Annotated in this window: 55 protein-coding genes and 1 riboswitch (2 of these 56 cut by a window edge); of the genes, 27 read left to right on the top strand and 28 right to left on the bottom strand. The window is 64.9% G+C overall.

Features of this window, described 5'->3' with window-relative positions; genetic code table 11:
• Window positions 1-940 carry the 5' end (the start) of a DNA mismatch repair protein MutS gene (mutS, locus tag AC1RWL_RS15030; protein ID WP_493095155.1) on the bottom strand. 1,799 nt of this gene lie to the left of the window's left edge, so only the first 940 of its 2,739 coding nucleotides appear in the window; its start codon is at window positions 938-940; the stop codon falls past the left edge of the window.
• 113 nt (window positions 941-1,053) lie between these two features.
• On the opposite strand from mutS, the gene AC1RWL_RS15035 reads away from it, so the two are divergent.
• On the top strand, window positions 1,054-3,339 hold the full coding sequence (locus tag AC1RWL_RS15035; protein ID WP_256118083.1) for an NADP-dependent malic enzyme: 2,286 nt from the start codon (window positions 1,054-1,056) through the stop codon (window positions 3,337-3,339).
• Window positions 3,340-3,439: 100 nt separating this feature from the next.
• On the opposite strand, the gene olsB is transcribed toward AC1RWL_RS15035, so the two are convergent.
• The 5 genes from olsB to AC1RWL_RS15060 form a co-directional block, all read right to left on the bottom strand.
• Window positions 3,440-4,318 (bottom strand): l-ornithine N(alpha)-acyltransferase, encoded by an 879-nt coding sequence (gene olsB, locus AC1RWL_RS15040; RefSeq protein ID WP_256118085.1) that lies wholly within the window; start codon window positions 4,316-4,318, stop codon window positions 3,440-3,442.
• Between the two features lie 106 nt (window positions 4,319-4,424).
• Window positions 4,425-6,710, bottom strand: a complete 2,286-nt coding sequence (locus tag AC1RWL_RS15045; protein ID WP_493095156.1) for a hybrid sensor histidine kinase/response regulator — start codon at window positions 6,708-6,710, stop codon at window positions 4,425-4,427.
• A gap of 56 nt (window positions 6,711-6,766) precedes the next feature.
• The gene (gene lspA / locus AC1RWL_RS15050; protein WP_256118087.1) at window positions 6,767-7,261 is read right to left on the bottom strand and encodes a signal peptidase II; all 495 of its coding nucleotides are present in this window, start codon (window positions 7,259-7,261) and stop codon (window positions 6,767-6,769) included.
• On the bottom strand, window positions 7,258-8,112 hold the full coding sequence (locus tag AC1RWL_RS15055; protein ID WP_493095157.1) for a TrmH family RNA methyltransferase: 855 nt from the start codon (window positions 8,110-8,112) through the stop codon (window positions 7,258-7,260). The genes lspA and AC1RWL_RS15055 overlap by 4 nt, the downstream gene beginning before the upstream one ends.
• Window positions 8,109-9,254, bottom strand: coding sequence for a class I SAM-dependent methyltransferase (locus tag AC1RWL_RS15060; RefSeq protein ID WP_493095158.1), 1,146 nt, complete (start codon window positions 9,252-9,254; stop codon window positions 8,109-8,111). Before AC1RWL_RS15060 ends, AC1RWL_RS15055 begins: the two co-directional genes overlap by 4 nt.
• 57 nt (window positions 9,255-9,311) lie before the next feature.
• Between AC1RWL_RS15060 and AC1RWL_RS15065 the strand changes: the two genes are divergently transcribed.
• Complete coding sequence (locus tag AC1RWL_RS15065) at window positions 9,312-9,761, top strand: SRPBCC family protein (protein ID WP_493095159.1); 450 nt, start codon at window positions 9,312-9,314, stop codon at window positions 9,759-9,761.
• Window positions 9,762-9,765: 4 nt separating this feature from the next.
• Here AC1RWL_RS15065 and AC1RWL_RS15070 read toward each other — a convergent pair whose 3' ends face one another.
• From AC1RWL_RS15070 to sppA, 3 genes are all read right to left on the bottom strand, one after another.
• Window positions 9,766-10,098, bottom strand: a complete 333-nt coding sequence (locus AC1RWL_RS15070) for a DUF1049 domain-containing protein (protein WP_256118092.1) — start codon at window positions 10,096-10,098, stop codon at window positions 9,766-9,768.
• A 103-nt stretch (window positions 10,099-10,201) separates the two neighbouring features.
• Window positions 10,202-10,519, bottom strand: coding sequence for an integration host factor subunit beta (locus AC1RWL_RS15075; protein ID WP_160858077.1), 318 nt, complete (start codon window positions 10,517-10,519; stop codon window positions 10,202-10,204).
• Window positions 10,520-10,528: 9 nt separating this feature from the next.
• Complete coding sequence (gene sppA, locus AC1RWL_RS15080; protein ID WP_435266727.1) at window positions 10,529-11,479, bottom strand: signal peptide peptidase SppA; 951 nt, start codon at window positions 11,477-11,479, stop codon at window positions 10,529-10,531.
• Between the two features lie 210 nt (window positions 11,480-11,689).
• Here sppA and lptC point away from each other — a divergent pair, with 210 nt between their 5' ends.
• The 6 genes from lptC to ptsN all read left to right on the top strand — a co-directional run bounded on the left by lptC (window position 11,690) and on the right by ptsN (window position 16,786).
• Window positions 11,690-12,358, top strand: a complete 669-nt coding sequence (lptC, locus tag AC1RWL_RS15085) for an LPS export ABC transporter periplasmic protein LptC (protein WP_256118094.1) — start codon at window positions 11,690-11,692, stop codon at window positions 12,356-12,358.
• Window positions 12,359-12,365: 7 nt separating this feature from the next.
• Window positions 12,366-12,929 carry an LptA/OstA family protein gene (locus AC1RWL_RS15090; RefSeq protein WP_435266728.1) on the top strand — a complete coding sequence of 188 codons (564 nt, stop codon included), beginning with the start codon at window positions 12,366-12,368 and terminating at the stop codon, window positions 12,927-12,929.
• 38 nt (window positions 12,930-12,967) lie between these two features.
• Entirely contained in the window at window positions 12,968-13,753 is a 786-nt protein-coding gene (gene lptB / locus AC1RWL_RS15095) for an LPS export ABC transporter ATP-binding protein (protein ID WP_493095315.1), read from the top strand.
• 109 nt (window positions 13,754-13,862) lie between these two features.
• Window positions 13,863-15,422: an RNA polymerase factor sigma-54 gene (gene rpoN / locus AC1RWL_RS15100; RefSeq protein ID WP_256118096.1), complete on the top strand. Its 1,560-nt coding sequence runs from the start codon at window positions 13,863-13,865 to the stop codon at window positions 15,420-15,422.
• 249 nt (window positions 15,423-15,671) lie between these two features.
• The gene (gene hpf, locus AC1RWL_RS15105; RefSeq protein WP_069060208.1) at window positions 15,672-16,247 is read left to right on the top strand and encodes a ribosome hibernation-promoting factor, HPF/YfiA family; all 576 of its coding nucleotides are present in this window, start codon (window positions 15,672-15,674) and stop codon (window positions 16,245-16,247) included.
• Between the two features lie 74 nt (window positions 16,248-16,321).
• On the top strand, window positions 16,322-16,786 hold the full coding sequence (gene ptsN / locus AC1RWL_RS15110) for a PTS IIA-like nitrogen regulatory protein PtsN (RefSeq protein ID WP_256118098.1): 465 nt from the start codon (window positions 16,322-16,324) through the stop codon (window positions 16,784-16,786).
• Between the two features lie 75 nt (window positions 16,787-16,861).
• On the opposite strand, the gene grpE is transcribed toward ptsN, so the two are convergent.
• Window positions 16,862-17,485 (bottom strand): nucleotide exchange factor GrpE, encoded by a 624-nt coding sequence (grpE, locus tag AC1RWL_RS15115; RefSeq protein WP_439625653.1) that lies wholly within the window; start codon window positions 17,483-17,485, stop codon window positions 16,862-16,864.
• An 89-nt stretch (window positions 17,486-17,574) separates the two neighbouring features.
• On the bottom strand, window positions 17,575-18,651 hold the full coding sequence (hrcA, locus tag AC1RWL_RS15120) for a heat-inducible transcriptional repressor HrcA (protein ID WP_435266730.1): 1,077 nt from the start codon (window positions 18,649-18,651) through the stop codon (window positions 17,575-17,577).
• 157 nt (window positions 18,652-18,808) lie between these two features.
• On the opposite strand from hrcA, the gene rph reads away from it, so the two are divergent.
• From rph to hemW, 4 genes are read left to right on the top strand one after another with little or no spacing between them, the layout of a single operon-like run.
• Complete coding sequence (rph, locus tag AC1RWL_RS15125; RefSeq protein WP_256118101.1) at window positions 18,809-19,525, top strand: ribonuclease PH; 717 nt, start codon at window positions 18,809-18,811, stop codon at window positions 19,523-19,525.
• Between the two features lie 13 nt (window positions 19,526-19,538).
• Window positions 19,539-19,955, top strand: a complete 417-nt coding sequence (locus tag AC1RWL_RS15130; RefSeq protein WP_493095160.1) for a VOC family protein — start codon at window positions 19,539-19,541, stop codon at window positions 19,953-19,955.
• A gap of 7 nt (window positions 19,956-19,962) precedes the next feature.
• Window positions 19,963-20,607 (top strand): RdgB/HAM1 family non-canonical purine NTP pyrophosphatase, encoded by a 645-nt coding sequence (gene rdgB, locus AC1RWL_RS15135; protein ID WP_493095161.1) that lies wholly within the window; start codon window positions 19,963-19,965, stop codon window positions 20,605-20,607.
• Window positions 20,608-20,613: 6 nt separating this feature from the next.
• Window positions 20,614-21,807, top strand: coding sequence for a radical SAM family heme chaperone HemW (gene hemW / locus AC1RWL_RS15140; protein WP_493095162.1), 1,194 nt, complete (start codon window positions 20,614-20,616; stop codon window positions 21,805-21,807).
• Here hemW and AC1RWL_RS15145 read toward each other — a convergent pair whose 3' ends face one another.
• Complete coding sequence (locus tag AC1RWL_RS15145; RefSeq protein ID WP_493095163.1) at window positions 21,808-22,749, bottom strand: DMT family transporter; 942 nt, start codon at window positions 22,747-22,749, stop codon at window positions 21,808-21,810.
• A 137-nt stretch (window positions 22,750-22,886) separates the two neighbouring features.
• Here AC1RWL_RS15145 and gcvA point away from each other — a divergent pair, with 137 nt between their 5' ends.
• The gene (gcvA, locus tag AC1RWL_RS15150; RefSeq protein WP_493095164.1) at window positions 22,887-23,780 is read left to right on the top strand and encodes a transcriptional regulator GcvA; all 894 of its coding nucleotides are present in this window, start codon (window positions 22,887-22,889) and stop codon (window positions 23,778-23,780) included.
• 9 nt (window positions 23,781-23,789) lie between these two features.
• Here the strand turns inward: gcvA and AC1RWL_RS15155 are convergent, their stop codons facing one another.
• The 5 genes from AC1RWL_RS15155 to mutM form a co-directional block, all read right to left on the bottom strand.
• The gene (locus AC1RWL_RS15155) at window positions 23,790-24,290 is read right to left on the bottom strand and encodes a GNAT family N-acetyltransferase (protein WP_493095165.1); all 501 of its coding nucleotides are present in this window, start codon (window positions 24,288-24,290) and stop codon (window positions 23,790-23,792) included.
• 94 nt (window positions 24,291-24,384) lie between these two features.
• A complete protein-coding gene (gene dnaA / locus AC1RWL_RS15160) occupies window positions 24,385-25,833 on the bottom strand; it encodes a chromosomal replication initiator protein DnaA (RefSeq protein WP_439625667.1) in 1,449 nt (482 codons plus the stop codon).
• A 977-nt stretch (window positions 25,834-26,810) separates the two neighbouring features.
• Complete coding sequence (gene rpsT / locus AC1RWL_RS15165) at window positions 26,811-27,077, bottom strand: 30S ribosomal protein S20 (protein ID WP_256118109.1); 267 nt, start codon at window positions 27,075-27,077, stop codon at window positions 26,811-26,813.
• A 191-nt stretch (window positions 27,078-27,268) separates the two neighbouring features.
• The gene (locus AC1RWL_RS15170; protein WP_493095166.1) at window positions 27,269-28,042 is read right to left on the bottom strand and encodes an enoyl-CoA hydratase; all 774 of its coding nucleotides are present in this window, start codon (window positions 28,040-28,042) and stop codon (window positions 27,269-27,271) included.
• A gap of 85 nt (window positions 28,043-28,127) precedes the next feature.
• Entirely contained in the window at window positions 28,128-29,021 is an 894-nt protein-coding gene (gene mutM / locus AC1RWL_RS15175) for a bifunctional DNA-formamidopyrimidine glycosylase/DNA-(apurinic or apyrimidinic site) lyase (RefSeq protein ID WP_493095167.1), read from the bottom strand.
• Between the two features lie 181 nt (window positions 29,022-29,202).
• Between mutM and ubiE the strand changes: the two genes are divergently transcribed.
• The 6 genes from ubiE (at window position 29,203) to coaBC (ending at window position 37,885) form a co-directional block, all read left to right on the top strand.
• Complete coding sequence (ubiE, locus tag AC1RWL_RS15180) at window positions 29,203-29,979, top strand: bifunctional demethylmenaquinone methyltransferase/2-methoxy-6-polyprenyl-1,4-benzoquinol methylase UbiE (protein ID WP_493095168.1); 777 nt, start codon at window positions 29,203-29,205, stop codon at window positions 29,977-29,979.
• A gap of 37 nt (window positions 29,980-30,016) precedes the next feature.
• Complete coding sequence (gene ubiB, locus AC1RWL_RS15185) at window positions 30,017-31,591, top strand: 2-polyprenylphenol 6-hydroxylase (RefSeq protein ID WP_439625675.1); 1,575 nt, start codon at window positions 30,017-30,019, stop codon at window positions 31,589-31,591.
• 81 nt (window positions 31,592-31,672) lie between these two features.
• On the top strand, window positions 31,673-35,281 hold the full coding sequence (locus AC1RWL_RS15190; RefSeq protein WP_493095169.1) for a TonB-dependent receptor domain-containing protein: 3,609 nt from the start codon (window positions 31,673-31,675) through the stop codon (window positions 35,279-35,281).
• A gap of 45 nt (window positions 35,282-35,326) precedes the next feature.
• Complete coding sequence (locus AC1RWL_RS15195) at window positions 35,327-36,130, top strand: potassium channel family protein (RefSeq protein ID WP_435266743.1); 804 nt, start codon at window positions 35,327-35,329, stop codon at window positions 36,128-36,130.
• Window positions 36,131-36,267: 137 nt separating this feature from the next.
• The gene (locus AC1RWL_RS15200) at window positions 36,268-36,495 is read left to right on the top strand and encodes a hypothetical protein (RefSeq protein ID WP_256118116.1); all 228 of its coding nucleotides are present in this window, start codon (window positions 36,268-36,270) and stop codon (window positions 36,493-36,495) included.
• 184 nt (window positions 36,496-36,679) lie between these two features.
• A complete protein-coding gene (gene coaBC, locus AC1RWL_RS15205) occupies window positions 36,680-37,885 on the top strand; it encodes a bifunctional phosphopantothenoylcysteine decarboxylase/phosphopantothenate--cysteine ligase CoaBC (protein ID WP_493095170.1) in 1,206 nt (401 codons plus the stop codon).
• On the opposite strand, the gene AC1RWL_RS15210 is transcribed toward coaBC, so the two are convergent.
• Window positions 37,878-38,699, bottom strand: a complete 822-nt coding sequence (locus AC1RWL_RS15210) for a class II glutamine amidotransferase (protein WP_256118117.1) — start codon at window positions 38,697-38,699, stop codon at window positions 37,878-37,880. The two genes, coaBC and AC1RWL_RS15210, sit on opposite strands and share 8 nt — an antisense overlap.
• Window positions 38,700-38,944: 245 nt before the next feature.
• On the opposite strand from AC1RWL_RS15210, the gene AC1RWL_RS15215 reads away from it, so the two are divergent.
• The 3 genes from AC1RWL_RS15215 (at window position 38,945) to AC1RWL_RS15225 (ending at window position 40,840) form a co-directional block, all read left to right on the top strand.
• A complete protein-coding gene (locus tag AC1RWL_RS15215) occupies window positions 38,945-39,349 on the top strand; it encodes a GFA family protein (protein WP_256118118.1) in 405 nt (134 codons plus the stop codon).
• A gap of 2 nt (window positions 39,350-39,351) precedes the next feature.
• Window positions 39,352-40,152 (top strand): AraC family transcriptional regulator, encoded by an 801-nt coding sequence (locus AC1RWL_RS15220; RefSeq protein WP_493095171.1) that lies wholly within the window; start codon window positions 39,352-39,354, stop codon window positions 40,150-40,152.
• Window positions 40,153-40,225: 73 nt separating this feature from the next.
• Window positions 40,226-40,840: a LysE family translocator gene (locus AC1RWL_RS15225; protein ID WP_493095172.1), complete on the top strand. Its 615-nt coding sequence runs from the start codon at window positions 40,226-40,228 to the stop codon at window positions 40,838-40,840.
• Here AC1RWL_RS15225 and thiD read toward each other — a convergent pair.
• Complete coding sequence (gene thiD / locus AC1RWL_RS15230) at window positions 40,837-41,646, bottom strand: bifunctional hydroxymethylpyrimidine kinase/phosphomethylpyrimidine kinase (protein ID WP_493095173.1); 810 nt, start codon at window positions 41,644-41,646, stop codon at window positions 40,837-40,839. The two genes, AC1RWL_RS15225 and thiD, sit on opposite strands and share 4 nt — an antisense overlap.
• 41 nt (window positions 41,647-41,687) lie before the next feature.
• A riboswitch (TPP riboswitch) is annotated at window positions 41,688-41,782 on the bottom strand.
• A 58-nt stretch (window positions 41,783-41,840) separates the two neighbouring features.
• Window positions 41,841-43,421, bottom strand: a complete 1,581-nt coding sequence (locus AC1RWL_RS15235; protein WP_493095174.1) for a peptide chain release factor 3 — start codon at window positions 43,419-43,421, stop codon at window positions 41,841-41,843.
• A gap of 93 nt (window positions 43,422-43,514) precedes the next feature.
• Here AC1RWL_RS15235 and dut point away from each other — a divergent pair, with 93 nt between their 5' ends.
• Entirely contained in the window at window positions 43,515-43,988 is a 474-nt protein-coding gene (dut, locus tag AC1RWL_RS15240; RefSeq protein ID WP_493095175.1) for a dUTP diphosphatase, read from the top strand.
• 4 nt (window positions 43,989-43,992) lie between these two features.
• A complete protein-coding gene (locus AC1RWL_RS15245) occupies window positions 43,993-44,883 on the top strand; it encodes a GNAT family N-acetyltransferase (protein WP_493095176.1) in 891 nt (296 codons plus the stop codon).
• Here the strand turns inward: AC1RWL_RS15245 and AC1RWL_RS15250 are convergent, their stop codons facing one another.
• Window positions 44,884-45,516 (bottom strand): LysE family translocator, encoded by a 633-nt coding sequence (locus AC1RWL_RS15250; RefSeq protein ID WP_439625693.1) that lies wholly within the window; start codon window positions 45,514-45,516, stop codon window positions 44,884-44,886.
• Window positions 45,517-45,645: 129 nt separating this feature from the next.
• On the opposite strand from AC1RWL_RS15250, the gene AC1RWL_RS15255 reads away from it, so the two are divergent.
• From AC1RWL_RS15255 to AC1RWL_RS15265, 3 genes are all read left to right on the top strand, one after another.
• Window positions 45,646-46,263: a LysE family translocator gene (locus tag AC1RWL_RS15255; RefSeq protein ID WP_256118126.1), complete on the top strand. Its 618-nt coding sequence runs from the start codon at window positions 45,646-45,648 to the stop codon at window positions 46,261-46,263.
• A gap of 133 nt (window positions 46,264-46,396) precedes the next feature.
• A complete protein-coding gene (cysK, locus tag AC1RWL_RS15260; RefSeq protein WP_493095177.1) occupies window positions 46,397-47,365 on the top strand; it encodes a cysteine synthase A in 969 nt (322 codons plus the stop codon).
• Window positions 47,366-47,419: 54 nt separating this feature from the next.
• Complete coding sequence (locus tag AC1RWL_RS15265; RefSeq protein WP_493095178.1) at window positions 47,420-47,818, top strand: VOC family protein; 399 nt, start codon at window positions 47,420-47,422, stop codon at window positions 47,816-47,818.
• 42 nt (window positions 47,819-47,860) lie between these two features.
• Here the strand turns inward: AC1RWL_RS15265 and AC1RWL_RS15270 are convergent, their stop codons facing one another.
• The 7 genes from AC1RWL_RS15270 to AC1RWL_RS15300 form a co-directional block, all read right to left on the bottom strand.
• Window positions 47,861-49,393 carry a YifB family Mg chelatase-like AAA ATPase gene (locus tag AC1RWL_RS15270; RefSeq protein WP_493095179.1) on the bottom strand — a complete coding sequence of 511 codons (1,533 nt, stop codon included), beginning with the start codon at window positions 49,391-49,393 and terminating at the stop codon, window positions 47,861-47,863.
• 198 nt (window positions 49,394-49,591) lie between these two features.
• Window positions 49,592-50,536, bottom strand: coding sequence for a glutathione synthase (gshB, locus tag AC1RWL_RS15275; RefSeq protein ID WP_493095180.1), 945 nt, complete (start codon window positions 50,534-50,536; stop codon window positions 49,592-49,594).
• 70 nt (window positions 50,537-50,606) lie between these two features.
• Window positions 50,607-51,599: an endonuclease/exonuclease/phosphatase family protein gene (locus tag AC1RWL_RS15280; protein WP_493095181.1), complete on the bottom strand. Its 993-nt coding sequence runs from the start codon at window positions 51,597-51,599 to the stop codon at window positions 50,607-50,609.
• Window positions 51,596-52,705 carry a sn-glycerol-3-phosphate import ATP-binding protein UgpC gene (locus AC1RWL_RS15285; protein WP_493095182.1) on the bottom strand — a complete coding sequence of 370 codons (1,110 nt, stop codon included), beginning with the start codon at window positions 52,703-52,705 and terminating at the stop codon, window positions 51,596-51,598. The genes AC1RWL_RS15280 and AC1RWL_RS15285 overlap by 4 nt, the downstream gene beginning before the upstream one ends.
• A 12-nt stretch (window positions 52,706-52,717) precedes the next feature.
• On the bottom strand, window positions 52,718-53,560 hold the full coding sequence (gene ugpE, locus AC1RWL_RS15290) for a sn-glycerol-3-phosphate ABC transporter permease UgpE (RefSeq protein WP_256118135.1): 843 nt from the start codon (window positions 53,558-53,560) through the stop codon (window positions 52,718-52,720).
• A 13-nt stretch (window positions 53,561-53,573) separates the two neighbouring features.
• The gene (locus tag AC1RWL_RS15295; protein ID WP_435266944.1) at window positions 53,574-54,506 is read right to left on the bottom strand and encodes an ABC transporter permease subunit; all 933 of its coding nucleotides are present in this window, start codon (window positions 54,504-54,506) and stop codon (window positions 53,574-53,576) included.
• 17 nt (window positions 54,507-54,523) lie between these two features.
• Window positions 54,524-55,655, bottom strand: partial view of an extracellular solute-binding protein gene (locus AC1RWL_RS15300; protein WP_435266760.1) — the 3' portion only. It continues 167 nt past the right edge of the window; 1,132 of the gene's 1,299 nt are visible here — the last part of the coding sequence; its start codon lies off the right edge, out of view; it ends in the stop codon at window positions 54,524-54,526.

The following is a 55,655-nucleotide window of genomic DNA, read 5'->3' on the forward strand; positions in this document are numbered from 1 at the left end:
CGCCGGACAGCGTGCGCACCAGTTCGAGATTGGCGCGCGTGGCGGGGTCGATGAAGAGGGTGGAGGCCGAGTTTTCCCGCTCCGGCCGGCCGAGCGGCGGGCGTTCGGCGATCTGCGTCTTTTCCACATAGGCGACGGCGGCGGAGGCCGCCGCCAGTTCGGCACGCGAAAAGGTGCCGAAGCCATCGAGCGTCGAGACGCCGAAATAGCGGGCGATGCGGCCTTCCGCCGTCGCGCTGTCGAACAGCACCGCCGGCTGCGGCACCGCCACACGGCCGACGACATCCAATACAGGCCGGAATTCCGGATCGTGGAACAGCGTATCCGGCACGATCAGCTCGCGCGGGTCGATGCGCAGGATATCGGCCAAGAGCTGGCCCTGCGCAGTCTCCGACAGGCGAAAGATGCCGGTCGAGATATCGATCCAGGCGAGCGCCATGGCGGGCTCCGCCCCGCCACGGATGCGGGCGACGGCCATCAGGTAATTGGCGTCCGACGGCGAGAGCAGCTTTTCTTCCGTCAGCGTGCCGGGCGTCACCAGGCGCACGACATCGCGCCGCACGACGGATTTGGAGCCGCGCTTCTTCGCCTCCGCCGGATCCTCGACCTGTTCACAGACCGCGACGCGGAAGCCGAGCGCGATCAGCCGTTGCAGGTAGTCGTCGGCGGCGTGGACGGGCACCCCGCACATGGGAATGTCGAGCCCCATATGCTGGCCGCGCCTTGTGAGCGTTATGCCGAGCGCGCGGGATGCCTCCACGGCGTCCTGGAAGAACAGCTCGTAGAAATCGCCCATGCGATAGAACAGCATGCTGTCGGGGTTGGCCGCCTTGATTTCGATATACTGCTCCATCATCGGCGTGGCCGATGCGCGGCTTTGGTCGGTGGCAAGGTCGGCCGTCGACAGGATATCGTTCTGGCGCGCGATCTGATCGTTCACGGAGAGTCTGTTCTTCCTAAAAAAGAGGTGTCACCCTAGCCATGCAGCGATATAGAAAACAACAGCTGTGAGCAGCTATGGGTCTATCGCCCACAGGAGTGTAAGGGGGGAGCATGCCGGGTACCGACAAAACCGATCGCCAGAGGGCAAGTGTCACGGACCAGGAGGCACTGGATTTCCACTCGTCCGGACGTCCGGGCAAGCTGGAAATCACGCCGACCAAGCCGATGGCGACGCAACGCGACCTTTCGCTCGCCTATTCGCCCGGCGTCGCGGTGCCGGTGAAGGCCATCGCCGCCGATCCGTCGACCGCCTATGACTACACGACGCGCGGCAACATGGTCGCCGTCATCTCGAACGGCACCGCCATCCTCGGCCTCGGCAATCTGGGCGCACTGGCTTCGAAGCCGGTGATGGAAGGCAAGTCCGTCCTCTTCAAGCGCTTCGCCGACGTCGATTCGATCGACCTGGAAGTCGACACGGAAAATGTCGATGAATTCATCAATTGCGTGCGCTACCTCGGCCCCTCCTTCGGCGGCATCAACCTCGAAGACATCAAGGCGCCCGACTGTTTCATCATCGAGCAGCGCCTGCGCGAGCTGATGGACATCCCCGTTTTCCACGATGACCAGCACGGCACCGCGATCATCGCCGCCGCCGGCCTGATCAACGCGCTGGCGCTGACCGGCCGTGACTTCAAGACGACGAAGCTCGTCTGCAACGGCGCTGGCGCTGCCGCCATCGCCTGCATCGAACTCATCAAGTCGATGGGTTTTTCGCCGGAAAACGTCATCCTCTGCGACACCAAGGGCGTCATCTACCAGGGCCGCGAAGAGGGCATGAACCAGTGGAAATCGGCCCACGCGGTGAAGACCGACCGCCGCACGTTGACCGAGGCGATGGACGGCGCCGACGTGGTGTTCGGCCTTTCGGCCAAGGGTGCGCTTTCGGAAGAGATGATCCGCTCGATGGCGCCGCGGCCGATCATCTTCGCCATGGCCAATCCCGACCCGGAAATCACCCCGGAAGAGGTCGCCCGCATCCGTGACGACGCGATCGTCGCGACCGGCCGTTCGGACTATCCGAACCAGGTCAACAACGTACTCGGCTTCCCCTATATCTTCCGCGGCGCGCTCGACGTGCGGGCCTCGACGATCAACGACGCGATGAAGATCGCGGCGGCAGAAGCGCTCGCCCACCTTGCCAAGGAAGACGTGCCGGACGACGTGGCGGCCGCCTATCAGGGCGTGCGCCCGCGCTTTGGCGCGCAGTACATCATCCCCGTGCCGTTCGACCCGCGGCTGATCTCGGCAATCCCGGTCGCCGTCGCCAAGGCAGCGATGGAGACGGGCGTCGCGCGCAAGCAGATCCCGGATCTCGACGCCTATGCCCGCGATCTTCGCGCCCGCCGCGACCCGATCGCCTCGACGCTCCAGCAGATCTATGCCCGGGTGCGCCGCCAGCCGAAGCGCGTCGTCTTCGCCGAGGGCGAAGAAGAGCAGATGATGCGCGCCGCCGTTTCCTATGCCAACCAGCAGCTCGGCACCGCCATCCTGCTCGGCCGCGAGGAAACCATCCGCGAAACGGCGGAACGGGCCGGCATCGATATCGACCGGGCCGGCATCGAGGTGCTGAATGCCCGCATCTCGAAGCGCAACAACGTCTATATCGACTATCTCTACGCCCGGCTTCAGCGGAAGGGTTTCCTCTTCCGTGATGCCCAGCGCCTGATCCACAACGACCGCAACCATTTTGCGGCCTGCATGGTGGCGCTCGGCGATGCGGACGGCATGGTGACGGGTCTCACCCGCAACTATTCCACCGCGCTGGAAGACGTGCGCCGCTGCATCGACGCCAAGCCCGGCCACCGGGTCATCGGCGCCTCGCTGGCGCTCTGCCGCGGCCGCGCCGTGCTGGTCGCCGATACGGCCGTGCACGACATGCCCTCCTCCGAGGAGCTGGCGGATATCGCGGAAGAAGCGGCCGGCCTCGCGCGGCGCCTCGGCTACGAGCCGCGCGTCGCCATGCTCGCCTATTCGACCTTCGGCCATCCCTCGGGCGAACGCTCCGAGCGGGTGCGCGAAGCGGTCAAGATCCTCGATCGCCGCCGTGTCGATTTCGAATATGACGGCGAGATGGCCGCCGATGTGGCGCTCAACCCGCGCATCATGGAGCAATATCCGTTCTGCCGCCTTTCCGGCCCCGGCAACGTGCTCGTCATGCCGGCGTTCCACTCGGCGGCGATCTCGACAAAGATGCTGCAGGAACTCGGCGGCGCCATGGTCATCGGCCCGCTGCTCGTCGGCCTCGACAAGTCGGTGCAGATCGTCTCGATGGGCGCGAAGGATTCCGACATCGTCAACATGGCGGCCCTTGCCGCCTACAATTCCGGCGTCTGACTGGAACGTGAAAAAGCCGCCCGTCCCGGAGGTCGGGAACGGGCGGCAAAATCAGACTATACTGATCTTCATCGAAATAGGTTTGAGCGTCACGGATTGCTTAGCTGGCGAAACGTCCGGCATCCGCACCGTAATAATTGAGGTAGCGGCCGGAAATCTTGCCGATCGGCAGCACGATCAGCACGTCCGTCGTGTTGAAGCCGTGATCGACGACGGCACCCTCGCCGACCGTTGCGCCAAGGCGCAGATAGCCCTTGACCAGCGGCGGCATGGCGGAGAGCGCGCGGCGCGCATCAATGCCTTCCGACGGCATCAGGTCCATGGTGCGGAACAGTTCCGGCCGGGCCAACACGCTCCACTCTTCCTTCGCCAGCACATTGTGGTGCAGGAAGGAGAGCGCCAGCGCATGTTCCTCCGGAACCGTGCCGTGGAAGGAGGCGCAGCCGAACATCACGTCGATGCGGTGCCTCAGCGAATAGGCCCAGTTGCCCTGCCACAGCAGCTCCACCGTGCGCTTGGTGCGGTAGGCGGGCAGCACGCAGGAGCGTCCGAGCTCCATGAAGCGCTTTCCGGGATGACGCGCGATCAGCGAATCGACGTCGAATTCCGACTGGGAATAGAAGCCGCCGGAAACCGCCGCCACATCCTGGCGCAGCAGGCGGTAGGTGCCGACGATCTGCTCTTCCGCGTCGCCCTCGATCGAGGTGTCGAGCACGAGAAGGTGGTCGCAGACCATGTCCCAGGCATCGATGTCCCGCTTGCGGCGCACGGCATCCGGCGAGAGCTTGGCGTTCATCTCTTCCGCGAAGACCCGGTAGCGCACGGCCTGCGCCGCGTCGATTTCGGTGACAGAGCGGGCGATGCGCGTCTCGAGATTGCCGATGCGGCCGAGCACGTCCGTTCCCGATCGTCCCGCGACTGTAACGGTCTTCTGCGGGATCTCTGCCGGGGTGATGGTCTGGGCGAGGTCGAGCGTCATGGCAGTGTATCCGTTGGCGAAACTTCTGGGTTTTAACCACGATTCTGCAACAGGATAATGACGCAAGGCCCGCTTGAACAGATACCCCGGCCGCGGCAAGGTGACGTCATATAGCGGCGCGACGTGCGAGCCGGGCGATTTCGGCAATCAGAACAACGGGATCGGCAGGTTTCGCCAGAACCGCGTCGGCGCCGACCGAAAGCAGCTCCTCGCGCAGGCCGGCGCGGCTGTCTGCCGTCAGCACGACGACCGGCAGGCGGGCATTGCCGTAGTCGCGCTGGACGATTCGCGCGATCATTTCCCTGCCATCGCCGCCGGGCATGCCGAGGTCGGTGACGAGCAGATCGGCCGCAAACGGTCCGGCATCCGTAGCGCCGGCAATTGCGGAAACGAGGCTCGGATAGTCGTGCACATGGCGCACCGTATGGCCCGCACGCTCCAGCACGGAACGCACCAGCATGGCATTCACCGGGTCGTCTTCGGCCAGCAGGATGCGGGCACCCGTCGCGGCGGCGGGTGTCGGCTCGGCGGCCGGCTGCGGCGGCTCCTTCAGGATCGGTCGGTTGTCGTTGATCGCGTCGCGCACCTCGATGCCCTTCATGCGGCCGCGCAGCACCTCGACCAGAGAGCGTTCGCGCAGCGGCCGGATGAGCCAGGAATCATAGCCTTCGCCATTGCCGATCGCCCTTCCGCTGCGCTCTTCCGGATTGACGAGATAGATGCGGCGCGCGCGGCTGTCGCGGAAATAGTTGAGATCGGCGAGTTCGCGGCGGAAGATGCCGGCAAGGCGATTGTCGACGATGATGTCGGTGAGCTCCGCCCTGCGGCCGGCAAGCCCCTGCGCGAGATCGAGCGCCTCGTCGACGGAGGTGGCGAGATGGCAGGCGCCGCCCAGGGCATCGATGGTGCGCACCAGCGCCTTGGCGGCGGGGCCTGCCGGCGCCAGAAGGAAGACGAGGCTGCCCTTCAAGACGCCCTTGCGCGAGCCGCCATTGCCCGCCGTCTTGCGCGGGTCGGCCGGCATGCGGATGGTGAAGGTGCTGCCCTTGCCCTGCGTGCTTTCGAGCGTCAGCCCACCGCCGGCCTCGTTGAGGATGCGCGCCGAGATGGCAAGGCCGAGACCGGTGCCGCCGCTGCGCTGCGCAGCACTTCCCGTCTGCTCGAATTCCTGGAAGATGCGCGCCTGCTCCTCGGCATTCATGCCGGGGCCGCTATCGGTGACACGGATGACGATGGCACCGCGGTCCATGGTCGTTTCCAGCGAGACGCCGCCCGTATGGGTGAATTTCACGGCATTGCCGACGACATTGTAGAGCACCTGGCGAAGGCGCGGCGCATCGTAGAGCATCAGGCCCGGCACCTCGGGCGAGACGAAGGAGCCGATCTCAATGCCTTTTTCGTGCGCGCGCGGCGAGAGCATTTCGACGACGCTTTCCAGCATCGGCCGCACCGGCTCCTCCGACGGGCGCAGCTGGAAGCGGCCGGCCTCGATGGTCGAGAAATCGAGCAGGTCGTCAACGAGCTGCACCAGCGCGTGGCCGGACTGGCGCATGCCGGAGAGATAGTTCTTCTGCTCGGCCGTCAGCCGCGTCTGGCCGATGAGGTGCGACATGCCGAGAATGCCGGAAAGCGGGGTGCGAATCTCGTGGCTGACGGTAGCGAGCAGGCGCGACTTGGCGGCGCTCGCTTCTTCCGCACGCAGCCGGGCGCGTTCGCGTTCGCCTTCGGCGCGGCGCTCTTCCGTCACGTCGCGGGCGATGGAATGCACCACCAGCTCGCCGGAAGCCGGATCGCGCACGGTGACGTCGTGCCAGGAATAGATGCGCTTGCCCGCCGGGCGTTCCACGTCGACGTCGTAGCGGTGCGCCATCGCCTGCGAGCGGAAGGTGAGGCCGAGCGCCTCGCAGGTCCGGCCTTCGACATCGGCGACGCCGGTCAGCTCGCCGAGCACGGCATTGGCGCGCAGGATGCGGCCGTCGAGCGAGCGCATGACGACGATGTCGCCGAGCACATCATGGATGGCGGAGAGGATTTCGGAGGTTTCGCTGCGTTCCCAGCTGCGGTCGCGGTCGGCCTCGATGCCGGGGGCCGGACGGCGCGTCCAGAGGAGGAAGGCAGCGCCGGCAAGGCCCGCAAGGCCGAGGCCGATGGCGGCGATGTAGAACCCGGCCGTCATGCCGGTTGCCAGCACCAGCGCGCCCAGAAGCAGGCCGACGCCGCCGATGACGCTGCGGATCATCGCGTGGTTCTCCGGCTCGGCCCGCGGTGCGGGGGCCTCCGGGCGAAGAAGATCCTGCGCCGCGTCCCCATCAGAACGGACGTCGGCGGACCGGCGCGGTGCATCGGCAAATTCGGCCTTGAGCCGATCTTGTAGCTTGACGGGTTCGCTCATGAGGAACCGCTTACCACATGGACCGTTCAAATCGGCTTCAGCAAGTCATTCGAATTTTAACGTTTCGCGCGGCGCAGCAGCAGGAGCTCGTCGAGGATCACCAAAGCGGCGCCGATGGTGATGAAACTGTCGGCGAGATTGAACACCGCGAAGGACCAGGTCTCCGTGTAGAACAGGACATAGTCGATCACATAGCCGAACAGCGCCCGGTCGATGAGATTGCCGAAGGCGCCGGCGATGATGAAGGCGTAGCCGGCATGGGCGAAGCCGCGCGCCTTGGGCGTCTGGCGCCAGAGCCAGACGACGAAGCCGACGACGAAGAGCCGGAGCGTCACGATGAACCAGCCCTCCATGCCCGACAGCATGGAGAAGGCGACGCCGTAATTGTAGGTGCGGTAGAGTGCCAGCATCGGCACGACATGCACCGCCTCCTGGAAGGGCAGCCAGGCCTCGACGGCGAATTTCACCGCCTGGTCAAGCAGCAGCGCCAGCACGATGACGACGATCACCGGCACCGGCCGGGACATCAGCGGAATGCGTTCTTCGTTCATGCGCGCGCGTCCAGCGCCAGCAGATGGCGGCGCGCCTCGAAGAGCATGATGCCAGTGGCAATCGCCAGATTGAGCGAATCGGCGCGGCCGGCCTGCGGGATGCGGGCGAGCGCATCGGCCTCGCGGGCGAGCTCTTCCGGCAGGCCGGATTGCTCGTTGCCCATCAGGAGCACGACAGGCTTCTTCTTGTAATCGATGGTGCGGTAGTCGACCGCACCGGCGAGATGGGTCGCGACGACCTGCACGCCGGCCGTCTTCTTCCAGGCGAGGAAATCGGCGGGGCTGGTTTTCACCAGCGGCACGGCGAAGACCGAGCCCATGGTGGCGCGCACGGTTTCCATCGAGAAGGGATCGGTGCTCTCGCCGACGAGGATGACGCCGCTGGCGCCGGCCGCATCCGCCGTGCGGATGATCGTGCCGAGGTTGCCGGGGTCGCGTACCCGGTCGAGCGCGACATAGGTTTCGCCGGTCTGGGGCCTGAGGTCGCGGAGGTTCGTCCAGCGCTGGGTGAAAATGCCGACGACCATCTGCGGATTGTCGCGCCGGGTGATCGAGGACAGCACCTTTTCGCTGACTTCCAGCACGAGCCCACCGCGCGCCACGGTCTTCGTCGCGCACTGCACGACCTGCGGCTTGTCCTTGACGTTCTTGGCATAGACCAGCGTCCTGATCTCGAAGCCGAGTTCGAGCGCATCGATGACGAGCTTCAGGCCTTCCGCCATGAAGCTCCGCGTCTCGTCGCGGTCCTTCTTGTTGGCGAGCGCCTTGATGTCCTTGATGATCGGGTTTGCGAGGCTCGTGACCTCCTTCACCTGCCCGACGCGGCGCGTTCCGTGCTGTTCGTGGCTCATGCGCTGATCCATCGGCTGAAAAGGGAGGTGGAGAGCGCGCGGCCGGTATCCTTGCCGTCGATGCCGCTCTCGCGGATGACGAGTTCGCCGGATTCCACCGTGCCGCCGGCACCGCGCATCGTCTCGCGCATCAGCTCGTGGATGGAATAGAAACTCGCGCGGATCGAATAGGCGGTCAGGACGAGGCCGATCGCCTTGGGCGACAGGATTTCGCGGCAGACATCGAGCATCAGCGGAAGGTGGTCGAAGAGATGCCAGACCTCGCCGTTCGGGCCGCGGCCGAATTTCGGCGGGTCCGTCAGGATGATATCGTATTTGCTGCCGCGGCGTTCCTCGCGCTGGATGAACTTCATCGCGTCTTCGCAGATCCAGCGGATCGGCAGCTTTTCCATGCGCCCGAGCGCCTGGTTTTCCCGCCCCCAGCCGATCGCCTTCTTGGACGCATCGACATGGGTGACTTCCGCGCCGGCGGCCGCGGCAACCAGCGAAGCGACACCGGTATAGCCGAAGAGGTTCAGCACCTTGACCGGCCGGCCGGCCGTCTCGACCTTATCCCTCATCCAGCTCCAGTGGGCGAGCTGTTCCGGAAAGACGCCGACATGGCGGAAGGCGGTGAAGCGACCGTGGAAATCGACGTCGAGCAGCTTCATCGGCCAGGTCTCGCCGAGCGCTGCCTTGGGGAACCTCCAGCGACCCATGCCGTCCTCTTCCGTATCGCCGGTGAAGAGGGCGTCGGCCTTGTCCCACACGCTGTCGGGGAGGCTGCGCTGCCAGAGCGCCTGCGCTTCCGGGCGCACGATGCGGTAGGGGCCGTATTGTTCGAGCTTCTCGCCGGCACCGCTGTCGATCAGGCGGTACTGGTCGGAGCCTGCGGTTTCGAGGATGACCGGCAGGCGCTCGGCCGGCTTCTCGCCCTCGCGGCGCATCAGCGGGCGGGCGGGGGCCTCGGGCGCCGGGCGCGGCTCCTTCTTGGGGGCCGGGGCCTTCATGGCAGGAGCCCTTTGCGCCTGCGCCTTGGCGGGCGCGGCGGAGCCGATCTTCGGCCGGCGGTGTCTGTCCTTCACGATGGATCGTCCGTCGTCGGTTGAAAACTTGCCGGCAGCGCCGGAAAACGAGCGGTCCCCATACCATCCCTCCCCCACTTGGCAAAGCGCTTTCCGATCTGCGATAAGTTGAGGCTATTCCTGGGAGGATCGATCATGGACATGTCCGGCGAAGAACGCATTGCGGCCCCGCGCGACGCCGTCTGGGCGGCGCTGAACGATCCGGAGATCCTGAAGGCCTGCATTCCGGGCTGTCAGTCGCTCACCATGAAATCGCCGACCGAGCTGGAAGCGACCGTCAAGATCAAGATCGGCCCGGTCTCCGCAACCTTCAGCGGCGAAGTGACGCTTTCCAACCTCAACCCGCCGATGGGCTATACGATCTCCGGCGAGGGCAAGGGCGGCATTGCGGGTTTTGCCAAGGGCGGGGCCGACGTGCGGCTCATCGAGGACGGCGACGGCACGATCCTCGCTTATGATGTGAAGGCGCAGATCGGCGGCAAGCTCGCCCAGCTCGGCTCGCGGCTCATCGATTCGACGTCGAAGAAGCTCGCGACGCAGTTCTTCGCCGATCTCGGCGAGAAGCTGAACGGCGCCGCATCCTGAAGCGCTATTTCCCGGAAACCGGCACCACGGCCTGTGCGGCGATCGCCTTGTGCTTTTCCGCCTCGCTGTGCCACTTCACGGCTTCGCTCGCCTCGATGCGGGCGCGCTTGCGGTATTTGCCCTGGGTGAACCAGGTGGCGAACGAGCCGATCACCAGGCCCAGGATCACCGCGAGGAAGAGGTAGACGAAGAACGGCGCGGTGACGGAGAGCACGCTGTCCTCGGGCCGGAACGGATTGAGCGCCAGCGTCACCGCTTGCCGGTTCGCCACCGACAGCACGATCAGCACGATGGCGATCGGGATGAGGACGAGGATGTTGACTACTCTCTTGATCATGGCATCACCTGCTTTGGCGCGCGGCGCCGATCAGGCGCCTGCGCTTTAGAGTGTTTCCGCAATTCCTGAGGCAAAATCGCGGCACTCTTTTGCTGGACTTGCTTTAATCGTCCTGGTCGGCCTGGCCGGGATTAAGACGCTCGCGCAGCTCCTTGCCGGTCTTGAAGAAGGGAACCCACTTCTCCTCGACGAAAACCGCGTCGCCCGTGCGCGGGTTGCGACCCGAACGCGAGGGGCGGTTCTTGACGGAGAAGGCGCCGAAGCCGCGCAGCTCCACCCGGTTTCCGCCGGCCAGCGCATCGGTGATCTCATCGAGCACCGCGTTGACGATGTTCTCGACATCACGGTGGTAGAGGTGGGGATTGCGCGCGGCGACAATCTGAACCAATTCCGACTTGATCACTGTGTCCCCCTCAAAAATTCTTGTTTTTCAATCACGATCAACCTGCCAAACCGAAACAAGACCGTCAAGAAACAACTTTTCGCCGGTCAGCTTTTCGATCGTCGGTTGAAGATCGAGCGGCAGCCCGAAGACGGAACGTGCAAAATCACGCGCGCTGCTGCCGATCCACGAAATCCCCGAGCGCTTCACCGCCTCGTAGTCGACGAAGGGCAGATCGGCGGGCACCTTGCGCTCGTCGAGATAGGCGCGAATCTCCTCCGGGCCGCCGAGCTTGTCGACGAGCTTGGCGGCCAGCGCCTGGCGGCCGGTGAAAATGCTGCCGTCGGCAAGGCGCAGCACCTGGTCGCGCGGCAGCTTGCGGCGTTCGACGACGAGGTCGACGAACCAGTCGTAGCTGTCCATCACCATGGCGCGGATCATCGTCTTCGCTTCCTCGCTTGCCGGGTGGAACGGCGAGGGCTCGGCCTTCAGCGGCGCGGATTTGATTTCTTCGAGCGAGACGCCGATCTTGTCCATCAGCTCCTTCATCTGCGGATACTGGAAGAGCACGCCGATCGAGCCGGTGATCGAACTTTCGCCGGCTATGATCGTGTCGCCGGCGGTCGCGATCATATAGCCGGCGGAGGCGGCGAGCGTGCGCACGTCCGAGACGACCGGCTTCTTTTCCGCCACCTTGCGCAGCGCCTTGAAGATGACCTCGCCGCCATAGGTGGTGCCTCCCGGCGACGAGATCGTCACGACGAGCGCCTTCGCCCGGTCGTTGCGGGCGATGCGGTCGAGGCGCTCCAGCAGCTCGGCATCGTCCTGGATGATGCCGGAAATGCTGACCCGCGCGATATGGTCACGCGCCCCGCTGCCCGGCCAGCGCCAGGCGGCGGCCGCAAGAATGACGGCAAGCGCGATCAGAACGGCGACGACCCGCCAGAAGGTGAGCTTGCGGCGCAGTTGCCGGCGGTCGGCGATGGCGGAGTGATCCATTCCCTGTCCTCGATGCTGGCGCCCCTAGACTTTCAGGTGGCTTGCCGAAGGCCCTATCGATATGGCATTCCAGAAGCAAATGGCAATTCGTCGCTGAACTTTCTTGGGCAGACATTGTTTGTTCAGGAATAATCGCCATATGGGGCCCGTTATCCGAGGGTCCCTCGTTTCGCAGCGAAGGCCATATCGGCAAGATATTTAGCAGGTACAATGCTGGACACCGTGGCAGAAGCACCGATGGGTGCACAGGGCACAGGCGTATCCGCCGCGGCTTATCGCCTCGCGACGCGGCATTCCGCGCGCGTGCGCTTCCTGAAAGTCGCGCTGCCGGTCGCCGCCATCATCGTCGCCGTGGTCTTCGTCATCGTCTCGATCGTGCGCACCTATCTGCCCACCGAATTGCAGGTCGAAAGCGCCTCCATCGAAGACGGCAAGATCGTGATGCGCAATCCGGCGATCTCCGGGCGCAACAATGACGGCATCAGCTATTCGATGAAGGCCGAGCGGGCGCTGCAGGACATGAAGCAGCCGGACGTGCTGACATTGGAAAACATCAAGGCCAAGGTGCCGGTCAACGAGAGCACGATTGCCGAGGTCGTGGCCGCCACCGGCGTCTACGATCGGGGCAAGAACCTGCTCGACATGATCGCCCCCTTCACCATCAGCCTCAACACCGGCCTCGAAGCCGCCTTCCGCTCCGCCCATCTCGATATCGACGGCGGCAACATGTCGACGCAGGAGCCGGTTTCCATCCGCTCGCGCGAAGCATCCATTGTTGCGCAGTCGCTGAGAATGACGGATAAAGGCCGGATCGTCGTCTTCGAGGGCAAGGTCGTCGTCGACGTCGATCCTGCCGCCATCCGCAACCGAGAAAAGTAAGAGCGCCATGTTCGCCACTCTCTCCGCCCCGCTCCGGGCCGCCAGCATCTTCGTTCTTGCCACAAGCCTCACGCTGATCTCGGTTCCCGCGGGCGCCCAGCAGACGTCGAGCCGCATGAAGGGCATGCAGCTATCGAACGACCAGCCGATCCAGATCCAGAGCGACAAGCTCGAGATCCGCGACCAGGAGAACAAGGCCGAATTTTCCGGCAATGTGAAGGTCGTGCAGGGCACGACGACGCTCCAGGCCGGCAAGATGATCGTCTACTACGCCGCCGGCGGGCAGGGTTCCGTGGCGAGCGGCGACGCGGATATCGAGAAGATCGACGTTTCGGAAAAGGTCTATCTCAAGTCCGGCACGCAGGAAGCGACCGCCGATACCGGCACCTTCAACCTGGTGAACGAGACGCTTCTGCTCAAGGGCGAGAAGGTCGTGCTGTCGGAAGGCAAGAACGTCTTCGTCGGCTGCCAGCTGCTCGTCACCATGCGCACCGGCGAAGCCAAGCTCGATGCCTGCGGCGGCCGCGTCATGATCCAGCTCGACCCGAAGTCGCGCAAGACCACGAATTGAGATAGCGTTCCCAGGTGTCTTCCTCTTTGCTCACCCGCCTGACGCGCCGTCCCAAGAAGGCTGCGCAGGAGCACCAGCGTACCGCCGATCTTTCGCGCTACGAAGGGACCCTCATTGCCCGCGGGTTGACCAAGACCTATCGCGACCGGCGCGTCGTCAACGGCGTGTCGCTGGTCGTGCGGCGCGGCGAGGCCGTCGGCCTGCTCGGCCCGAACGGTGCGGGCAAGACGACCTGTTTCTACATGATCACCGGCCTCGTGCCGGTCGATGAAGGCTCGATCGAGATCAACGGCAACGACGTCACGACCATGCCGATGTATCGCCGCGCCCGCCTCGGCGTCGGCTACCTGCCGCAGGAAGCCTCGATCTTTCGCGGGCTAACGGTCGAGGAGAACATCCGCGCCGTGCTGGAAGTGCACGACAAGGACAAGGCGCAGCGCGAGAAGAAGCTCGACAGCCTGCTTGCCGAATTCTCGATCTCGCATCTGAGGAAAGCGCCGGCCATCTCGCTGTCCGGCGGTGAACGCCGCCGCCTGGAAATCGCCCGCGCGCTCGCCACCGACCCGACCTTCATGCTGCTCGACGAACCCTTTGCCGGTGTCGATCCCATCTCGGTCGCCGACATCCAGGCGCTGGTGCGCCATCTCACCTCGCGCGGCATCGGCGTGCTCATCACCGATCACAATGTGCGCGAGACGCTCGGCCTCATCGACCGGGCCTATATCATCCATGCCGGCGAAGTGCTGACGCATGGCCGGGCGAACGATATCGTCGCCAATCCGGATGTGCGCCGCCTCTATCTCGGCGACAATTTCAGCCTCTGACGCATAAAGCGCGGCTGGCGCTTGACCAAACTCCTCAAAAAAGCAATTTTTGGGCCAGTTGGAATTTGCACCCGTCCTGGACGGGTTTCCCGGGGAGTAGAGCGTCCGCATGGCACTCGCAGCCAGCCTTTTCCTGCGCCAAAGCCAGTCGCTGGTGATGACACCGCAGCTGATGCAGTCGATCCAGCTATTGCAGATGACGCATCTGGAGCTGAACCAGTTCATCGAGCAGGAGCTGGAAAAAAATCCGCTGCTCGAAGTGGTTTCCGGCGACGAGGGCGCACGCGACGACGAGCGCGGCGCCGATGCCTATTCCTTGCCCAACGAGGACCGCACGCGTGCCGAAGATGTGGGCGGCGAGGAGGGTTTTCAGCCCGACCTCTACGATTCCGCCACGGCGAGTGCCGGAAGCGCGTCCGACACGAGCGACGCCGGCCTCGACAACATGTTTCCCGACGATGCCGGACCGCGTGCGGCCGATGCGCCGGAACTCCTCGGCCAGTGGAAATCCATGCCCGGCAGCGAGGGTGGCGAAGGTTATGACCTCGACGACTTCGTGGCGGGCCGCGAGACGCTGCGCGACGTTCTTGGCGCGCAGATCCCCTTCCTGCTCGCCGATCCGATCGACCGGCTGGTCGCCCAGCATCTCGTCGACCAGCTCGATGAAGCCGGCTACCTGCAAGGCAGCACCGCCGAGACGGCACTCAGGCTCGGCAAGCCCGTCGCCGAGGTCGACCGGGTGCTCTACAGGCTCCAGGAGCTCGATCCGCCCGGCGTCTTCGCCCGCTCGCTCAGCGAATGCCTCGCCATCCAGCTGCGCGCCCGCGACCGGTTCGATCCGGCCATGGCCACGCTGATCGACAATCTCGAACTTCTCGCCCGGCGCGACTTCGCGACGCTGAAGAAGCTGTGCGGCGTCAACGAGGAAGACCTGCTCGACATGCTGGCGGAGATCCGCAAGCTCGACCCGAAGCCCGGCACGCGCTACGAAACGAGCGCCTCGGAGGCCGTGGTGCCGGATATCGTCGTGCGCGCAGCACCGGACGGCACCTGGCATGTCGAACTCAATGCCGACACCCTGCCACGCGTGCTCGTCAACCGGGAATACTACGCCGCCGTCTCCAGCCGCACGAGCCGCGACAGCGAGGACCAGGGTTTCCTCAACGAATGCCTGCAGACGGCCAACTGGCTGACGCGCAGCCTCGACCAGCGCGCCCGCACCATCATGAAGGTGGCGACCGAGATCGTGCGCCAGCAGGACGCCTTCCTGATGCACGGCGTCGATCACCTGCGGCCGTTGAACCTGAAGACGATCGCCGAGGCGATCAAGATGCACGAATCGACGGTGAGCCGCGTCACCTCGAACAAGTTCATGCTGACGCCGCGCGGCCTGTTCGAGCTCAAATATTTCTTCACGGTGTCGATCGGCTCGGCCGAGGGCGGCGATTCGCATTCGGCCGAGAGCGTGCGCCACCGCATCCGTACGATGATCGCCCAGGAGCAGCCGGATGCGGTGCTGTCGGACGACGACATCGTCGACGTGCTGCGCAAGGGCGGCGTCGATCTTGCCCGCCGCACGGTCGCGAAATATCGCGAAGCGATGAACATCCCCTCCTCCGTGCAGCGCCGGCGCGAAAAACGGGCGCATGCGAAAGCGGCCGCCTCCTGAAACAAAGCCGGGAGAACCGGCGTTTGAGGACATGAGAAGTTAAGAATGCCTGAATCCGCCAATTGACTTCGCAGCTGGAACGGGCTAATGCGCGGCCCAATTCTGAAGAGAAGAAGGCCGGAATTCCAGACATATCCCCACTTTTCTGCCGTATGCGAGGCAAATTGCATCGCCTGCGTGAAACGCTTGGAACGTGGGTAAGGTTGGAATAGACTGTTGCGCGCAAATCACGAACGAGAGGAAACCTCCATGAGTGTGCGTGTATCCGGTAAACATATGGAAATCGGCGAAACTTTCCGTCAACGCATTGAAGACCAGGTCGGAGAGGCCGTAACCAAATATTTCGACGGAGGATATTCGAGCCAGGTCACCGTAGAGAAAGCGGGATCGCGGTACAGCGCCGACTGCAAGATCCACCTTGATACGGGAATGGCCTTGCAGGCGAATGGCGAAGCAAACGATCCCCTGGTGGCCTTCCAATCGGCTTCCGAACGGATCGAGAAACGCCTGCGCCGCTACAAGCGCAAACTCAAGGCACACCACAACGGCAATGGTCACGATGCCTTTGCAGAAGTGGCCTACACGGTGATGGATTCGGTCCCCGACGAAGAGGATGAACTTCCCGAGGACTACGCGCCGACCATCGTCGCGGAAAGCACGAAGAAACTGAGGACGATGTCCGTCGCAAGCGCCGTCATGGCGCTCGACATGACCGACGAACCGGTTCTTCTCTTCCGCAGCGCCGGATCGGAGCAGCTCAATATCGTCTACCGACGCAACGACGGAAATATTGGCTGGATCGATGCAGCCAATATCAAAGGCTGAGTGACGGGAGCGTGGTGCCGGAAACCGGCACCACGTTTCTTCAACCCCTTCACCCGCCTCACGAGGACAAAAGCATGGCATTGGCAGGTTTGCTGCAGCAAAGTGCGATTATTCCGGCGATGAAGGCCAATTCCAAGAAGCAGCTGCTTCAGGAACTGGCGACAAAAGCGGCAAAGATCACCGGGATTCCGGAGCGCGAGATCTTCGACGTCATTCTTCAGCGCGAGCGACTGGGCTCCACCGGCGTGGGCAATGGCATCGCCATCCCGCACGGCAAGCTGAAGGAGCTTTCGCAGATCACCGGCCTCTTCGCGAGGCTCGAGACCCCTGTGGACTTCGAGGCGTTGGACGACCAGCCGGTCGACCTCGTCTTCCTGCTTCTGGCCCCGGAAGGTGCCGGTGCGGACCATCTGAAGGCGCTGTCGCGCATCGCCCGCGTTCTGCGCGACCCGGCGATGGTGGCGAAGCTGCGCGCCTCCGACAGCGAGAGCGCCATCTACGCGTGCCTGAGCGAGGAACAGGCGTCGAACGCCGCCTGAACGATCTTCATCAATTCGCATAAAAAAACCGGCGGTTTTGCGACCGCCGGTTTTTCTTTTTGCGAAAGGGAACGATCAGGCCTGGGCGGCGCTGGTCTCGCCCGCGGGCGCCTTGGGGCCGCCCTTGGAGACGCCGACCATGGCGGGGCGCAACACCCGCTCGCCAATGACGAAACCGGCCTGCACGACCTGTACGACCGTGTTGTTGGCGATCTCCGGGTTTGGCACCTCGAACATCGCCTGGTGGAAGTTCGGATCGAACTTCTCGCCGACCGGCTCGAGCTTGCGCACGCCGTGGCGTTCAAGGGCTGAGAGCATCGAGCGCTCGGTCATCTCGACGCCTTCCACCAATGCCTTGAAGCCGGCATCGCCGCTTTCCAGCGCATCGGCCGGAATGGCGTCCAGCGCGCGGCGCAGGTTGTCGGACACGGCCAGCATGTCGCGCGCAAAACCGGCGACGGAATAGGATTTTGCATCCTTCACGTCGCGCTCGGTGCGGCGGCGCAGGTTGTCCATCTCGGCGGCGAGGCGGAGATACCGGTCCCTGAGGTCGGCATTTTCCGTGCGCAGCACGTCCACCGGATCCGGCTCCGCCGGGGCATCGGCCTCGATGGTCAGCTCTTCCAGGGCGGACGCTTCTGCGGTGACGTTGTCTTCTACCGCTTCGTCAGGTCCGTGTTTCTTGTTCTCGTCGGTCATGACGTACTCCGAATTGTATTTTGAGGTTTGCGCCCGATATCGAGCTTTGAGCCCGAAAAATCAAGGGCCGATGGCCGGATTGCCGGGGTTCAGCGCGAAAGCCGCGACATGAGCTGGGCCGTATAGTCCACCATGGGCACGATACGGGAATAGTTGAGCCGCGTCGGTCCGATGACGCCGACGGCGCCGACGATCTTTTCCTCGCTGTCGCGATAGGGCGCGACGATGAGCGAGGAGCCGGACAGCGAGAAGAGCTTGTTTTCCGAGCCGATGAAGATGCGCACGCCCGGGCCCGTCTCGGCCAGGTTGAGAAGCTCGATCAGGCCGTCCTTGCGCTCCAGGTCGTCGAACAGCATGCGCAGGCGATCGATATCCTCCGCGCCTGCAAGCCCTTCGAGCAGGTTCGCCCGGCCGCGCACGATGAGCCGCGTCGGCTTGCCCTCGTCGAAGCCGCCGGACCAGACCATCAGTCCGCGCTCGACGAGGTCCTGCGACAGCTTGTCCAGCTCGACGCTGATCTCGCCGCGCAGGCGCTCCAGCTGCGCGCGCGCCTCGACCAGCGTGTTGCCGGCGAGATGCGCGTTGAGGAAATTGGCGGCCTCGGTGAGCTGCGAGCCGGTGACGCCCGCCGGCAGCTCGATGATGCGGTTTTCCACCTGGTCGTGATCGCCGACGAGCACCACGAGCGCCTTGGTCGGCTCCAGCCGGATGAATTCGACATGTTTCAGCACGGCGTCGTTCTTGGTGGTGATGACGAGGCCGGCGCCGCGCGACATGCCGGACAGCGCCTGGCTCGCCTCGTTCATCAGGGTCTCGACGGCCGAATGTTTCTGGCCGTGCGGGCGCACATGGCGCTCGATCGAGGCGCGATCCTCCGCCGAAATATTGCCCACCTGCATGAAGGCATCGACGAAGAAGCGCAGACCCAGCTGCGTCGGCAGGCGGCCGGCGCTGATATGCGGCGAGTAGATGAGGCCGAGTTCTTCCAGGTCGCTCATCACATTGCGCACGGAGGCGGGCGAGAGCGACATCGGCAGGATGCGCGACAGGTTGCGCGAGCCGAGCGGCTCGCCGCTTTCCAGATAGCTTTCGACGATGCGACGGAAGATCTCACCCGAACGCTCGTCGAGCGCCGCCTGACTTTCAGGACCCGGAGATCTATTCAAAACCATCTTCTCGCTGCAAACCCTGTTATCCGACTGGAATATAGTGATTTCGCGGGTAAGCGCAAAACGGATTTTCCCTGGCGTCGCGGCATCGGCATTCCCTCGCCTGACGAACTGGTCTAAAGCACTTCCCACATATCTCAATGAGGAGTTCGCAATGCGGCCGTCCGGCAGAAAAACCGATCAGATGCGCAAGGTTTCCTTCGAGCGCAACATCTCCAAACATGCCGAAGGCTCCTGTCTCGTCAAGTTCGGCGACACGCATGTGCTCGTCACCGCCAGCCTGGAAGACAAGACGCCGCCGTGGCTGCGCAACAGCGGCAAGGGCTGGGTGACGGCCGAATACGGCATGCTGCCGCGCGCCACCGGCGACCGCATGCGCCGCGAAGCCGCAGCCGGCAAGCAGGGCGGCCGTACGCAGGAAATCCAGCGCCTCATCGGCCGGTCGCTGCGCGCCATCGTCGATCTGGAAGCGCTCGGCGAACGCCAGATCACCGTCGACTGCGACGTCATCCAGGCAGACGGCGGCACCCGCACCGCCTCCATCACCGGCGCCTTCATCGCGCTGCATGACTGCCTGAAGTGGATGGAAGCGCGCAACATGATCAAGGTCGAGAAGGTCCTGAAGGACCATGTCGCCGCGATCTCCTGCGGCATCTTCGCCGCGCAGTCGGTGATCGACCTCGACTATCTCGAGGATTCCGCCGCCGAGACGGACGCCAACTTCGTCATGACCGGCTCCGGCGGCATCGTCGAGATCCAGGGCACCGCCGAGGGCAAGCCGTTCACGGAAGAGGAATTCTCCTCCCTGATGGTGCTCGCCCGCAACGGCATTGCCGAACTGGTCGAGATGCAGAAGCAGGCGATCGCCTGAGATAGGTTTGCCCATGGCCGCCGCGCTCGAAGGGATACTCGAAACCGCGCTCTATGCGGACGACCTCGACGCGGCGGAAGCCTTTTACGGCGACCTGCTCGGGCTGGCAAAGATCACGCGGCAGGCAAACCGCCACGTCTTCTTCCGCTGCGGCCCCGGCGTTCTCCTGATCTTCAATCCGCAGGAGACCGTCGTTCCGCCGCCGCCCCATGCCTTTCCCGTGCCGGTGCACGGCGCGACGGGACCGGGCCATGTCTGCTTTCGCGTTCCCGGGCCGGAGCTTGATTTCTGGGTGGAAAAGCTCGTAGAAGCCGGCATCACCATCGAAGCGGATTTCTGTTGGCCGAACGGCGCCCGCTCCATCTATTTCCGCGACCCCGCCGGCAACAGCCTCGAATGTGCCGAGCCCGGCCTCTGGAACATCGCTTAGGACCCTTATGCGCAAGCTCGACACCAAGACGATCGTCGTCGCCAGCCACAATGCGGGAAAGATCCGCGAGATCGAGGACCTGATCGGCCCCTTCGGCTTCTCCGCCAAGTCGGCCGCCGAATTGAACTTCGAGGAGCCGGACGAGACCGGCACGACCTTTGAGGAGAACGCGACGATCAAGGCGCTCGCCTCGGCCAAGGCCTCCGGCCTGCCCGCCCTTTCGGATGATTCCGGCCTCGTCGTCGATGCGCTCGACGGCGCGCCCGGCGTCTACACGGCGAACTGGGCGGAGACGGCGAACGGCACGCGCGACTTCGCCATGGCCATGGAGAAGGTGGAGAAGGCGCTGGCCGAAAAGGGTGTGAGCGAGGCCAGGGATCGCACGGCACGTTTCGTCTCCGTGCTCTGCCTTGCCTGGCCGGACGGCCATACGGAACTCTTCCGCGGCGAGGTCGAAGGCCAGGTCGTCTGGCCGCCGCGTGGAACGCAGGGTTTCGGTTACGACCCGGTCTTCCAGCCCGAGGGTTACGAGACGACCTTCGGCGAGATGAGCGCTGAGCAAAAACACGGCTGGAAGCCGGGCGACGCGGCAGCACTGTCGCACCGCGCCCGCGCCTTCAAGATCTTCGTCGAAACCTGCCTGACGGCCTGAGGCAAAATGACGGCGGTGCCCCTCGACATCAGGCAGAGCTTTGGGCCGGACCTCGCCGAGCCCGGCTTCGGCATCTATGTGCACTGGCCGTTCTGTGCCGCCAAATGCCCCTATTGCGACTTCAACAGCCATGTGCGCCACCAGCCGGTCGACCAGCCGCGCTTCGTGCAGGCTTTTCTGACCGAAATGGCGACGATGCGCCGCCTCACCGGCTCGCGCACGGTCACCAGCATCTTCATGGGTGGCGGCACGCCGTCGCTGATGGCGCCGGAGACGGTCGACGCGATCCTCAACGGCATCGCCCGCCACTGGCATGTGCCTGACGGCATCGAGATCACCATGGAGGCCAATCCGTCGAGCGTCGAGGCCGAACGTTTTCGCGGTTATCGGGCTGCCGGCGTCAACCGCGTCTCGCTCGGCGTGCAGGCGCTGAACGACCGGGACCTGAAATTCCTCGGCCGGCTGCATGACGTCGCCGATGCGCTGAAGGCGATCCGGCTGGCCCGCGACATCTTCCCGCGCATGTCCTTTGACCTCATCTATGCCCGGCCGAACCAGACGGTGGAGGAGTGGGACCGCGAGCTGAAGGAGGCGGTCTCCTACGCCGTCGACCACCTTTCGCTCTACCAGCTCACCATCGAGGAGGGCACGCCCTTCTACGGCCTGCACAAGGCCGGCAAGCTGATCGTGCCGGATGGCGAACAGTCGGCCGTGCTCTACGAGGCGACGCAGGAGATCACCGAGCGCGAGGGCATGCCGGCCTACGAGGTCTCCAATCATGCCCGCCCCGGCTCCGAAAGCCGCCATAACCTCACCTACTGGCGTTATGGCGACTATGTCGGCATCGGCCCCGGCGCGCATGGCCGCCTGACGACCGGCGGCTCGAAGATCGCGACCGCGACGGAACGCAAGCCGGAAAGCTGGCTGTCGCTGGTCGAGGCCGGGGGCCACGGCATGGTCGACCAGGAATTGTTGGAGCGCGAGGCACAGTCGGACGAGCTGCTGCTGATGGGCCTGCGCCTGAAGGAGGGTGTCGATCTCGCCCGCTGGCAGAGCCTTTCCGGCCGCGATCTGGACCCGGACCGCCAACAGTTCCTCATCGAACACGGTTTCATCGAGCGGCTCGGCAATTCGCGGCTGCGCTGTACGCCGGCCGGCATGCTGATCCTCGACGCCGTCGTCGCCGATCTCGCCTGCTGATCAGTTGCCGGCATCCGAGCCGAGCGGCCGGCGCTTTTCCATGAAGAAACGAAAGAGACGTCCGTCGATCGCCGCAAGGCCGACGGCGATCAGCGCCATGCCGGCAAAGTGTTTTGGCGCCAGCATCTCGCCCAGCACCAGCGCGCCGAGCAGGATGGCGCTGACCGGGATCAGGAAAGTGACGAGCATCAGGTTCGTGGCGCCTGCCGTCGCAAGGATGCGGAAGAAGATGACATAGGCGAGCGCGGTGGCGAGGAAGGCGAGGCCGAACAGCGCTATCCAAGCTTCCGCCGAGGGCATGGCGAGCGTCCATGGCCGGTCGACGATCAAGGCGACCGGCAGCATCAGAGCCGCAGACGTGGTGACCTGCCCGGCGGCCGGCAGCAGCGGCGGCAGGCCCATGCGGCGGAAGCGGCGGCCGAAAATGCCGGCGATCGAATAGGAGACGGCGCCGCCAAGCACGGCGAGCTGTGCCAGCACGTTCGTGCCGAGATCGGACAGCACCGACGGGCCGATCATCAGGGCCACGCCCGCAAAACCCACCAACACGCCGATGAGCCGGCTACCGGTCATCTTCTCGTCCTGCGTCAGCAGATGGGCGGCGATCACCGCGAAGAGTGGGGTCGTGGCGTTGAGGATAGAGGCGAGGCCGCTCGCAATATGCGTCTGGCCCCAGACGATCAGCGAGAAGGGGATGATGTTGTTGAGCACGCCCATGCCGAGAAAGGCGAGCCAGACTTCACGGCTCTTCGGAATGGCATGGCCGGAGAGCCGCACGATCGTCCAGAGCGCCATCGCCGCAAGCGCCACGCGCAGCGCGACGATGGTGAGCGTCGGCAGCTCGCGCACGAGGATGCCGTTGAACAGGAACGAGCCGCCCCAGAGCAGCGACAGGGCGATGAGCAAGGCCCATTCGCGGGCGGACATTTGATGGCTAGCCATGACGGCCTCCTACGGGATTTTTTCTAAACCGAGCGATGGGACCGAGTGCAAGAACCCGGCAGTTGCGCTATCATTCCGGTTATTTCCCTCTGGTACAAACGATCATATTTCGACAATTCAGCGAGGAAAACTAAACCATGAGCGGCCGTCTTCCCTCTCTGTCTGGCCTGCGCGCCTTCGAGGCGGCAGCGCGCCACCTGAGCGTCACGCTTGCCGCCGGCGAGCTCAACGTGACACCCGGCGCCGTGAGCCTGCAGATCCGCGACCTCGAACAAACGCTCGGCGTGCAGCTCTTCGAGCGGCGGCCGCGACGACTTTCGCTGACGGAGGATGGCGAGGGTTACTTCAAGGCAATGCGCTCGGCCTTTCGCCTGATGCGCGAGGCGACCGACGAGCTTCTCGCCCGCGCCCGCCCGGCGACGCTGTCGATCAGCTGCACGCCGACCTTTGCCGCCCAATGGCTCGTGCCGCGGCTGCCGCATTTCGAAGAGCGCTTTCCCGGCCTCGACATCCGCATCAGCGCCTCGAACCGCCTAGTCGATTTCGTGCGCGACGGGGTCGATATCGCGATCCGGCACGGGTTCGGCCGCTATGAGGGCCTCGTCAGCGAACGGCTGCTCGACGACAACCTCGTGCCCGTCATCGCCCCGGCGTTGCGCGAAACCGTGCCGCTCGACGAGCCGGCCGATCTCGCCAACCATATATTGATCCACGACGTACACCGGCAGGACTGGCGGCTCTGGCTGGAGGCGATGGGCGTCACCGGCATCGACGCGATGCGCGGCCCCGTCTTCACCGACAGCAATGGCGCGATCGAGGCGGCCAAGGCGGGCGACGGGGTGGCGCTGGTGCGGCTTTCGCTGGTGGCGCGGGAAATCCAGGAGCGGCGGCTGGTCGCGCCCTTTTCGCGCGGCGTGTCGACGGGGCTCGCCTATTACATCGTCTATCCGCCGGGCGCGCTCGACCGGCCAGCCGTCACGGCGCTGCGCCAATGGCTGACCGACGAGGCACGGGCGGTGCGCGGCAGCTGACGCGCGGCGTCAATCGGCAAAGGTTTCCATCCGTTGCAGGTAGGGCGTGAAGCCTGCCCGCGCGTAGGTCGCCTGCGCCTTCGCATGGTCGTTCGTATCGGTGTGCAGCCAGATGCGCCGCGTCGCCTTCCGCCACGTCGCCCTGAGCGCCGTATCCAGCAGGAAAGGACCAAGCCGCCGGCCATAGGCCGCCGGAACGAGGCCGAAATGCACCAGCTCGATGTCCTGCTCGTTGGCGGCATCGAATTCGCAGAGGCCGACCGGTTGCCCCTTCTCGCGCAGAACGAAGATGATCGTCGACGGAGCGGACAGGAGTTGCGCCAATGCGTCCTGTGGCATGCGCAGCCGCTGGTCCCAGGTCCACGGCTCGCCGATGGTGCGATAGAGCGACAGGTAGTCCTCCAGGGAAAGGCGCTCCGCGCCGACTTCCAGATCGGCACTTGGGGCCGGCAGCACCGGCCGCTCCGACGGCGGTGTGCAGAGTTCCATATAGGTGACGAGCAGGTCCATGCCGGCGTCTCATTCGTTCTGCCAAAAGCAGAACGCCGTGCGCGACCCGAAAGGACGGCACAGCGTTCAGAGCTGTCGAAGGGGCGTGAACGCCCTATTCGTTGATCAGGCGCTTCAGGAGCTCGATCTCATGGCTGAGCTTGGTATCACCTGAGATCAGTTCCTCGATCTTGCGCACGGCGTGCAGCACGGTCGTGTGGTCGCGACCGCCGAAGCGGCGGCCGATTTCCGGGAAGGAGCGCGGCGTCAGCGTCTTGGACAGATACATGGCGATCTGGCGCGGCTTGACGATGACGCGCGTACGGCGGTTCGAGACCAGCTCCTGGCGCGAGACATTGTAGTGTTTCGCCACCACGCGCTGGATGTCCTCGATGCGCACGCGGCGCGGCTCGCCGGCGGCGACAAGATGGCCGAGCAGTTCGTCGACGCGCTCGATCGTCAGGTTCGGCTCAAAGGAGCGGCGGAAGAGCAGCTGGTTGAAGGCGCCTTCCAGCTCGCGGCCGCTGGCCGTGATGTTGCGCGCGACGTGGCTGAGGATCTCGACCGGAATATCGAGCGACTGGTCTTCCTGCTGGGCGGCCGCAAGGCGGCGCTTGAGGATTTCCAGGCGCATTTCGTAATCCGGCGCTTCCATTTCGATGGCGACGCCGCCCTGGAGACGCGAGCGAACCCGCGGATCGAGCGATTCCAGTTCCCAGGGTGCGCGGTCGGCAGCGACCACGACCTGCTTGGCGGAATCGAGCAGCATGTTGAGCAGGTGGCAGAACTCGTTCTGGATCGAATTGCCCTGCAGGAACTGCATGTCGTCGATGATCAGGAGGTCGATGTTGCGCAGCGTCTCCTTGAGGGAGAGCGCATCATTGTCGCGGATGGCGGTCGCGAAACGCCACATGAAATATTCGGCCGTCAGGTAGACGACGCGCGGGTTGCGGGCACTGGACAGCGCGCCGAGCGCGATCGCCTGGAGAAGGTGCGTCTTGCCGAGGCCGACGCTCGAATGCACGAAGAGCGGGTTGAAGCGCACGGCGCCGGCACCGGCTTCCGCGATCGTGCGGGCTGCGGCAAGGGCGACGCGGTTCGACGTGCCCTCGACGAAGGCATCGAACGTATAACGCTGGTCGAGCGGCGAGCCGAAGAGCGGACCGGAATGCTGGCGCGGCTGGGCCGCCGCAGTGACGGAAGCGGCCGCACTGGCGACAGGCTGCGGGCCACCGGCCGGACGGCGCGACGACTGCACCTGCGGCGCGGGCTCGACGGCAATGGCCTCGTCGACGGAACCCGGGCGCACGCCACGGGTCGCGGTGCGCACCAGGATCTCCACCTTGAGGATTTCGGCATCCTCCTGCTGGAACAGGCTGGTGATGAGATCGAGATAACGATTGTTGATCCACGACTTCAGGAACGTCGTCGGCACCGAAAGGCGCACCACGCTCTTGGAAACGGAATGGATCTTCAACCGGCCGAACCAGCTCGCGAAGACGTCCGGACCAACCTGCGCTTTGAGGCGCGCACTGACCCGTTCGAAAATCGCGTCCTGCTTCATATCGGATGGAACCCCCGCCGCCTGCACCCCTTCTGGTGGGAGCGCCTTTAGTGCATTTTCCCCGTTTGCGAATGCACCAGCTGTTCTGGTGGCCGTATTCACCTGCATCTTGCCGCCTTTCATGCTCAATTCGCCACGTCGGCATTCCTGCCGGCGCCTTTCATGTTTGCCATCTCCCGGCCGTGCCGAGCCAATCGCCCGGTCCGGGATCTGGTGCCCCGATTGAACCGGCCCCCTGCTCCGGCACAATCCTGTTTCCCAAACACAATTCAGGTCGGCACGATCCGGTGTCATACCCGATCCCGCGTTCCCGTCTGTGGCCTCGCCGTGCGCCCCCTCGTAGAGCGTCCAGCGGGCATGCCCTCTTCATCGGCAGCCGTCCTCACAGCTGCAACCGGCACAATCAATAGTCGCAAAAACTCACTGCCAGAGTGCCAGGGGCACCTGGGGCAAGCGTTGCCGGTTTGATGATTTTACGAAGCGGAGCCGCTCCGTCACAGGGAACAAACAACCACCGCTGCCTTGTGAGACAGTCTTGTCGGCGATCATTTTCAGGCTTGTTTCCGTGCCCCCTGTGGAAAGCATTTAGGCAGGATCAGGTAGCAAGATCAATCACGAATTTTACGCAAAATTAAGGGGCGGGCGTTGACTCGCAGAGGGCTTCCTGACTCGGAATCAGCTTTCCCGTGGAGAATCTGTTAGGAATCAATGGCTTTGTTTTCGGGTTGTTTTCGGAAGGGCTGGAAAACGAAAAAAATAAAAATTCGCTTGACTCAAATTGCTGTCAAACTCCCGCAACGAAAGGGGGAGCAAGACCACCCAACCTCCCGCAAGTAACTGAATTTAAAGGAATTTTTTCGTCACTGTTTTGACAAGATCGAGCCTTGCACATTAACCATAGCAGGGTCGAAAAACCAAAGAAAAAGCCCGGTGCGAGCACCGGGCTTTTTCTAATATTGCATAGCTCGACGGGTCGATCAGGCCGACATCGTCTTCACGCGGCTCGCCAGACGCGAAACCTTGCGGGATGCTGTGTTGGAATGGAGCACCCCGCGGGTCGCGGCGCGCATCAGTTCCGGCTGGGCTGCCTTGAGGGCGGCGGCGGCCTGAACCTGGTCACCGGAGGCGATTGCCTCCTCGACCTTGCGGATGAAGTTGCGGACGCGCGAGCGGCGCGACTTGTTGACTGCGGTGCGCGCGGCGATCTTGCGGGTCGCCTTCTTTGCCGAGGTTGTATTGGCCATCTATGCCTCTCTTCAGAAATCTGACACAAACTCCGCCCTCGCCGTGCCGGGTCACTGCGACCTGTCATCAAAGCAATTCGGGAGCAATATCGGAAAACCTCAGAATTCGGCTTTCCAAACTGTGGGCGGCGTATAGCTGGAAACCGCGAAGACGTCAACGCGGATTCTGCAAGAAACGCCGGATCGCCCGATCAGCGGTGCTTGAACGCCGGCTTGCGCTTCTCGATGAAGGCCGCCATGCCCTCCTTCTGATCCTCCGTGGCGAAGAGCGCGTGGAACAGCCGGCGCTCCGCGCGCATGCCTTCCGACAGCACCGTCTCATAGGCGCGGCTGACGGCCTCCTTGGCGATCATGACCGACGGCAGCGAGAAGCTGGCGATCTTTTCGGCAGCAGTGAGCGCCTCCTCCAGAAGCTTCTCCGACGCCACCACGCGGGCGACCAGGCCGGAGCGTTCGGCTTCCGCGGCATCCATCAGGCGGCCCGTCAGGCAGAGATCCATCGCCTTCGCCTTGCCGATCGCGCGCGTCAGCCGCTGCGTTCCACCCATGCCGGGGATGACGGCGAGCGTGATTTCCGGCTGGCCGAACTTTGCCGTCTCCGAGGCGATGATGAAGTCACACATCATGGCGAGCTCGCAGCCACCGCCGAGCGCGAAGCCGCTGACAGCCGCGATCATCGGCTTGCGGCAGCCGGCAACATCGTCCCAGCCGGCGGCGAGATCGGCCAGCACGGCCTCGGCAAAGCCGTAGGGCTGCATTTCCTTGATGTCCGCCCCGGCGGCAAAGGCCTTTTCCGAGCCGGTGATGACGATCGCGCCGATGCCTTCATCCGCCTCGAAGCCGGCGAGCACGCCCTTCAGCTCGCCGAGCAACTGGCTGTTCAGCGCGTTCAGCGCCTGCGGCCGGTTGAGCGTGATGAGGCCGACGCGCCCGCGCGTCTCCACCAGCAGGGTTTCGTAAGCCATGTCTCTCTCCTCTTATTATCTTATGATCTATTTCTGTCGCGCAACGCCGGACGGAAAACCGCTGCACACTTTTCCTGGCGTTGCTTTATTTCTGGCAGGCGGCGCAGTGGAAGGTCGACCGGCCGCTCTGCACGATGCGGCCGATAGTGCCCGTGCAGCCGGGGGTGCGGCAAGGCTCCTTCTCGCGGTCGTAGACGGAGAAGGAATGCTGGAAGTAACCGAGTGAGCCATCGGCGCGGATATGGTCGCGCAGGGTCGAGCCGCCGGCCGCGATCGCATCGGCGATCACCTCGCGGATCGCCTGCGTCAGCACGACGAGTTCCTTCTTCGGCTTGCCCGCCGCCGTCACCAGCGAGCCGGCGAGGCGCTCCGGCGAAAGATGCGCGCGCCACAGCGCCTCGCAGACATAGATATTGCCGAGGCCGGCAATGTTCTTCTGGTCGAGCAGCGCCGCCTTCAGCGGCGTCTGGCGGCCGCGGAATTTCGCCGCGATATAATCGGCATCCAACGTGTTGCCGGTCGGCTCGGCGCCGAGATCGCGGAAGAAGGCATGGGCGCTGAGGTTCTCCCGGCGGGCGAGGTCCATGAAGCCGAAACGGCGCGGGTCGTTGTAGACGACGCGGCGCTCGCCCTCCGGCGTTTCCAGATGGAAGACGACATGGTCGTGGCGCACGTCCTTGCTGCGCGGCATGTGGAAGTCGCCGGGCGCCTCCGTCTCCAGCGCCGGCCCTTCCACCCGGAACGAGCCGGACATGCCGAGATGGGCGATCACCACGTCGTCGCCCTCGAGGTCGATCAGCAGATATTTGGCACGCCGGCCGAGCGAGACGACGCGGCGGCCCTTCAGCGCTTCGGAAAAGGCCGGCGGAAAGGGAAAGCGCAGATCCGGACGGCGCAGTTCCGCCTGGCGGATCAGCGCCCCTTCCATGACGGGTGCTAGACCGCGCCTCACCGTTTCCACTTCCGGCAATTCCGGCATATCTGTCTCCTTCGACTTAACCTTGAGCGCATTTGCCGCGGCCCGGCATTTCCCTCTCGGCAATCTATGTCCTATATACCCGGCAAAGCGGCGGACGCGGTGTTCAGATAGCGCGGCCCTTGCCAATTCGCTATGGTCTTTGCGGCAATTCGGCTGCGACAGACCGCCCATGGAGACGACGATGACGGAACAGCGCACATCCGCGGACGGCGGCATGGAGACCTCCTACGGCTTCCGCCAGGTGGCCGAAGGCGAAAAGCAGGCGCTGGTCAACGACGTCTTCCACAAGGTCGCCAAGCGCTACGACATCATGAACGACGTCATGTCCGCCGGCCTGCACCGGGCCTGGAAGGACGCGATGATCGCGAGCCTGAACCCGCGCAAGGACGCCAGCTACAAAGTGCTCGACGTCGCCGGCGGCACGGGCGACATCGCGTTTCGCATCGTCGAGGCCTCCGATCGCCTGGCGCACGCCACCGTGCTCGACATCAACGGCTCGATGCTGTCAGTCGGCGCCGACCGCGCGGCGAAGAAGGGCCTTTCCGTCAATCTCGAATTCGTGGAAGCCAATGCCGAGGAACTGCCCTTCGAAAGCGGCAGCTTCGACGCCTATACGATCGCCTTCGGCATCCGCAACGTGCCGCGCATCGATGTCGCGCTGTCAGAAGCCTATCGCGTGCTGAAGCGCGGCGGGCGGCTGCTCGTGCTGGAATTCTCGGAGGTGGAGATGCCGCTGCTCGACAAATTCTACGAGACCTGGTCGTTCAAGGCGATCCCGCAATTCGGCAAGATGATCACCGGCGAGGCGGAGCCCTACCAGTATCTCGTGGAATCGATCCGCAAGTTCCCGAACCAGCAGGACTTTGCGACGATGATCCGCACGGCCGGCTTCTCCCGCGTCAGTTTCACCAATTATACCGGCGGCATCGCCGCACTGCATTCGGGCTGGAAGCTCTGAGCATGACCCCGGTCTCTTCCAAGAATAGCCACACCGCATGAGCGTTTTCGGCGCCTATCTTCGCCTCGCCCGCGTGGGCTGGGTCCTCGTGCGCGAGGGTGTCGTCTCGGCGCTGCCGACGGAGGGCATGCCGCCGCTTGCCCGCACGGCGCACGCTTTTGCGGGCCTGCTCGCCCGCCGCAAGGCGACGAAGGAAGAGCGCGGCGACCGTCTTGCCCGCGCCATCGAGCGCCTCGGCCCCTCCTATGTGAAGATGGGCCAGTTCCTGGCGACCCGTCCGGACGTCGTCGGCGCCGAGATCGCCGTCGACCTTTCGGCGTTGCAGGACCGCATGGCGACCTTTCCGCGCGCCGCCGCCGTGGCCACGGTCGAAGGCTCGCTCGGCCGCAAGCTCGACGACCTCTATGTCAGTTTCGACGATCCCATCGCCGCCGCCTCCATCGCGCAGGTCCATCCCGCGACGGTGCGCGATGCGAATGGCGAGCGCCGTGTCGCGGTAAAAGTCATTCGCCCCGGCGTGCGCCAGCGTTTTGCCCATGATCTGGAAGCGATGTATGCGGCCGCGCACCTTCAGGAAACGATCCTGCCCAACACGCGCCGGCTGAAGCCCATCGAGGTGACGCGCACGCTGGAGCAGACGACGAAGATCGAGATGGACCTTCGGCTGGAGGCGGCAGCCCTCTCTGAACTCGGCGAGAACACCGGCGACGACCCCGGCTTCCGCGTGCCGACGGTCGATTGGGAGCGCACCGGCCGCGACGTCGTCACCATGGAGTGGATCGACGGCATCAAGATGTCGGATGTGGATGGCCTGCGCGCCGCCGGCCACGACCTGAACAAGCTTGCCGATACGCTCATCCAATCCTTCCTGCGCCACACGTTGCGCGACGGCTTCTTCCATGCCGACATGCACCAGGGCAATCTCTTCGTCGACCCGCAAGGCGTCATCGTCGCGGTCGACATGGGCATCGTCGGACGGCTCGGCAAGAAGGAGCGTCGCTTCCTCGCCGAGATCCTCTACGGCTTCATCACGCGCGACTACCAGCGCGTCGCCAACGTGCATTTCGAGGCGGGCTACGTGCCCTCGCACCACGATACCGCAAGCTTCGCCCAGGCCATCCGCGCCATCGGCGAGCCGATCCACGGCCAGCCGGCCGAGACCATCTCGATGGCGAAGCTTCTGACGCTGCTCTTCGAGGTGACGGAGCTCTTCGACATGGAGACCCGCACCGAGCTCGTCATGCTGCAGAAGACCATGGTGGTGGTGGAGGGCGTGTCGCGCACGCTGAACCCGCGCTTCAACATGTGGAAGGCCTCCGAGGGTGTCGTCGGCGACTGGATCCGGGACAATTTGGGGCCGAAACGCCTCCTGACGGACCTGCGCGACGGTGCGCATGCCGCCCTGCGGCTGGCCGAAGCCGCACCGGAAATCGCCGCCAAGGCGGAGAAATTCTCGCAGGAACTCACGGCTATGACTGAAAAAGGCCTACGTTTCGATGCGGAAACCGCCGAGGCGATCGGTCGTTCGGAGGCCCGCCACAGCCGATCCGGCCGGCTGGCGCTCTGGGTCATCGCCGCAACGCTCGTCTATATTGCCTGGAAACTCGGCTGATCCGGTTGCTTCCTTCGCGTTGACAACACCGGGAAATTGCATCCATAACGTCGCCTCCGAGGGTGGACGAAACCAGATCACATGCGTGCGTTGCAGCTGGGCGTGAGCGCCCTTGCGATCGTTGGAAGCTTTTTGCCGGCGTCCGCCGAGGTTTTTCCGCGCGGCTCCGTGGCGGACGGTGCCGTCGTCGACCGGAAATCCGGCGAGGAGGTCCGTTTCGTCGACATCGAGGCGTGGCGCGGCGTCGAGGTCAACCAGGACCTCATTGCCGGCGATACGCTGCGCACCAATGCCGTCGGCAGCCTCGCCATCCGCTTTTCCGACAACACGCTGGTGCGCATGGCGCGTGAGACGATCCTGCGCGTGCGCAAGATCGGCAGCACGTCCGACAGCGAACTCAACCTCGAAGGCGGCACGATCTGGGGCCGCGCGGAACGCGGCGGCACCGGCCTGACCGTCGACACGCCGGCAGCCGCCGCCGCCATTCGCGGGACCGACTGGACGCTGCGCGCCGAGGGCGACCGCACAGTGCTGACGGTGCTCGAAGGCACGGTCGAGCTTTCCAACGCGCAAGGCACGGTGACGGTCGGCCAGGGGGAAGGCGCCGTCGCGACGATCGGCCAGGCGCCGCGCAAATATATCCTCGTCAATCTCGAAGAGCGCGAGCAGGTCCTGCTCTATGGCGAAATCCGCGGCGTCTTCAACGGCTTGCCGATCAGCGGCGAGGGCACGCGCGACGCACGCGGCGAGCGGCTCGGCATTCTCGCCAGGCCAGAATCCGACCGCAGCCGCGAGGACTGGCTGAAGCTCGCGGAAACCGCGCTCGCCTATGACGGCCGGGCAGCGGCAGCCGCCGCCCTCGCGCACCTGCCGCGACCGCTGCCGGCAGCGCTGGAGGCCCGCGCGACGCTGGTCGAGGCGATGATCGCCGGCCAGGCCACGCAGTATGACGAAGCGATCCGGCTGTTCCGCAAGGCGCTGCCGCATCTTTCCGGCGAGCGGCGCACCATGGCGCGCTACGGCGAATGGATCGCGATCTCACTGAAGGACCCCGATGCACGGGTGAAGACCCCTTCACTGAACCGCACGCCGGCAACCATCGGCGAGGCAATCGCCCAGGCGACCGTCGTTGCCCATATGCAAGGCCAGGTCGAGGCGATCGAGATCCTGAAGAAAGCCGAACGGCGTTTTCCCGACGAGGCCAGCCTGCCGGCGATGCGCGCCAGCCTCGCCTACGAACTCGACCGACGCGACGAGGTGCGCGAGGCGCTCGCCCGCGCACGGTCGCTCGATCCGAGCGACCCGTCCCATCTGCTGGTCAGCGCCCGCTTCCGCGCCACCGTTTCGAGCGATCTCGACGGCGCGCTGGCCGATCTCACGCGGGCCGTGGAGGCAGCGCCTGGCGACGATGCCGTCTGGAACGAGATCGGCATCATCCAGAGCGACCGCAACGCCATCGTCGAGGCGGATGCGGCACACCGGCGCGCGATCGGCCTCAACCCGGAAAATGCCGTGCTGCACGCCAACCATGCGCGCTTCCTGATGGATCACGACCAGATGGCCGCCGCAAAGCGGGCGATCGACGCCGCCGAGGCGCTCGACCCGACCTCCTATGCCGTGCTCGCCGCCAAGGGACGCTACCTCCTGCGCATGGGCAAGACGGCCGAGGGCGAGAAGACCCTGCAAGAGGCCGCCGCCGTCAACCCGACCGCCGGCGACGCGCTGATCGGCCTTGCGATTGCCAACTTTCAAAGCGGCGCGACGCAAGAGGCCGCGCAGGCGCTCGACAATGCCGACCGCTTCGACCGCGACAATCCGAGCGTCTCGCTGATGCGCGCCGGCATCGCCGTCGAGGAATTCCGCGCCGACGACGCCATCCTCAACGCCCGCGAGGCGCTGCGCCGCCGCCAGGCCCGCGGCGGGTATTACACCGGTTATGATGCCAACCGGCAGGTTTCGTCGGTGCTGGGCTCCACCCTCGACAATATCGGCCTCAACGAGTGGAGCCAATATTACAAGGACCGCGCCTTCGACCCGTTCATCGCAACAAGCTATGACGACGAGCAGAGAGCGGGCCAGCTCAGCCCCTTCATCAGCGTTCCGCCGCTGGGGTTGTCCCGCTATCCTGCGGGCTCGATCTACCTGCCGACGAACCTGCAAAGCCTGATGCTCGACCCTTTGGCCGTCGCCGCCGAGGAACGCGTCAACTCCCTCGAACGCCGCAGCTTCATCGAGACGGCCCTGACCGCCGGTCTTTCGTCCGAAAGCGCGGAACTGGGCTGGAATGGCGACATCAACGTCAAGGGCACCAGCTACGGCGCCATTCCGCTGAGCTACAACCTCCAGGGCCAGATCAGCCGACCGGAGGGTGAGCGCGACAACGACACGAACGATTTCGAGGGCGGGGTCTTCGAACTGGGCCTGCGGCCGACCCTCGTCGACAATATCTACCTGTTCGGCAGCTCTTCACGTTCCGTGACGGGCTATCCCGGCCCCCTCTTCTCTCCCACGCCGGCAGACCAAAGCACCGGCAGAGACACGATGCTCGGCGGGGCCTGGAGCCATACGATCTCGGACAAGAACGTCATACAGGCCTTCGGCATGTTCGAGCATTCCAACACGTCCGACTATTTCGAAACGGCGGACCTGGACGGAAATCCCTATAGTGTCGAAACCCCCTCACGCGGTGACACGAAGAGTTTAGGCCTCAGCCATCTCTTCGGCATCGGATCGCTCACCGTGCGCTATGGCGCGGAAGCGGTCGACTACAAGTCACGCACCGCCCAGATCTTTACCGACCTGACCAACGGCGACATCTTCCAGCGTGACGACTATGCATCCGATGGAAAGGCGGCCCGCCTCTACGCCGATGCCACCTATGACTTTTCTCCCGACCTGCAAGTGCAGGGCGGCGCGTACTATTCGTGGTTCGATTCCGCCAGCGGCGTCTTCGAAACGGTGGATCCCCGCATCGGCATTGCCTGGGCGCCTGTCGAAAACCATTGGCTGCGCGCCTATTACCGGCGGGATACGCAATATCCGGTGACGCAGACCCTCTCTCCGGTCTCGACCGTAGGGCTCGTGCCGCTGCAGCTGCCATCCTTCTACCAGGGGCAGGCGCGCACCGCGGCCGTGCGATGGGATGCGGAATGGAGCGAGCGGTTCTTCACCTCGCTCGAATACCAGAACCTCCACTTCGACAGCGTTTCGATCGGCATTCCCGGTTTCTTCAACTGGTTCGAGACCAGCCAAGGCGAAATCGACAGGATCAGCCTCAGCGCGAACTACTGGGTCGGCAACGGCCTTGGAATTTTCGGCTCCTTCACCTGGAACGAGAACAAGGACACGACGCCGGGGATTGGCAGCGACAACACGCTGCCGCTGGTGCCCGACTATGTCGGCCAGGTGGGCTTCACCTATGTCCACCCCTCGCGGTTCACGCTCAGCGTCGCGCAGACATTCGTCGGGGAAAGGCTCGGCGGTCAGATCAGGGACGAAGCAGGGAACCTCCACCTGTTCGATCTCGACAGCTACTCGACGACGGACGCCGCCGTGACCTGGAAATCCGAGAGCGGCCATCTCGAAGTCGCGCTCCAGCTGCTCAATGCCTTCGATACCGATATCGACATGGCCTTCGATACGCCCGCCCCCGGCCGCACCTTCCTCGCGACGATGAAGGCCAGGTTCTGATCTGTCCCGCTTGACCGGGACGGGGCCGGCGCTAGTCTTTCGATCATGGCCGATGAACCGCTGAGCGTGACCCCACCGCAACCCTTTCTCGAACGGGCGCGCCGGCAGTTGCGCGGGCTCTATTTTGGGCGGGACCGGGAGGCGATCCGCTTCCAGGTCGCGATGCTGCTGATCGATATCGCGATCCTCTGCTTCTTCATCGCGGGTCCGTATCTGCGCACCGGTCCGGCCTATATCATCGTCGACTACGCCATTGCCCTGGTCATCGCCTTCGAACTTGCCGCCCGGGCACTGATCGCGCCAAACCTGCGCTATTTTGCGATGCGGCCGATGACCTGGGTGGATATCATCGTGCTCGGCACGCTGCTCTTTCCGGGCCAGCTGCACAATTTCGCGTTCCTGCGCGTGTTGCGCATCTGGGCGATCAGCCAGAGCAAGCTCGTCACGCTGCTCCTTCGCCGCTTCGGCTACGGCGACCTGGAAGACATCATCCAGGCCTGCGTGAACTTCCTCGTCTTTCTCTTCCTCGTCACCGGCTTCGTCTACAGCAACTTCTTCTACGGCGCGGATGGCTTCGAGGGTTTCGTCGACGCACTCTATTTCTCGGTCGCCACCGTCACGACCACCGGCTTCGGCGATATCGTGCTGCCCGGCACGCTCGGCAAGCTCACCTCCATCGTCACGATGATCATCGGCATTTCGCTCTTCGTGCGCCTCGCGCAGGCGATCTTCCGGCCGTTCAAGGTGACCTTTCCCTGCCCTGAATGCGGCCTCTCGCGCCATGAGGCGGATGCCGTGCACTGCAAGGCCTGCGGCCATGTGCTGAACATTCCCGACGAAGGCGCCTGAAAACCTGAAAACCACCCCGTCTTGGCCCGTTGCAGGCAGTTCACCTCTTGTCGGTAAGGTGGTAATTTAGAAAAGCCGGAATAAGCGGCACAGTGCAGAGCAGACCGAATTCTCCAAGGGCCAGAGGGGAACGTCCCATGCGCAATATCATTCTATCCGCAGCCATCGCAGTCTTTTCCTTCGGCGCTTTCGCCGCACCGTCGCTCGCCGGCATCATGCCGGATGCAGCAGGCCTGCGGTCGACAAGCCTCGTCGAACCCGTGACGCACTATTACGGCCACAAGCCGAAGTGCTTCTGGAAGAAAATCAAGAAGTACGACTACTACGGCAACCTCGTCATCAAGAAGGTGAAGGTCTGCCATTAAGCCGCGCCTCTTGGCGCGGTGGCCGCGTCGCCTGACGCGGTAAGCCACGTCTCTTGACGTGGTGAGGCGGTATCCGGGGGGATCCGCCGCCGGGGCAGACTTGGAAATGCCGCTGCAACGGGGTAGGACGGGATGACCGTCCTCGCCGGGGATGGTCGTGTGCTTTAAAAGCCCGGGGCCCGCCATGCCGCTTGCAGGAAAACGCATCCTCCTCGTCATCTCCGGCGGCATCGCCGCCTATAAGAGCCTCGACCTGATCCGCCGCCTGCGCGAGCGCGGCGCGGAGGTGCGCCCGGTCATGACATCAGGCGCGCGCGAATTCGTGACGCCGCTTGCCGTTGGCGCGCTTTCGGCGGGCCATGTCTATACGGATCTCTTTTCGCGCGAGGACGAGCAGGATGTCGGGCATATCCGGCTGGCGCGCGACTGCGACCTCATCGTCGTCGCCCCCGCCACGGCCGATCTGATGGCCAAGATGGCGAACGGCCTTGCCGACGACCTCGCCTCCACCGTGCTGCTCGCCACCGATCGCCCGGTGCTGCTGGCGCCCGCCATGAACCCGAAAATGTGGGCGCACCCGGCGACCCGGCGCAATGTCGAGACGCTGCGCAAGGATGGGCTTTCCTTCATCGGGCCCAATGCCGGCGAGATGGCGGAAGGCGGCGAGGCCGGCTTCGGCCGCATGGCGGAACCGCTGGAAATCGTCGCTGCCGTGGAAGCCCTGCTCGACGGCGGGAGGAAGCCGCTTGCCGGCCGCACCGCGATCGTTACCTCCGGCCCGACGCATGAGCCAATCGATCCGGTGCGCTACATCGCCAACCGCTCCTCCGGCCGCCAGGGGCATGCCATCGCCGCAGCGCTCGCCCGGCTGGGCGCAAAGGTGACGCTCGTCTCCGGCCCCGTCACATTGCCCGACCCGTCAGGTGTGACCGTGGTCAAGGTGGAGCGGGCGGACGACATGTTGCAGGCGGTGCTGGCCGCGCTGCCGGCGGATATAGCGGTGATGGTCGCGGCCGTCGCCGACTGGCGCGTCGCGACGCCGAATGCAGAAAAGATCAAGAAGCAGCCGGGCGAAGGCCCCCCGCCGCTGATGCTTGCGGAAAACCCGGATATACTGAAGACCGTCGGCCATCATGCGAAGCGGCCGAAAGTCGTCGTCGGCTTTGCCGCGGAGACGCAGGACGTCGAGAACAATGGCCGGGTGAAACTTCAGAAGAAGGGCGCCGACCTCATCGTCGCCAATGACGTTTCGCCGGAAACCGGCATCATGGGCGGCACGCGCAACAGCGTGAAGCTGATCACCGCCGCCGGCATCGAGGAATGGCCGGAGCTTTCCAAGGAAGACGTCGCCGGCCGCTTGGCCGACTGGATTGGCGGAAAACTTACCTGACGAGGGCGAGCTTCGTGTCCATGCCACTTGCCGGGCGTCCTGCCGGCGAGAAGATGCGCACGTCGACGCCGTTTTCGCCCAGCACGACGGCGCTGCCATCCGGGATTTCCACCCAGGCTTCCGTGTCGTCGTTCAAGGGCTCGGAGACGAGGCAGTAGCCGCCCGTCGCGCCCATCGGGGCGGCGTAAAGCGTGGGGGCTGCGTAGTCGGTCGCGTAGCGCACGGCGTAGAGCTGGTCGCCATCGGTGAAGGCTGCGGTGAAGCGCACGAGCACGCGGCGCTCCAGGTGGGCCGCCAGCCGCTCGACGAAGGCGATCGTCTCGGCCATGGCACCGAGCGGGTCGCGCGCCAGGCCGAATTGCAGGGCGAGCAGGAAGAGCAGCTCCGAATCCGTCGAGCCGGTACGGGCATTGTAGAGATCGTTGTCGAGCATGGTTTCGAGCGGCCGGCGCAGGTGCTCGAAATCGGCGATCTGGCCATTGTGCATGAAGGACCAGATGCCGTTGACGAAGGGATGGCAATTGTCGCGCCGCGTGCCGCCGCCGGTGGCGGCCCGCACATGGGCGAGGAAGAGCGGCGAGCGCACCTGGCGGGCGATGCTGCGCAGGTTGCAGTCGGACCAGGCGGGCAGGATATCGCGGTAGCGGCCGGGCTCCGGGCGCTCGCCATACCAGGCGATGCCGAAACCGTCGCCATTGGTCGCCGTCTTGGCGCGGGTGGCGCAGTGGGATTGTTCGATGAGCGAGTGGGCGGGCGAGGACACCAGTTCCTCGAGGTAAAGCGGTTCTCCGCGATAGGCTGCCCAACGGCACATGAGGCTATTCTCGCTTTCGAAGACCGGCGACGAACCGGTGTTTGACCAGACGCATTAACCATGGCACTGCCCTGATTTTCAACGCAAATGGGTAAAAATGCGTTAACGAATGTAAACGGGCCGAAACCATGCGTGTCATTCTGATGACAGGGCGCGAGGTTGGCAGTTTCTTGCGGAACAGGATGCCCCTGCGGTTGACGGTGCGGCATCGCGGCCTATCCTTTCCGGTGAGAGAAGGATGCAGCATGAAAATCGACGGGCAGTGCCATTGCGGCTTCGTGACCTATGAGGCCGAGATCGACCCGGACAAGGTGGCGATCTGTCATTGCACGGATTGCCAGAGGCTGACCGGCTCGCCCTATCGCGTCACCGCAAGCGTGCCGCGCGATGCTCTGCGCCTCACCGCAAACCCGCCGAAACTCTACACCAAGAGCGCCGAGAGCGGCCGCAAGCGCCTGCTCTATTTCTGCCCGGAATGCGGCACGCCACTTTTTTCGACCGGAACGGGCGAAGCAGCCGAGACCTGGGGCATCCGCTGGGGCAGCATCAACCAGCGCGCCGGCCTGAAACCGGTGCGCCAGATCTGGTGCACCTCCGCCACCGACTGGTTCGGCGAAACGGCCGCCCTTCCCGGCGTGCTGCGGGATTGATCATGGCAGCCGAGCGCTTCCAGATCTTCAGGACGGGCATCGACGGCATCGAGGCCGTCATCGCCGACAGCCGCCTGAGTTTCGCGCGCCACACGCATGAGACCTACGGCATCGGCGTTGTCGAGCGCGGCGCGCAGAAATCGGCAAGCGGGCGCGGCATGGTCGAGGCCGAAGCCGGCAACACCATCACCGTCAATCCCGGCGAGGTGCATGACGGCGCACCACTCGGCGACGCCCCGCGTGCCTGGCGCATGCTCTACATGCAGCCGGCGATCGTTGCGGCTGCGGTGGAGGATATTTTCGAGGGCCGGCCGCGCGAGGAATTTCATGCGCCGGTGCTGGAGGATGGCCGCATCGCCAGGCTCGTCTCGGCGTTGCTCGCCTCCCTGCTCGACGAACACGCCGCTGGCCTCGCCCGGGACGAGCGCCTCCTCCTGCTGCTCGCCGCCGCCTTGCAGGAGCGGACACCGCAGCGGGAAACCATCGCCTCATCGGCCATTGCGCAAGCCCGCAACCGGCTCGACGAAGACCCGGCCGCCGCCGTCACGCTGGACGATCTTGCGGCGGATTGCGGGCTTGGCCGCTTCCGGCTGGTGCGCGATTTCGCCCGCAGCACGGGCCTGACGCCGCATGCCTATCTGCTCCAGCGCCGGACGGAGCGCGCGCGGCGGCTGATCGCGACGGGCACCTCGCTCGCCGAAGCCGCCATCGAGGCGGGGTTTGCCGACCAGAGCCACATGACGCGCAATTTCACGCGCCGCTACGGCTATACGCCGGGCGCCTATCTCGCTGCCCGCGCCTGACTGCAATTTCGTTCAAGACCACCGCCGCCCTTCCGGTGTTTCCTACCGCCTCCCCGCCGCATGGAAACCGAACATGACCACAGAATTCCTTATCACCTCGCTCGTCGTCATCCTCCTGCCGGGCACCGGCGTGATCTACACGCTGGCGCTCGGCATCAGCGGCGGCTTTCGCGCCGGCCTGCTTGCCGCCTTCGGCTGCACGCTCGGCATCATCCCGCATATCGTCGCCTCCGTCGTCGGGCTTGCCGCGGTGCTGCATGCGAGCGCGCTCGCCTTCGAGGTGCTGCGCTATGTCGGTGTCGCCTACCTGCTCTTCATCGCCTGGAGCATGCTGAAGGACAGCAACGCGCTGGATCTCGGGCCGGATCAGGCGCCCGCCGAAAAGGCGCTGCGCATCGTGCGCAAGGGCATCCTCACCAACATCTTCAATCCGAAACTCTCGCTGTTCTTCCTGGCCTTCTTGCCGCAATTCGTGCCGGCGGAGGCGTCCGACGCCACGGCGCAGATGCTCTATCTCGGCGGTATCTTCATGCTGATGACCTTCCTCGTCTTCGCCCTCTACGGCGCGCTCGCCGCGGGGCTGCGTCAGCAGGTGCTGAGCCGGCCAAGGATCATGGTGTGGACGCAGCGCAGCTTCGCCGCAGCGCTCGGCCTGATGGGCTTGCGGCTCGCGCTGGCCGACCGCTAGTTCCAGAGCGCGTGGAAATGGTGCAGCGGTCCATGGCCGGAGCCGACGGACAGCGCATCGGAGCTGCGCACAGCACCGGCGATGAAACTCTTCGCCGCCGCCGCGGCATCGGCAAGCGTGCGCCCTTTGCCGAGCTCTGCGGCAATCGCGCTCGACAGCGAGCAGCCGGTGCCATGGGTGTTGCGCGTCAGCACGCGCACGCCTTCGAACCAGTGCAGCCGGTCTGGCGTTGCCAGCACATCCGGGCTTTCGGTGCCCGGCAGGTGCCCGCCCTTGAGCAGCACCGCCTTCGGCCCGAGCGTAAGAAGCCGCCGCGCCTGGTCCTCCATGCCCGCCCGGTCCACGGCCTCCGGCTCGCCCAGGAGGGCAGCGGCTTCCGGCAGGTTCGGCGTCAGCACGGTGGCGCGCGGCAGCAGCCGGCGCGTCAGTGCCTCGACCGCCTCCCGAGCCAGCAGCGACGCGCCGCCCTTGGCGACCATTACCGGATCGAGCACGATCGGCAGGCCGCGGCGCGACGACAGGCTGTTGGCAACGGCTTCCGCGATCTCGGCCGACGCGATCATGCCGATCTTCACGGCATCGACGCGCACATCGCTGAAGACATCCGCGATCTGCGCCGCGACGAAGGCCGGCGGCACGAGATGCACGCCGAAGACGCCTTGCGTGTTCTGCGCCGTCAGCGCGGTCAGCACCGCCATGCCGTAGGTCCCGCGGGCCGCAAAGGTCTTGAGGTCGGCCTGGATGCCGGCGCCGCCCGATGGGTCGGACCCTGCGATCGAGAGTATGTTTGCAATCGTGTCGGCCATCTCGCCTCCCTGCGACGAAGGCGGCCAACAGGCGCCAGCAAGCCGGCACCCGTTCGACTCCCTCCGCCGGCATGATCCGGTTCAGGTTCAAAGGGTGCTTCTCAGCCCGCTCACGCGGACGCCCCCGTCTCGGGGGCGATTTTCGCAAATGATGCGGCACCTGTCACGCCGAAAGTGGCAAGTGCGCGATCCGATCACGCCTTGGTGACGTGGTATTCCTTGATGGCGACCATTTTGATCGCCGGATAGCGCTCCGATTCGTAGCGCAGCGAGAAGGAATCCTGCGCCAGGAACACCGGGTCGCCATCGAGGTCGCGGGCGATATCGCCACGGCGCTGGGTGACGAATTTTTCGAGTTCGGCCGCGCTATCCGACGAAATCCAGCGGCAGACGGAGAAGCGCGACATTTCGAAGGAGACCGGCAAGCCGTATTCCCCTTGAAGCCGCTCCTTCAAGACGTCGAGCTGCAGTGCGCCGACGACGCCGACGATGGCGGGCGAGCCATCCTCCGGCGAGAAGAGCTGCACGACGCCCTCTTCCGCCATCTGCTGGAGCGCTTCCTTCAGCTTCTTCGCCTTCATGGCGTCTTCCAGCCGCACGCGGCGCAGAATTTCCGGCGCGAAGTTCGGCACGCCTTCGAAGACCAGCGCCTCGCCTTCCGTCAGCGTATCGCCGATGCGGAGCGTGCCGTGGTTGGGAATGCCCACCACGTCGCCGGCATAGGCCGTATCGGCGAGCTGGCGCTGCGAGGCGAAGAAGAACTGCGGCGCGGAAAGGCCGATCTGCTTGCCGGTGCGGGCAAGGCGCACCTTCATGCCGCGCTCCAGCATGCCGGAGCAGACGCGGGCAAAGGCGATGCGGTCGCGGTGGTTCGGGTCCATGTTCGCCTGGATCTTGAAGACGAAGGCCGTCATCTTGTCCTCGGACGCATGAACCTTGCGCACATCCGCCACCTGGTCGCGCGGCGGCGGGGCTACGGCGCCGAGCGCATTGATAAGGTCGCGCACGCCGAAATTGCGCAGCGCCGAGCCGAAGAAGACCGGCGTCAGGTGACCTTCGAGGAAAGCCTCGCGATCGAACGGCCGGCAGGCCTCGCGGGCAAGCTCCAGCTCCTCGATGAAGGCATCCCGTTCGTTTTCCGGCAGGTTTTTCGCCACCACCGTCGCATCGTCGATCTTCGTCGGCTGCACCTGCGTATCCGAGCCGCGGAAGGTGCGGTCGGCTAGATGATAGGAGCCGCAGAACGACTTGGAACGGCCGACGGGCCAGGTGATCGGCGCCGTATCGAGCGCCAGCTTCTCTTCCACCTCGTCCAAAATCTCGAACGGGTCGCGGCTCTCGCGGTCCATCTTGTTGACGAAGGTGATGATCGGGATGTCGCGCAGGCGGCAGACCTCGAACAGTTTTAGCGTCCGCGGCTCGATGCCCTTGGCGGCGTCGATGACCATGACCGCCGCATCCACCGCCGTCAGCGTGCGGTAGGTGTCGTCCGCGAAGTCCTCGTGGCCGGGGGTGTCGAGAATGTTGAAGACGTTGCCGTCATATTCGAAGGTCATCACGGAGGTCACGACCGAGATGCCGCGTTCGCGTTCGATTTTCATCCAGTCCGAGCGGGTCTGGATGCGGTCCTTCTTCGCCTTCACCTCACCGGCGAGCTGGATGGCGCCGCCGAACAGGAGCAGCTTTTCGGTGAGGGTGGTTTTACCGGCGTCCGGGTGCGCGATGATCGCGAAGGTGCGGCGGCGGGAGACCGCCTCGGCAAGGGTTTCGGCCATTTTCTGCAATATCCTGTGAGTTGCCGCGGTCTTTACAGGCTCCGCCCCGAAGATGCAATTGACGGGATTGTGCCGTGGCCGGCTTATGGGCGCATGAACGCGCACGCCCCCACCCAGCCCACCCTTTCGCTCGTCCGCCTGCCGCATGGCGAGGGCATCGAGCTTCCCGCCTACGAAACGACGGGCGCCGCCGGCATGGACCTCCGCGCCGGCGTGGCCGTGGATGCGCCGCTGACGCTGGCACCGGGAAAACGCGCGCTCGTGCCGACCGGTTTCATCTTCGAAATCCCGCATGGCTACGAGGGGCAGATCCGTCCCCGCTCCGGCCTCGCCTTCAAGCACGGCATCACCTGCCTCAATACGCCGGGCACCGTGGATAGCGATTATCGCGGCGAGGTGAAGGTGCTGCTCGCCAATCTCGGCGAAGAACCTTTCGTCATCGAGCGCGGCATGCGCATCGCGCAGATGGTGATTGCGCCCGTCACGCAGGTCGCCGTGCGCGAGGCGGCGGAAACCAGCGAAACCACCCGCGGCGCCGGCGGCTTCGGCTCCACGGGCGTGCGCTAACACCATGCCTACCGACCGGCCGGGGCTGGTCTTCCGCTCCGACCATCTCGGCGACACCGCCGCCTGGCGCGCGCTTGCCGACCTGCTGGAAGACACGTTCAGCATCGACATCACCGCGCTCGACCGGCTGGGCGGGCCGGACCCGACCAGCGTGCCCTTCGCGTGGTTCGACGCGAACGGCACCTGCGTGGCCAATATCAGCGTCTTCTCGCTGCCGCTCGTCATCAACGGCACCTTCGTGCGCGCCGCCGGCCTGCAATCCGGCGCCGTGCGGCCGAGCCATCGCGGCCAGGGGCTTTTTCGCGATGTGATGGAGGCAGCGCTCGACCATTGCGACGCGGAAGGGTTCGAAGCCGTCGCGCTGTTGACCGACAAGCCCGACCTCTACGCGCGCCTTGGTTTTCGCACGCTGGCGCAGCACCGGTTTGCCGGCGCTGCGCCCGAGGGTGGGCGCGTCGGCCCGGTTCGGCGGCTCGACATCGGAAGCGAAGCCGACATTGCCTTGCTTAGCCGGCTACTGGATAGCCGCCGGCCGGTGTCCGACCGTTTCGCGCCGCTGCGGCAGCGGGAAATGTTCCTCTTCAACGCATCGCTGATGCCGGACCTGCGGCTCGACCTGATGGAAGAGCACGATGCCGTTATTGCTTGGCAGGCGGGCGAAGACGATGGCTTTGAACTGCTGGATATCGTTGGCGCTCACATCCCGCGCCTCGCTGATATCGTGGCGAGCCTGCAGGTCGCACCCTCTCGGGTCACCGTGCACTTTGCCCCCGATCATCTTGGATGGGAGGGCGAGGCCGTTGCGGATGGCGGCGATATGGTGCTCATGCTGCGCGCCGCGCCCGATCTGCGACTGGAGCGGCCCTTCGCATTGTCGCCGATGGCGGAGTTCTGATCAGCGGCGGGCTTCCATCGCCATGCGTAGCGCAAGCCCGGCCAGCACCGTGCCCATCAGCCAGCGCTGTACCAGAAGCCAGCGTGGGCGGGCGGCGAGGAGCGCGGCAATCGAGCCGGCCGAAACGGCGATCAGCGCGTTGACGCTGACGCTGATGGCGATCTGCGTGCCGCCGAGCACGAGCGATTGCAGGAAGACGCTGCCTTTTGCCGGATCGATGAACTGCGGCAGCAGGGAGAGGTAGAGCACCGCGATCTTCGGGTTGAGCAGGCTCGTCAGGAACCCCATGAGGAAGAGTTTCCGGTTGCCGTCGCGCGGCAGGGCCTTGACCTCGAAGGCGGAGCGGCCACCGGGGCGCAGCGCCTGCCAGGCGAGCCAGGCCAGGTAGAGCACGCCGGCAAGCCGCAGCGCATCATAGGCATAGGGCACCGCCATCACGAGCGCGGTGATGCCGAGCGCCGCCGACAGCATGTAGAAGACGAAGCCGAGCGCCACGCCGCAGAGCGACACGAGTCCGGCGGCCGGCCCTTGGCAGATCGAGCGGGAGACGAGATAGATCATGTTCGGCCCCGGGGTGAGCACCATGCCGAGCGCGATGAGGGCGAAGGCGGCAAGGCCGGTCAGGTCTGGCATGGCATGCTCTCCTTGGACGATCTGACGAAGGACTATCCCGCAGCCGCGCTTGCGGCAAGGCGCCGGCCGCAAAACCATTGCCGCAGGATATCGGCAGCGCTAAAAGAGCGTCAGCCCAAGGAGCCTGCCATGACCATTGCCGTGCTGATCGCCTATTGCGGTGCGCTGTTCATCGCCGCCATCATTCCCGGTCCCGGGATCACGGCGATCGTCGCCCGCGCGCTCGGCTCGGGCTTCCGGCCGACCTTCTTCATGGGGCTCGGCCTCATCCTCGGCGACATGATCTATCTCACCGCGGTCATCCTCGGCCTCGCCTTCATCGCGCAGACCTTCACCACGACCTTCATGCTGATCAAGATCGCCGGCGCCCTCTATCTCGGCTATATCGCCTGGAAGCTCTGGACGACCGGCCTCTTGCCGCAGAATATCGAGGCGCGGCGCTCGACCAGCATGACCATGTCCTTCCTGTCCGGCCTGTTCGTGACGCTCGGCAATCCGAAGACCATGCTGTTCTACGTGGCGCTCGTGCCGACGCTGGTCGACCTCGAGGCGATCGGCCTTGAGGAATATGGCGTGCTGCTTGCCGCGACCTTCGTCGTGCTGCTCATCGTGCTCGTGCCCTATATCGCGCTCGCCTCGCGCGCCCGGCTTCTGCTCAAGCAGCCGAAGGCGTTGCAGCGGATGAACCGCGTGGCCGCGGGCATTCTCGCCGGCACGGCCGCCTATATCGCGACCCGCGCGGCCTGAGGTTATCGATCCGGCTTTTCCCGGATCGGTATCCGAATATTCCGCTTCCAACGCTTTTGTCGCGAAATCCGGACTCGTCTCCGGCGGCATTCGCTCCTATCTTCTCCGGTAACGAGAACCGAGGGAGCCCCCGATGACCGACACCCGCAAGCCCGGCCGTGGCCGGATCTACGCCTCCATCACCGAGACAATCGGCGATACGCCGATCGTGCGGCTCGACAAGTTCGCCAAGGAGAAGGGCGTCGTCGCCAACCTTCTCGCCAAGCTCGAATTCTTCAACCCGATCGCCTCCGTCAAGGACCGTATCGGCGTTGCGATGATCGAGGCGCTGGAAGCGCAAGGCAAGATCGCGCCCGGCAAGTCGACGCTGGTCGAGCCGACCTCGGGCAATACGGGCATCGCGCTCGCCTTCGCCGCCGCCGCCAAGGGCTATCGCCTCATCCTCACCATGCCGGAGACCATGTCCGTCGAGCGCCGCAAGATGCTGGCGCTGCTCGGCGCCGAGCTGGTGCTGACCGAGGGGCCGAAGGGCATGAAGGGCGCGATCGCAAAAGCCGAGGAACTGGCCGCCAGCATTCCGGACGCCATCATTCCCCAGCAGTTCGAAAACCCGGCCAACCCGGAAATCCACCGCAAGACCACGGCGGAAGAGATCTGGAACGACACGGAGGGCGCCGTCGACATCCTCGTTTCCGGCATCGGCACCGGCGGCACGATCACCGGCGCCGGCCAGGTGCTGAAGGCGAAGAAGCCCGGCTTCAAGGTCATCGCGGTGGAACCGGCCGACAGCCCGGTCCTCTCCGGCGGCAACCCCGGCCCGCACAAGATCCAGGGTATCGGCGCGGGTTTTGCCCCGGCTATCCTTGACACCTCGGTCTATGACGAAGTGGTTCCGATCACCAATGACGAGGCCTTCGAAAATGCCCGCCTCGTTGCGCGGCTCGAAGGCGTGCCGGTCGGCATCTCGTCCGGTGCCGCACTCGCCGCCGCCGTCAAGGTGGGCAGCCGTCCGGAAAATGCCGGCAAGACCATCGTCGTCATCATCCCCTCCTTCGCCGAGCGTTACCTTTCGACCGCGCTTTTCGAAGGCCTCGGCGGCTGAGATCTGGCGGCCCGTTGCGCCAGCGCGCGGCGGGCCTTTCCCATACGGGACAGCATGATCCATCACCTCTCCCTCGGCGTTTCGGATATTGTGCGCGCAGCCGCCTTCTATGACGCCGCGTTCGCGCCGCTCGGCTATGGCCGGGTCTGGTCTGATATCCGGCCCGGCGAAGCGGGCCAGGCCGTCGGCTACGGACCACCCGGCGGCGGCGACAAGCTCGCCCTCAAGGAACATGGCGATGCCGCCGTGGCAACGGGTGCCGGCTTCCATGTCGCCTTCGCCGCGACGGACCGGCAGGCCGTGGAGGCTTTCCACCAGGCGGCCCTTGCCGCCGGCGGACGCGATAATGGCGCTCCGGGGCTTCGGCCCGATTATGGACCATCCTATTATGCCGCCTTCGTCATCGATCCGGACGGGCACCGGATCGAAGTGGTCTTCAAGGGTCCGGCCTAGTATCAGCGGACGGCTGGCTTTGATCCCGCCGCCCCCGCGCAATCACGCCATTGCCGCCATTCGATCACCGACGATGCGATAGGAAATCGCTTCCGCCAGGTGGATGCGGCCGACGATTGCGGCTTCGTCGAGATCGGCCAGCGTGCGGGCGACCTTGAGGATGCGATGATAGCCGCGGGCGGAGAAGCGCATCTTTTCCGCGGCGTCGCGCAGAAGCTGGAGGCCGCCGGGGTCGGGTTCGGCGACCTTTTCGACGAGCGCCGTCGAGGCGCGCGCATTGCTCGTCACCCCACCCATGCCGAGACGGGCGAAACGGTCGATCTGCAGGGCGCGGGCGCGGGCGACGCGGCGGGCGACGGTGGCGCTCGCCTCCGCCGCCATCGGGCGGATGAGGTCCGTGGCGGAGACGGCGGGCACGTCGATGCGGATATCGATACGGTCCATCAGCGGGCCGGAGACGCGGGCCTGGTAGTCGCTCATGCAGCGCGGGCCGCGGGCGCATTGCCTGCCGGGTTCGCCCGCCATGCCGCAGCGGCAGGGGTTCATGGCGGCGACGAGCTGGACGGCGGCGGGGTAGCTGACGCGGTGATTGGCGCGGGCGATGATGCATGCGCCGGTTTCGAGCGGCTGGCGCAGCGCATCGAGCGCCTGCGGCGAGAATTCCGGCAGTTCATCGAGGAAGAGCACGCCATTATGGGCAAGCGAGGCCTCTCCCGGCCGTGCCCGGGCGCCACCGCCGACGAGGGCGGCCATGGTGGCGGAGTGGTGCGGCGTGCGGAAAGGCCGGCGGTCCGACAGGCGGCCGCCGGACAGCTGGCCGGCGATGGAATGGATCATCGAGACTTCGAGGAGCTCCGCCGGCGAGAGCGGCGGCAGGATGGCGGCAAGGCGCGCGGCGAGCATGGATTTTCCCGAACCGGGCGGGCCGACCATCAGGAGATTGTGGTTGCCGGCGGCTGCCACTTCCAGCGCCCGCTTGGCGCTTTCCTGGCCGCGGATATCGGCGAGATCCGGCAGGTCGCCGGCCGGCGCGCGGATGGCCGGCGCGGGGCGCGACAGGACCTGCGTGCCCTTGAAATGGTTGACCAGCGCGATGAGACTGCGCGGCGCTAGAATATCGAGCCCGCCACCGGCCCAGGCGGCTTCCGCACCGTTCTCCGCCGGGCAGATTACGCCCTTGCCGAGTGCGTTTGCGCCCATGGCGGCGGGCAGCGCTCCGGCGACCGCGGCAATCGTGCCGTCAAGATTGAGTTCGCCGATGACGACATAGTCGTCCAGCGCGTCACCCGGCAGGGCGCCGAGCGCCATCATGAGGCCGAGCGCGATGGCGAGATCGTAGTGGCTGCCCTCTTTCGGCAGATCGGCGGGCGCGAGATTGACCGTCACCCGCTTCGGCGGCAGCGACAGGCCGGAGGCGTGGAGCGCGGCCTGCACCCGTTCCCGGCTTTCGGCGACCGCCTTGTCCGCCAGCCCGACGATCTGCATGCCGACCTTGCCGGGCGCCACCATCACCTGCACATCGACGGGCACGCCCTCGATGCCCTGAAACGCAATCGTGCTGACCCGCGCCACCATGATGGACTCCGCTCGCCCTGGCCGAAAACGACCCTCGCAACCGCCCCTGGGTTGCAGCTGGAAATCTGGCATGGAATTCGGAATGAAACAAGAACAATTATAGAACTTGCGCGAAGATTTTCCGCGTGCTGGTTGTGCTCGGTTGCATTTGCGGAACGAAGGCGGGACGTTCGCGAACGGAACGTCCCGCGCGCACCATTAGCGCTTCTTTTCGATGGCGTCCCAGAGCAGGGCGGCGATGTCGGCGCCGCCGAATTTCTTCACTTCGCGGATGCCGGTGGGCGAGGTGACGTTGATCTCGGTCATGTAATCACCGATGACGTCGATGCCGACCAGCAGGAAGCCGCGCTCGCGCAGCGCGGGGCCGATGCGGGCGCAGATTTCCTTTTCGCGCGCCGTCAGCTCCGTCGGCTCGGGGCGGCCGCCGGCATGCATGTTGGAGCGGGCATCGTGTTCGGCGGGCACGCGGTTGATGGCGCCGACGGGCTCGCCATCGACGAGGATGATGCGCTTGTCGCCCTTGCGCACGTCCGGCAGGTATTGCTGGGCGATGAAGGGTTCGCGGAACATCTGGCCGAACATTTCCAAGAGCGACGAGAGGTTGCGGTCATCCTTCGTGGAATGGAAGACGCCGGCGCCGCCATTGCCATAGAGCGGCTTCAGGATCATGTCGCCCATCTCGTCGCGGAAGCGGCGGATTTCGGCCGGATCACGGGTGATCAGCGTTGCCGGCATAAGGTCGGCGAATTCGGTGACGAAAATCTTCTCCGGCGAGTTGCGCACCCAGGCCGGGTCGTTGACGACGAGCGTCTTGGGGTGGATGCGCTCCAGCAGGTGCGTCGAGGTGATGTAGGACATGTCGAAGGGCGGATCCTGGCGCAGCAGCACCACGTCCATGGTCGACAGGTCGACGCGCTCCGGGGTGCCGAGCGTGTAGTGGTCGCCCTTGATGTCGCGCAGCTCCATCGGCTCGACGGTGGCATAGACCGTGCCGTCGCGCAGGCTCAGGCGGTCCGGCGTGTAGTGGAAGAGCTTGTAGCCGCGGCTTTGCGCCTCGATGCTCATGGCGAAGGTGGAATCGCCGGCGATATTGATGGTCGACACATGGTCCATCTGGACCGCGACGTTCTTGATCTTTGCCATGAAAAGTCCCCTCAGGAATGCCCGACACATTTAAGGTGCCCGAGGGGCGAGCGCAACGGGCGTGCAGCGCTCAGGCGAAACCGTCGATGCGGCAGGTGATGAGGTCGTGGTCGGAGAGCGGCCGGCCGGCCGGCGAGAGCGAGGAGACGATGCGCGTATCCGACACCGAAAGGCCGCGCGACAGGAACCAGTCGAGCTTCATCGAGCGTTCGGGCCAGCGGGTGATGAGGCTCGGGCGCGTCGTCATGACGTCGAGCGGGCCGCCGTGGCGGGTGAAGCCGCGCTCGGCGGCGCGGGCGAACAGGCCTTCCGCTTCGAAATCGCCGTCGGCGTGGTTGCCGGTGTTGAGATCGCCGCCGATGAGCATGGGGCGGCCGGGGAAGGCTGCCTCCAGCGCATCGATGAGGCCGACCATCTGACGCTCGCGATAGGCGGCGGTGGTGGCGCTTTCGAAATGGGTGGAGGCCAGCACGAGCGGACCGGATTCGGTGTTGATCACCGCGCCGATCGCCATGCGCTCGCCGAGCCGCGGCTGGTCGACCTCGCCCGTGAACCACAGGCGCTCGCCCGGCAGGCGCAGCAGGAAGGCTTCGTGCAGCGGCACGGTGGAGAGCAGGCTGTTGCCGTGCAGGCCGCGACGGTTGAACTGGTCCTTGCAGAATTCCAGCTCGGTATCCGAGCCGAGGCCGAGCTCGACGAATTCGACGCCGTAGAGATAGGCCATGCCGAGCTCTTCGGCGACTTCCGCGGTGGTGTGGCGCTGGCGGGTGCGGGCCATGCCGTCGTCCATCTCGGAGAGCAGCACGATCTCCGCGCCGGTGGCACCCAGATGTTCGGCGCTTTCCATCGGAAACAGGCAGCGCTCCAGGTTCCAGGCGGCGACCGTGAAGGGGAAGGGCAGCGGCTCGGCGCGCTCGGCGCTACCGCCGGCCTCCACCGCATTCATGCAGGCGAGATCGGCCATGTGGGCGTCATGCGCGGCGATGGATTTTTCGAGGCCGGCAATGGCGGCGCGTTCCACGCCGGTGGGAGCGGCCAGCCGGCCGACGGTTTCGCGGATCATGATGCGGCGACCTCCATGGCAGGAATGCTGGCTGCGATGGCGCCCTCGCCCGACCAGTCGATGCGCTGGCCGCTCTTGCTGTCGAAGAAGTGCAGCTTGGCCGTGGCGATGGAGAGCGAGGCGGTTTCCGGCAGCGGGATTTCCGAGGGGATGGCGGCGACGAGCGGCTGGTCGCCGACGACGCCGTGCACGAGGCGCTGCGAGCCCAGTTCCTCGACATAGTCGATGCGGAACGGCAGGTCGCCTTTCACGCCGTCGTGGATGTGCAGGTCTTCGGCGCGGAGACCCACGGTCACCGCGCCCTGGGTCGGCACCGTCGCGCCGAGATCGATGAGGGCGGGGCCGAGGGCGAGCTTGCTGCCGTGCAGCTCGCCGGTGACGAGGTTCATGGCAGGCGAGCCGATGAAGCTCGCGACGAAGGTGGTGGCGGGGCGGTGGTAGACGTCGAGCGGGCGGCCGATCTGCTCGATCTTTCCGCCGGAAAGCACGACGAGGCGGTCGGCAAGCGTCATGGCTTCGAGCTGGTCGTGCGTGACGTAGATCGAGGTCGTGCCGACGCGGCGTTGCAGGCGCTTGATCTCGCCGCGCATGGAGACGCGCAGCTTGGCGTCGAGGTTGGAGAGCGGCTCGTCGAACAGGAAGGCCGAGGGCTTGCGCACAATGGCGCGGCCCATCGCGACGCGCTGGCGCTGGCCGCCGGAAAGCGCGCGCGGCTTGCGCTCCAGATAGGGCTGGAGCTCCAGCATGCGGGCGGCTTCCGCCACGCGGGCGTCGATCTCGGCCTTGGGCGTGCGGCGGTTTTTCAGGCCGTAGGCGAGGTTTTCGTAGACCGACATATGCGGGTAGAGCGCATAGTTCTGGAAGACCATGGCGATGTCGCGGTCGGCGGGATCGACCTCGTTGACGACGCGGTCGCCGATCGTCACGCTGCCCTCGCTGATCGCTTCCAGCCCCGCGACCATGCGCAGCAGCGTCGACTTTCCGCAGCCGGACGGGCCGACGAGCACGATGAACTCGCCATCGGCGATGTCGATCGAGACGGAGCTGACCGCGGTGACGCCGCCATTGTAGATCTTGGATACGTCCTTGATACCGATCGATGCCATGGGACAGGCTCCTTATTTGTCGCTTTCGGTAAGGCCCTTGATGAACCACCGCTGGAAGATCATCACGATCATCACCGGCGGCAGCATGGCGAGGATCGCCAGTGCAAAGGCCTCGTTATAGTCGGGAATGTTGGAGCCGACCCAGACGAGCAGGATCTGCTTGATGCCGCGCACCAGCGTGAAGAAGCGCTCGTCCGTGGTCATCAGCGTCGGCCAGAGATACTGGTTCCAGCCATAGACGAACATGATGATGAAGATCGCCGCGATCATGGTGCGCGACAGCGGCACGAGAATGTCGATGAAGAACTTGAACGGCCCGGCGCCGTCGATGCGCGCGGCCTCCAGCAATTCCTCCGGCACGGACTTGAAGAACTGGCGGAAATAGAAGGTGCCGGTGGCGGACGCCAGAAGCGGCACGATGAGGCCGGTATAGGTGTTGGTGAGCGAGAGCTTGTTCATCACCTCGTAGGAGGGAAGGATGCGCACTTCGAGCGGCAGCAGCAGCGTGGTGAAGATCATCCAGAAGAACAGCGTGCCGAGCTTGAAGCGGAAATAGACGATGGCGTAGGCGGCCAGCATCGACAGGATGATCTTGCCGGCGGCAAAGCCGATGCCGAGGATCAGCGAGTTCCAGATCATGCGCGCGCCGGTGATTTCGCCGGTAAAGCCGCCCTTGCGGGTGAGCACGGTGTTGTAGGTCTCGGTGAAATAGCCGCCCCAGGTCAGCGAAAGGCCGTTGCGATGGATGTCGGCCGCCTCGTGGGTGGAGGTCATGAAGGCGACCACCACGGGGGCCACCATGATGAAGACGCCGATCAGGAGAATGACGTGGTCGAGCAAACGGGTGCGGTACATGGCGGGCGCCCTCTCAATTGTAATGGACGCGCCGCTCGATGAAGCGGAACTGGAAGATGGTGAGCACGAAGACGACGATCATCAGGATGACCGATTGGGCCGAGGAGCCGCCGAGGTCGTTGCCGCGGAAGCCGTCCATATAGACCTTGTAGACGAGCGTGATCGGGTTGTTGGCCGCCTTGTCCTTCACCATCACGTCGATGACGCCGAACGTGTCGAACAGCGAATAGGTCATGTTGATGATGAGCAGGAAGAAGGCGGTGGGCGCCAAGAGCGGCAGCGTCATCGTCCAGAAGCGACGCATGCCGGAGCGACAATCGATGGCGGCAGCCTCGCGGATCGAGACCGGAATGCCCTGCAGGCCGGAGAGGATGAAGATGAAATTGTAGGGGATCTGCTTCCAGACCGACACGATGATCATGGCGATCGCCGTGTCGTTGTAGTTGAGGCCGACCTTCATGTCCCAGCCGAAGAAGGCCGCGAGCTTGACCAGCGGGCCGATATGCTGGTCGAAGAACATCATGCCCATGAGGCCGGCGACCGGCGGGGCGATGGCATAGACCCAGATCAGCAGCGTCTTGTAGGTCGAGCTGCCCTTGAGCACCGCATCCGCCTTCACCGCGAGCAGCATGCCGATGCCGAGCGACAGGAAGGTGACGAGCACCGTGAAGAGCACGGTGAAGCGGGCGATCGACTGGTACTGCACGGAGCCCAGCGCGTCGGAATAGTTGGACAGGCCCACGAAGGTGGAGCCGAAGCCGAACGGGTCTTCGAGGTAGAAGGACGACTGGATCGCCTGCACGGACGGCCAGTAGAAGAACACGAAGATGATCGCCATCTGCGGCGCGATAAAGAGATAGGGCAGATAGGGCGACGAGAATTGCACGCGCTTCATGGAGCCACCTTCATAGCGGCGTGCCGGGAGCAGGACGCCCCCGGCACGAATTTCAGCGGATGGCAGTATCAGCCGGCGGTCTTGGCGAAGCGGGCGAGCAGTTCGTTCGCTTCGGTCTCGATCGTCTTCAGGGCTTCTTCGACCGTGGTTTCACCGGCGAAGATGCGGCCGTATTCACGCTCCATGATCTCGCGGATCTGCGGGTAGAAGCCGAGGCGGTAGCCCTTCGACCATTCGCCCGACGGCAGCATGAGCTGCTGGATGCCGACTTCGGCCGCCGGCTTCTCCTTGTAGTAACCTTCGGACTTGGTCAGCTCATAGGCAGCCGTGGTGATGGCGACGTAGCCGGTTGCCTCGTGGTAGAACTTCTGGATTTCCGGCGAGGTCAGGAACTGGAAGAAGTCGGCCGTGCACTTGTTTTCGGCTTCCGGCTTGCCGGACATCGCGAAGAGGGCAGCGCCGCCGATGAAGGTGTTGGTGCCGGCACCCTGGATGCTGTTCCAATAGGGCAGGAAGGTTGCCGAGAACGGCTTCTGCGCGGTCTTCTGGAGGCCGCCGAACGAACCCGAGGAGCCGATCCAGAAGGCGGCCTTGCCTTCTTCGAAGAGCTTCTGGTTGTCGTTCCAGCCGGCGCCGTAATAACCGAAATAGCCTTCGTCAGCCCAGGCCTTGAGCTTGGTGAACATCATGACGAGGTTCGGGTCCGTCATGTTGATCTTGGTGTCGACGACCGTGTCGTAACCGTTGTTGTTCGTCGCGAACTGGATGTTGTGGCGCGAGAAGAAGTTTTCGGTGAACTGCCAGGTCAGCTGCGACTGGACGAGCGGCAGGTAGCCGGCTTCCTTGAGCTTCGGCGCGATCGCCTCGAACTCTTCCCAGGTCTTCGGGGCTTCGACGCCGACCTTTTCGAGGGCTTCGGTGTTGACATACATGATCGGCGCCGAGGAGTTGAACGGCATGCCGACGAACTTGCCATCCGGCGCGGCGTAGAAGTAACGCACGCCCTCGATGAAGGCTTCGCGGTCGAACTTGTAGCCGGCACCGTTGATCAGGTCTTCAGCCGGGATGACGGCGCCAGGCGCGTTGATGATCGTCGCCGCACCGGCGTCGAAGACCTGGAGAATGTTCGGCTGTTCGCCCGAACGGAAGGCGGCGATGCCGGAAGCCAGCGCCTCTTCGTAAGTGCCCTTGGAAACCGGC

The organism is Shinella sp. GW821-FHT10F02 (assembly GCF_058809275.1).

Bases quoted from the DNA above. Each gene is read 5' to 3' on its own strand.
- AC1RWL_RS15155 (WP_493095165.1), bottom strand. From the start codon at position 24,290: ATGGACCTGCTCGTCACCTATATGGAACTCTGCACACCGCCGTCGGAG.
- AC1RWL_RS15035 (WP_256118083.1), top strand. From the start codon at position 1,054: ATGCCGGGTACCGACAAAACCGATCGCCAGAGGGCAAGTGTCACGGAC.
- coaBC (WP_493095170.1), top strand. From the start codon at position 36,680: ATGCCGCTTGCAGGAAAACGCATCCTCCTCGTCATCTCCGGCGGCATC.
- rpsT (WP_256118109.1), bottom strand. From the start codon at position 27,077: ATGGCCAATACAACCTCGGCAAAGAAGGCGACCCGCAAGATCGCCGCG.
- thiD (WP_493095173.1), bottom strand. From the start codon at position 41,646: ATGGCCGACACGATTGCAAACATACTCTCGATCGCAGGGTCCGACCCA.
- AC1RWL_RS15255 (WP_256118126.1), top strand. From the start codon at position 45,646: ATGACCATTGCCGTGCTGATCGCCTATTGCGGTGCGCTGTTCATCGCC.
- AC1RWL_RS15190 (WP_493095169.1), top strand. From the start codon at position 31,673: ATGCGTGCGTTGCAGCTGGGCGTGAGCGCCCTTGCGATCGTTGGAAGC.
- AC1RWL_RS15055 (WP_493095157.1), bottom strand. From the start codon at position 8,112: ATGAGCCACGAACAGCACGGAACGCGCCGCGTCGGGCAGGTGAAGGAG.
- gcvA (WP_493095164.1), top strand. From the start codon at position 22,887: ATGAGCGGCCGTCTTCCCTCTCTGTCTGGCCTGCGCGCCTTCGAGGCG.
- cysK (WP_493095177.1), top strand. From the start codon at position 46,397: ATGACCGACACCCGCAAGCCCGGCCGTGGCCGGATCTACGCCTCCATC.
- ptsN (WP_256118098.1), top strand. From the start codon at position 16,322: ATGGCATTGGCAGGTTTGCTGCAGCAAAGTGCGATTATTCCGGCGATG.
- AC1RWL_RS15280 (WP_493095181.1), bottom strand. From the start codon at position 51,599: ATGATCCGCGAAACCGTCGGCCGGCTGGCCGCTCCCACCGGCGTGGAA.
- lspA (WP_256118087.1), bottom strand. From the start codon at position 7,261: ATGAACGAAGAACGCATTCCGCTGATGTCCCGGCCGGTGCCGGTGATC.
- AC1RWL_RS15170 (WP_493095166.1), bottom strand. From the start codon at position 28,042: ATGGCTTACGAAACCCTGCTGGTGGAGACGCGCGGGCGCGTCGGCCTC.
- AC1RWL_RS15045 (WP_493095156.1), bottom strand. From the start codon at position 6,710: ATGAGCGAACCCGTCAAGCTACAAGATCGGCTCAAGGCCGAATTTGCC.
- grpE (WP_439625653.1), bottom strand. From the start codon at position 17,485: ATGACCGACGAGAACAAGAAACACGGACCTGACGAAGCGGTAGAAGAC.
- AC1RWL_RS15265 (WP_493095178.1), top strand. From the start codon at position 47,420: ATGATCCATCACCTCTCCCTCGGCGTTTCGGATATTGTGCGCGCAGCC.
- AC1RWL_RS15270 (WP_493095179.1), bottom strand. From the start codon at position 49,393: ATGGTGGCGCGGGTCAGCACGATTGCGTTTCAGGGCATCGAGGGCGTG.
- AC1RWL_RS15245 (WP_493095176.1), top strand. From the start codon at position 43,993: ATGCCTACCGACCGGCCGGGGCTGGTCTTCCGCTCCGACCATCTCGGC.
- lptC (WP_256118094.1), top strand. From the start codon at position 11,690: ATGCTGGACACCGTGGCAGAAGCACCGATGGGTGCACAGGGCACAGGC.
- AC1RWL_RS15285 (WP_493095182.1), bottom strand. From the start codon at position 52,705: ATGGCATCGATCGGTATCAAGGACGTATCCAAGATCTACAATGGCGGC.
- ubiB (WP_439625675.1), top strand. From the start codon at position 30,017: ATGAGCGTTTTCGGCGCCTATCTTCGCCTCGCCCGCGTGGGCTGGGTC.
- AC1RWL_RS15215 (WP_256118118.1), top strand. From the start codon at position 38,945: ATGAAAATCGACGGGCAGTGCCATTGCGGCTTCGTGACCTATGAGGCC.
- hpf (WP_069060208.1), top strand. From the start codon at position 15,672: ATGAGTGTGCGTGTATCCGGTAAACATATGGAAATCGGCGAAACTTTC.
- rdgB (WP_493095161.1), top strand. From the start codon at position 19,963: ATGCGCAAGCTCGACACCAAGACGATCGTCGTCGCCAGCCACAATGCG.
- AC1RWL_RS15250 (WP_439625693.1), bottom strand. From the start codon at position 45,516: ATGCCAGACCTGACCGGCCTTGCCGCCTTCGCCCTCATCGCGCTCGGC.
- dut (WP_493095175.1), top strand. From the start codon at position 43,515: ATGAACGCGCACGCCCCCACCCAGCCCACCCTTTCGCTCGTCCGCCTG.
- ugpE (WP_256118135.1), bottom strand. From the start codon at position 53,560: ATGTACCGCACCCGTTTGCTCGACCACGTCATTCTCCTGATCGGCGTC.
- AC1RWL_RS15090 (WP_435266728.1), top strand. From the start codon at position 12,366: ATGTTCGCCACTCTCTCCGCCCCGCTCCGGGCCGCCAGCATCTTCGTT.
- dnaA (WP_439625667.1), bottom strand. From the start codon at position 25,833: ATGAAGCAGGACGCGATTTTCGAACGGGTCAGTGCGCGCCTCAAAGCG.
- AC1RWL_RS15235 (WP_493095174.1), bottom strand. From the start codon at position 43,421: ATGGCCGAAACCCTTGCCGAGGCGGTCTCCCGCCGCCGCACCTTCGCG.
- AC1RWL_RS15225 (WP_493095172.1), top strand. From the start codon at position 40,226: ATGACCACAGAATTCCTTATCACCTCGCTCGTCGTCATCCTCCTGCCG.
- AC1RWL_RS15070 (WP_256118092.1), bottom strand. From the start codon at position 10,098: ATGATCAAGAGAGTAGTCAACATCCTCGTCCTCATCCCGATCGCCATC.
- olsB (WP_256118085.1), bottom strand. From the start codon at position 4,318: ATGACGCTCGACCTCGCCCAGACCATCACCCCGGCAGAGATCCCGCAG.
- ubiE (WP_493095168.1), top strand. From the start codon at position 29,203: ATGACGGAACAGCGCACATCCGCGGACGGCGGCATGGAGACCTCCTAC.
- AC1RWL_RS15195 (WP_435266743.1), top strand. From the start codon at position 35,327: ATGGCCGATGAACCGCTGAGCGTGACCCCACCGCAACCCTTTCTCGAA.
- AC1RWL_RS15130 (WP_493095160.1), top strand. From the start codon at position 19,539: ATGGCCGCCGCGCTCGAAGGGATACTCGAAACCGCGCTCTATGCGGAC.
- AC1RWL_RS15200 (WP_256118116.1), top strand. From the start codon at position 36,268: ATGCGCAATATCATTCTATCCGCAGCCATCGCAGTCTTTTCCTTCGGC.
- hemW (WP_493095162.1), top strand. From the start codon at position 20,614: ATGACGGCGGTGCCCCTCGACATCAGGCAGAGCTTTGGGCCGGACCTC.
- AC1RWL_RS15065 (WP_493095159.1), top strand. From the start codon at position 9,312: ATGGACATGTCCGGCGAAGAACGCATTGCGGCCCCGCGCGACGCCGTC.
- sppA (WP_435266727.1), bottom strand. From the start codon at position 11,479: ATGGATCACTCCGCCATCGCCGACCGCCGGCAACTGCGCCGCAAGCTC.
- AC1RWL_RS15220 (WP_493095171.1), top strand. From the start codon at position 39,352: ATGGCAGCCGAGCGCTTCCAGATCTTCAGGACGGGCATCGACGGCATC.
- gshB (WP_493095180.1), bottom strand. From the start codon at position 50,536: ATGGCAAAGATCAAGAACGTCGCGGTCCAGATGGACCATGTGTCGACC.
- rpoN (WP_256118096.1), top strand. From the start codon at position 13,863: ATGGCACTCGCAGCCAGCCTTTTCCTGCGCCAAAGCCAGTCGCTGGTG.
- rph (WP_256118101.1), top strand. From the start codon at position 18,809: ATGCGGCCGTCCGGCAGAAAAACCGATCAGATGCGCAAGGTTTCCTTC.
- AC1RWL_RS15145 (WP_493095163.1), bottom strand. From the start codon at position 22,749: ATGGCTAGCCATCAAATGTCCGCCCGCGAATGGGCCTTGCTCATCGCC.
- mutM (WP_493095167.1), bottom strand. From the start codon at position 29,021: ATGCCGGAATTGCCGGAAGTGGAAACGGTGAGGCGCGGTCTAGCACCC.
- AC1RWL_RS15210 (WP_256118117.1), bottom strand. From the start codon at position 38,699: ATGTGCCGTTGGGCAGCCTATCGCGGAGAACCGCTTTACCTCGAGGAA.